Below are 47,577 nucleotides of genomic sequence, written 5' to 3' on the forward strand. Positions count from 1 at the left end.
TTCCGACTGCCATCACAACTAAGTCTGCTTCAATCTTATCGCCAGTTTTAAAACGTAGTCCTGTTACATGTTTCTTCCCAAGAATTTCGGTAGTTTGTTTATTTAATAAAAAGTTCATACCTTGATTTTCTAACTCTTTTTGTAACATTTTTCCGGCATCCCGATCTAATTGCCGGTCCATAAGATAATCATTAATATGAATAACATCTACCTTCATTCCAAGATTAAGCAAACCACGAGCAGCCTCGAGTCCTAATAATCCTCCTCCGATAACTGCTGCTTTCTGATGCTTTTTTGAGTAATGCAGCATTGTTTCACAATCCTTAATATCGCGAAATGCCGTCACACCTTGTTTATCTGAACCAGGTAAAGGCAACATAAATGGATTAGAGCCCGTTGCGATAATTAACTTATCATAAGGTTCTTCACGGTTCTTATCTGTAGAAACAATCTGCTTTTTTGTATCAATATTAATTACACTTTCCCCTGGATATAAGCGAATATTATTGTTTTCATACCAATTCCAATCATTTAAAGTAATATCTGCAACAGTTGTATCTCCCTGCAAAACCTTTGATAATTGGATTCTATTATAGTTTGGATGTGGTTCACTTCCAAAAACAGTTATATCGAATTCATCAGGATCAATTTTTAATATTTCTTCTATCGTCCTAATTCCGGCCATTCCATTTCCAATCAAAATTAACTTTCGCTTTAACATAACTGGCAGCCCCCTCAATAAAAGTTAGATAATTCCGACAATATTCTAGTGCCTAGTTTAATCGGCTACGTAATAGTTATGCAAGCAACTTGTTAGATTTTCTCACATGTTCATTTTGCTACATTTCCGTATTAAAGCGTTACTCCTATATCACTGTTGCTTAGATTGTTTTGATTAAACCAAGGATGAAACCGTTATCAAACATTTACTAACTCAGTCTCTGTTTAAACAAAAAAACATCTAAAGACCTATAGTGGTTTCTGTTCCCAGTATACAAATATTTCCATATACATAAATCAGGTACTACCATCGTGCACCTTAGATAACTATTCTTGGTGAATGTTCGGGAACTCATGGAAATTGAAGGTACTCCACTTACAGTGCTGAAAAAAAATACAAAAAAAGACTGGCACTTATATTCATAAGTCCAGACTAGCTTTTTTCTCCTCCCTAATAGAAGGAAAATATATTACAATAATGGATTATATTTAAATCATCCTGATTTGCTTCCATGTCTTCTGCCACAATAATAACCAAAAGAGAAAATAGCCATTACCACCAATATAACAATTCCATAAGCGCTAATGATCTTGATTAACATAGGCACTACAGAGCTCTTTATAAAGGGCATTAACATCCCTTTTGTTTGTAGAAAATAGCCATAAACAAGAACTAAGATAATTACAATAAAAACTGACAAACGTATGATTCTAAAGAATACGTTCTCGCTCAAAGAGTTTTCCCCCACTCCTCCTCGTTTCTAGTCTACTTTCTGGCACATGAATTTCTTATTATATAAGTTCGCTGTATAATCTTCCTGTCCTTCTAAGAAACAAGAATTGTTTCCATCCTAGTTTTGAAGAGACACTTATTAGTTTGAAAATTAGGTATATAGCCGCTTAATGACTCTTGGGATTATATGGTAACATAAATTGATTTTAACAAAGGAGGAATTTTATGACTTAAACAATAGCCGTCAAATATGGTAGTTTACGCAAAACTCTAAAAATCCAATTATTGTCACAGATGGATGTATCCAATCTGGCTAGAAAATGAATAAACTTTCCCGAAGTAATGAGGATTACAGAAGTTGGTAGTGCACTAGAAGCAAGTAACATCATTTTAGACAGCTATTGAAAAGTCCATAGTCATTAATTGTATGTCCAGAGTACAATTTTGAAATTATTTTAAAATTGTATCAGCATTAAGCAAATACATGAAAAGATTGATTCCGACTCATAAGTTTATTTATCAACTATCAATAATCAATTAGCTATAAACCGATTTAACAAACGAACCATTTTCATCGATTACTAATTTTTAGGAGGAATACATAATGTCTGATCTTTATTCTCGTATTAATAGGGATGATGCTGTTGTTCTTTTAGTGGATCACCAAACTGGCCTGATGGCTGGACTCGTTCGTGACTATGGTGTTGATGAATTCAAAAATAATGTTTTAGCTCTTGCTCGCACTGCTGAGTTCTTTGAATTACCAGTTATTTTAACAACAAGCTTTGAAAACGGACCTAATGGACCTCTTATGCAGGAATTGGTTGATCTGTTTCCTAACGCACCAAAAATAGCACGCCCTGGACAAATTAACGCATGGGATAATGATGATTTCGTTAAGGCAATCGAAGAATCTGGCAAAAAACAACTTATCATCGCAGGCGTAGTTACAGATGTTTGTGTTGCTTTCCCAGCACTTTCCGCTATTAATGCTGGATATGAAGTATTTGCTGTTACTGATGCTTCAGGGACTTTCAACAAACAAGTTGCAGATGCAGCCAATACCCGTATGGCACATAATGGCGTGCAACTTATGAACTGGTTTAGCGTAGCATGCGAATTACAACGTGATTGGCGCAACGATGTTGAAGGATTTGGGAATTTACTTGCTAGTAATCTCCCAGGCTATCAAAATGTAATTGGAAGCTATATGGGTGCACAGCGAGATCTTAGTAAACAAAATGCATAGATTTATTCCTAAGAAATAGGCTAGATGGCGCTGATTTATTCAGCGCTTTTTTAATTAAGACGGATTGCAGTACGGTTTATGGCTGAGCTAATAATTACTTAAATTATCACAACTTAGGAGTATAGATTTGAGGCTTAATAATTATTAGGATTTAGTAGTAATGATTTATACAAAGTATGTGTAGCGAGGCTGTCAAATTTAATTTTATTACTACCTATTGCCACAAATGAAATTTGCGGCCTTTTTCTTGAACATAATTTATAGCAAAAGCAACATAATATTTTCCTTTTCTATATTGCCAAGTAAAACTTTTCTGTTTGTAATTAAAAAAAGCAATGGCATCAGTCCATTGCTTTTTTGTATTCAGGGATTTAAATGGAAGTAAAGCCACCGTCTATAGATACTACTGTTCCGTTAATATAGTTAGCTGTATCCCCCAGCAAGAAAGTAACTAGTTCTGCCACTTCTTCAGGATTTCCAAGACGTTTCTGCGGGATGGCTTCTACAACCGCTTTAACATTTTCAGGATTCTTTTCTCGGTATTCTTTTACCATAGGTGTTTCAATCGTGCCAGGTGCAACAGCGTTACAGCGAATACCTTGCTCTGCATATTCCGCAGCAATTGTTTTAGTAATACCGACAATGCCGTGCTTTGTCGCAGAATACGTACCAACAGTAGCTTGTCCTACTACTCCTGCAGTAGACGAAGTATTAACAATCGAACCGCCACCGTTTTTAAGCATCACTTCTGTTACATATTTAATTCCGTATAATGCACCTAATAGATTAATACCAACCACTTGTTGGATTTGTTCAATAGTATTATCCACGAATTTTACCCCTGGGCCGGAAATACCTGCATTATTATAGAACATATCAATTGTGCCAAATTCTTCTACTGTTTTATCTACATATTTTTTAACATCCTCTGCCTTGCTTACATCAGCTTGGACAAAGATTGCTCTTGCTCCTTTTTCTTCAATTAAGCTTACTGTTTCTTTTCCTGCTCTTTCTGAAATGTCCACAACCGTAATAGACACACCTGAATCTGCTAATTTTAATGCTACCGCTTGACCTAACCCGCTACCGCCACCAGTTACAATAGCTACTTTATCTTGACTCATAGAAGTTCCTCCTTAAAAAACAAAACTTTAATTATAACCTTGTTATTATTTTACAACACTTGACCATTCGAGTTAATTACTTCTTTATACCATTCAAAACTTTTCTTTTTTGTTCTCTTGAAGCTTCCATTTCCGTAATCATCTATATCGACATGAATAAAACCATAACGTTTGCTTACCTCAGAAGTTGAAACACTAATAATATCAATTGGTCCCCAACTAGTATAACCCATTAGTTCCACACCATCTGAGATAGCTTCTCTCATTTGCACAATATGCTCTCTTAGGTAGTTAATGCGATAATCATCCTGAAACAAACCATTTTCATCTGGTGTATCAATTGCACCTAGTCCATTCTCTACTACAAATAGCGGAACCTGATATCTATCATACAGTTTATTCAAAGTAACACGAAGTCCTACAGCATCAATTTGCCATCCCCAGTCAGATGATTCAAGATATGGATTTTTTAAACCAGAGAATAAATTACCTGGAGCTCTTTCTCCATGTGGTCCGGCACTTTCCACTAAAGACATATAGTAACTGAAGGAAATATAATCTACTTTATTTTGTAATAAAAGATCTTCATCCGTTTCTTCCATAATTATATTAATATTGTTCTCTTTAAAATATTCTTTGATAAAGTTTGGATAATATCCACGAACTTGAACATCTGTATAAAAGAAATTCATCTGCTCTTGTTTTAGCGTTTTTAACACATCTTGTGGATTACATGTTTCTGGATATGTTTCCAGTCTCGCAAGCATACACCCAACTTTCGCATCGGGGTTAATCTCCCTACATAGCTTTACAGCCATTGCACTAGCAATAAATTGATGGTGTAGGGCTTGATAGATTGCCTGATCTATATTTTCAAAACGGTCTGTTATTAAACCTCCACCATTATATGGAGCTAAAGCAATAGCATTGATTTCATTAAATGTTAACCAATATTTTACTTTATTACGATATCTCTTAAATACTGTTTCTGCGTATTTCGTAAACATATTAACTACTTTTCTATCTATCCATCCATTATATTTCTTAACAAGAGCAGCAGGCATTTCATAGTGTGATAGCGTTACAAGAGGTTCAATATTATATTTTGCTAATTCGTCAAAGACATTATCATAAAATTGTAGTCCCTCTTCATTCGCCTGTAAGTCATCACCGTTTGGAAAAATACGTGCCCAAGAAATAGATAATCGGAATGTTTTAAAACCCATCTCTCCAAACAAAGCAATATCTTCTTTATAGCGATGGTAAAAATCCACTCCCCATCTTTTCGGGTATTGCTTTTTAGAGTCTTCCTTAAATGCTTCCTCAAACTGCTCAGATGTAATATGTACTGCATTGTCACCAGCACGCTCTTCCTTAGGTATAAATGGTATCATATCAGCTGTTGACAAACCTTTTCCACCTAAGTTATAACCGCCTTCTAATTGATTGGCAGCTGTTGCTCCACCCCATAAAAACCCTTCTGGAAATCTTTTAGCCATAATAAACACTCCTTCTTATTTTTGAATATTAAATAGTTGTTCTTCTGTCTTTATTTCTTGATAATCTAAATCCAACTTCTCTACGGAACTATATTGATCACTATTTGTCAGTATCACTAAAGTAACCATATTGTATCCTTCGTTACTGATTGCCACTCGGTCAAAGGTAATAAGCTCTTGACCCTTTTGTACATATTGACCTTGTTCTACTTTTACATCAAAGAACTTGCCTTCTAAATTTACTGTTTCAAGGCCAATGTGAATAAGTACTTCTAAACCATTTTCAGAACGTAAACCAATTGCATGCTTTGTCGGATAAATCATTGCAACTGTACCATCAAAGGGAGAAACTAATGTATTCGCTGAAGGATCAATTGCAATACTTTTCCCCAAAATTTCACCTGAAAAAGTCTTATCTGGTACATCTTGAAGAGGCAAAACTTTACCTGTTAATGGACTACCTATTTCTTCCCCATCTTGGGATAATCTAGTTGTTTTTGTTTTCTCTGTACTTTCTTCCTCATCTGCTCGAACATCTTCAAACCCTAATATAAGTGTCATTACAAAAGCAATAATGAAGGAAACAATCATAGAAATAATGGTATACACTAAATTCATAGGACTAACAGGATCAATATAAACCGGGAAAGCCTCTAAACCTTGTAAGATAAAACCGAAACATTTTACTCCAAAGTAAACAACCATTCCTCCACTTATTGCACCAGCTATCATGGTTGCATATAATGGTCGTTTCAGTTTCAAATTCACTCCAAAGACAGCAGGTTCTGTAACACCTAATAATGCAGAAACACCAGTAGAAACTGCTAAAGATTTCAACTTTTTATTTTTGGTTCTAAATGAAACTGCAAATGCTGCACCTGCTTGTGCTAAACTGTTTACAATATTTAATGGCAAAATAGCATTATCATAACCATACTTACCCATATTCTGTAGAATAATAGGAGCAAAACCATAATGCATTCCGGTAACTACAAACACAGGCATTAAACCACCAATTAAAATCCCAGCAAATACTCCTCCATGCTCATAAATCCACGCAACTGCAATTCCTACATAATCGCCAACTATAAATCCAATTGGACCAGCAACAATTAATGTAAAAGGAATCATAATTAGGAAAACAAGTGTTGGTGTTAATACCACTCTCACTGTATTAGGAACAACTCGATTTATTATTTTATAAACATAGCTTAGAACCCAAACAGCAATAATAATTGGAATAACAGTGGCACTATAGCCTATGAAAGGAACAGACATACCTAAGAACTTTAATCCTGCTTCTCCACTGGATACCCCAGCTGTAATAGTTGGGTACAGTAATGCACCCGCTAATGCTACCGCTAAATATTCACTCACTTTAAATCTTTTAGCAGCTGATATTGCTAATAAGAAAGGAAGGAAATAAAATGCGGCATCAGAAATAATGGTAAGAACTTGATACGCATCGCTTTCGACTGATATCCATCCTAATACTTGCAATAAAGCAAGTATCCCTTTCATCATCCCAGCCCCAGCAATTGCTGGAATGACAGGAGAGAATACACCCGAGATCATATCAAAGAACCTACCTAAAAGCTTTTTCTTGCTTGCACTTGATTCATCAACACCACTTTCACTATTACTTCCAACTAACGATTCTACCTCTTTAAATACTTCCATAACCTTATTTCCAATAATCACCTGGAACTGACCGTTTTGAAATTGAGCCCCCATTGCTCCAGTTAACTCTCTAATTCCCTCCACATCGACTTTACTTTCATCTTTGACATGGAAACGAAGCCTTGTTACACAATGCCAAGCTCTTGTTATGTTTTCTTTGCCACCAATTCTATTTACAATATCTTTTGCCAATTTTTCCTGACTCATTTGTTTACTCCTATTCTTTTTTCTAGACAAAATAAAAACCTAAATATAATTCAAAACAAAATTTTGTTCTGAAGTATATTTAGGTTATGCCTGATTTAACAGTAACACCCTAATTTTGTTTTTCATTCCTTGAAGTCATTCGATGTATATGAATTGCTAAATATGCCAGTTCATCGTTGGACAGATGCCAGTTATACTCGATGTTTAAATACTTTTCAATTTTCTTCACACAGATATAAGCGTTTTGATATCTTTCTTTTATGATGTTATATAGAGACGTAATTTCTTCCATGGTTTTTTCATCATGATTTAATTGCCTTAAAATAAAGTAACGTAAATGCGTCAGTAACCTTGAATAATTAATTGAGTCTTCTTGGATTTTCATTTGATAATGATAGCTAATAATATCAAGAATTTTATTAGTAATTTCTGTGATTTGTAGAGTAACCTTCATTTCTTCACTCTTATGTTGCGCATTAACAAAATGCAAGGCAATAGACGTCGCTTCATACTCTGGCAATGAAATGTTAGTAAATCTCTTAATAAGATTAAGGGATTTAACGCCTATTTCATATTCTTCCTTATAAAGATTCTTAACTTCCCAATGAAGTGGATTCTTTATTAATAGGTTATCTTGATGTCTTTCTAAGGCAAAGTTTAAATGATCGGCCAAAGTAACAATAAAGGCATCACTTAACTTTTTTTGTAAAATATCTTCGCCCAAACGAATAATTTGATTTGTTAAGAAGATATAATCGGCTGGAATACTATTTAGAATACTTGTTAACTGATTGGACTCAGGAGAATCTAAAGAATATACTTTATCAACTAATTTAGGATTAATTTCTTCATATTTTTTCTTATTAAAACCAACCCCCTTTCCCATTACGATGATTTCGTTTCCACTATTATCTAAAGCTAGAGCAACGTTGTTATTAAATGCCTGTTTTAGTTTCATTGATAATCCCTCTTACTTTATGAATAAAATAAAAAAAACCAATTATAATCGCATGGATAGATAGGTTTCATATTTCCATTACAATTATAATTGGTTATGCCTGATCGAATCAGTAACACTCCTAAATTTTGATATAAGCTTAACACGTAAAGAAAACGTTGTCAATAAACTTATATGTACAATATAACTTTGAAATTATTGTATCATCCCTATCCATCTAACATATAACTCATATAAAAAAGGGAATTTGTAAGAACACAATCTACTCTTATAGACGGATACATAATTTTATTATGAAAGACTCTTCTTTTAATCCATCTCTATCCATTATATTTATAGAGCTGGATTACTTCTTTTTTAAACATTACATTCTCTCCTTTTTAAAAGATAGCCAAACTATCTCTTCTAATAAAAAACATCCTAACACATAGTTAGAGTGTTTTCTTTTATGTATATACATTGACAAGAACCCCTTACTCGTCTTCTTGTTCTTTGTAGGCTAGGGCAATATCTACGATTTCTTCTGGTGTTAATTCTTTATCACTCCAGAAAATTAAATCACTCGGTGCTGGGTGTGGTACATTCTTTTCAAGAATATCAATATACTCATTTACCTCTTCGTCAGAAAGTAATGGGTTTATTATCTTATTTACTAATTGAACTAATTCTTCTTTTGACATTTTATTTTCCATGTTATCCACCATCCTTAATTAATTCCCTTTCTTTCCAAAGTGATATGCAGGATCCAAAATAACTTGATGCATTCTTGGAGAAGTAATCATTAAATTATCTAAATTCTCCAGACTTTAACTTAATAGCAGACCTTGCATATGCTGATTTACTCTTGAGTACTCCTCGCATTTCTGAAACCTGACTTAGTGTACCTGTAGATTTTCTTTTATAAGGCTTAAAAGCTACATATCCAGCTTGGCCCTTATTAACAGTAAATGAATACTAGAACTTGATTTTGCTGTAGTTAAAGTAAAACTTGCTCCTACGTCAATAGCTTTAACTTCTGTTTTAGCACTAGCACTATAAGATTTAGAGACTGTTGCTGACCATTGTTTATCTACTCTACAAGTTTTTGTATTACAGTCAATGCTAGCAGAAACTTTAATAGAATCGCCATAATATTTTGTTGCTGATTTTTCTTTGTATCTCCATGTTACCCAATCAATATCTGCGTAAGGAGTGACTGTTTGGTTACTATAAATGTCGTAACTAGTTTAGCAACTGAACTTTCACTATTATCAATAAATTCATTTTCTAAGTTTTCCACTTCTGATATATTCGTAGATTCTTTATATTCTTCTTCAAAAACAGGAATAAGACCAGATTCAGTCACTTTAAAAGGTGAAATTTCTGCTTTTAATTCTTCATCGTAAAATGTTGCCACACCTTTAGCATTAACATTAACCTTCTGAATTTCTTCTGCATGCCTTGAGAAAAACTAAAAATGCCTAAAATAAAAATTGATAAAATAATAGTATACTTTTTCAAAGTTAACACCAATCCTCTCTTAAAGCATCCTAATATTACCAATATTTAATTATTTTTGTCTCAAGCTTGGAACTAATAAATAATATAAACCAGAGTTATCATCAATATGGGGAGAGATTTCACTATCTGTTTCTGTTTCAATTTTAATATTTTTTGAATTTGTTATACCAGCATACAATTTGAATTTTTTTCCTGAATAAGATTCAACATCCCCTATAATATTCGTATTATTGTTTTTATCGCTAATAATTACCTCGTTTCCATTTTTATACCATGAAACTTTTTTGTTTTTCCATACCAAAGTTCCAGTACCTATACCAACCGCTTCATCTTTTTTAAATTTATAAATTACCATTTTCTCACTATCTACTAATTTTGTTTGACTGATGAAGTCAACAATATATGGAGATTCATCTTTAGCATATTCTAATGCCTCTGCCTCCGAATCAAATTGAACTTCTGATTCAATTTTTTCAGTATTGATTAATTTGTTAAATATAAAAACAACAAGAGCTACTAAAACCAACGTAGCAAAAATAAATACTCCCTTTTTCATTAAATAGTCCTCCTATGTAAGTGATCGTATGTCAATATTCTAACAAATATAAAGATTTCAAAATAATAAGACAAGCCCTTTATCTAACATTTTTTTACATAATTACTTAAGATATGCAGAAGTTTAATATTTAAGTTTTAACCAAATAACTTTTATTTTGGACTTTACATTTCAAAAATTATCCTAATATAAGGGAGAGTATAAAATTTATTTAATATTTTTGATTTATAAACAGTATACTAACTTCTGTTACACATACGATTAGAGTCAAAGAATGATAATAACTTGCTTTTCTATATATCTATTCTCTTAGTCTTGGTTTAGTTTCTCGCTAGAATCTTTCTTAAGTATGTAATTTCAAAATGCCGACATCCAACGATATCGGCATCCCTAAAAACAGATATAAATTTATATTATTTATTTTACGCTTAATCTAAGTTTGTTAAAAGTTGGTCGTAAGTCTTCTTTATTAGGAGAGTAGCATTACCTTTAATTTGTTCAATTGAACTAATAAAATGTTCCACTAAAGTATCATCCACTAGGGCAATTGGTTCTGGAAAGTATTCTACACCCTCCTTTTCCATAGCTTTTCGACTTGTATAAGCAACTGTGTCGATAATACAATTCCATGCAGCAATATCGTTCTCATTTTCGGACATCTCTTGAATAATTGTTATTCCATTCTCTTCATCATCCAACAGATTATAAAGTTCGTAACCAATTTCTTCTTTGTTTTTTACCCATTCCAAACTTTTTGAAAGAGCATTTTGTGCTAGCTGTCTATCTTCAATCTGTGAAAAGTCACTTAAAATTTCTTTTGATAGCAGAATAAAAAAGAGTACTTTTCCTTCATCTGTTAAATGGCTAAATGTATGTTCTTCCATAATACCCTCCTATAAATCTTTATTCTATGTATTTTCCATTTCTAATATTTAATTCTAACCTACCTGTAACCTTAACAGCTTCATTGGTTTCAGATGTAACTATAATAGTTAAATTAGGATAACGCTGACTTAATTGCTTTAAAATGCCAGCAGGTACTTTATCATTAGCTAATCCTTGATAGCATTTTCTACAAACACCAGATGGATTAGACTGATGTAATCTTAATGTACCTGTTACTTCTTCTGGATTCAATCCCTTCTGAATAACAGCAGCATCAAACTCATTAAGAACTCCTTCTTCTGCATGTCTTGTAAAAAGCGGATTGTTGCTAGGAGCCTTTATATTTCTATCAGGCATCTGAATCGGCGAATGATCGGTTTAGACTAGGAAGTGAATCTTTAGAAGAAGACGGTATATGATTTAATTTTGAATCTGTAAAAAGCGACCAAGATTACATTGAAGTTGCCAATAGTATACTGAATCTGCTACATACTTATGATAGAAAATGGATTTCTTCTCTATATAAATAGGAATACCTTTTTAGAATTTCCCTAATATTATTAACATTTTTCATCCTTGGTTTCTCCCCTTTAGAAAGAAGATAAGTTTTCATAATTGGTAGCTTATATTTAACATAACAACCTGGTATTATATAATCTCTCAGTCTTAGTCAAATGGTTTTTTTTGTAAAAACGGTATTAAATGTATATACTGTAATTGACTTCATATTTATTATAACGGAGGTTTGATAAGTGAGGTATTTTTTATTTTTTAGGATTGGAAAGTTTATTCGAAGAGAGTTTGTTTGTTAGTTATATGTCATATGGAAGCACCTCGGTTACTTAATTCATTTTATTGGTTCTTCCTTATTCTAAGCAATTCGTTTTAATAACATATAAAATTACCTACCGCCTATTATATGATTTACAAATTAATAGAATACAAGAAAGACAAGAATAAAGGGGAAGTTAACTATGTTCAAATCAGAGTTTACAAACTTAATTGCTAACCTAATATTATCTGCAATACTCGTTTTTTTACTTACTTATAAAACAGGGATAACCTCTAGTATTATGATACTAATACTTTTTATTTTTTCGCTTCGAGCTGTATATGACATAGTAAGATATAATAAAACTAAAAACCAGAAATCTTAATTTGGCTTCTGGTTTTTGCTAGAATTCCTTTTTATCAAATTAAACATTTTTTGAAGTAGATAATCCTTTTTAAAGACATTTCATTATATTCAATCACATCCAATAACCAGCTACTTTTCTTCAATAGGCAGGCTTCCACTTATTAAAGGAATACTGCACCTTTACTGTTTTTATTTCTGTGGAATAAAATCTGATTATAAATAACTTCACTATGTTTCAATAATTTTATTTTTAAATAACAAGTCTCGAATTGGAGATTCCTCTTAACATATAGTACTATTAAATTAATATTGTTTTTCAAAAATTTATAATGTTGCTACTAAATAGCTCTTTTGCTGGTAAAAACCCATCATACATATTTGTGAAATATCAATTAGAGTAAGAATTAAGAGTAATTCAAAATTATTACCATGGAACTATCAGAAGGAGGATATTATGAGCGAAAAAATTAAAACTTATGATACTGAAGGTATCAAAATATATTGGAAATCCAGTAATTGCAAACATGCAGCAGAATGTGTAAAGGGATTGCCAAGTGTATTCAATACCCAGAACAGACCTTGGGTATCACCACAGAATGCAACAGCTGAAAAAATCATGGAAGTGATTGATCTTTGTCCAAGCAGAGCACTTACTTATGAACAAAAATAAACAGGACTAAAAAGTTAGGAGAATGAGGAAATGACTGAAATTAAAATGGACAAGAATGAATTCTATATTGAGGAATCTAATGAAATTATTGCAAGAATTCAATTTATCCCAAGTGGAAAAGATGTAAATGGACAAAATTTAATTATTGTAAACCATACAGTTGTATACGAGGGACATAATGGCCGTGGATTAGGCAAAGAATTAGTAAACAAGATAGTTGAATATGCAAGAGATGAAAACTTATATATTATTCCTGTATGTCCTTACGCAAAAAGTGTTCTTGAAAGTAAAGAAGAATATCAAGATGTACTAGCAAAATAATTCCATTTTATTACATGTGTTGAATGAGCTACACATAACTGGACAAAAAATAAGGTCCAGTCGACTAATCACCAAATCAGGGCATACTGCTAATTAGTATAAGAGATTCATACTAGCAACAATACTAGGAGAGGCGGTTATGCTAGCCTAGCTAGCAAGCCAGATATCTTTTCCATCTGGTTTTCTGGCTGGCAAAAGTATGGACTTGGAGGCACCTTGTCAAGTTGCGATGGTTACCACTAAATTCGGAAGTCGATTATATCTTATTCGGAATGCTAGTATGACCAGGACTAGAAGAACATTTACCACTTAAAGCCCTAATGGTTAAATAAAACTCTTTGTTATTCATCTTTATTAAAAAGGGATTTAACAATAATTTTTTCATTTTCTTTCTTCTCCCAACCCCTCCCAAAAATCATTTTTTCTTAAAGCACCATAATACTTTCGGAATGCTTGTTAAACTAACCTGCCGAGTTAGCACCAGAACAAGGCAGAACCATAATCTAACTGGATCAAAGATCCCCCTAATTTAAGTAAAACACTACACAAACCTAACAACTTACTAATATTTAAACAAAACTAAACGCTCCGATTTTATTCCGAGCGTTTTGGTGATGTGTAATTTAAAATCCAATTTAATGCACCTATTTTTTTGTTTATGCAACTTATTCAATTACAACGTTCCCTACATATTGAGCACTACCCGCTGAATTAATAAATTCAACTTTTAAAACATATTTCCCTTTGTCACTAGGAAATGTAAATTCCCCAGAGTCATCCAATGCAAGTTCCGTATCTTTTTTATCTTTTAATAGAGCAACTGTTATATTTGGGTCAGTCCAAATATCTCCACCATTTTTATCGTTCTCTTTAAACTCCAAAGACACTTTTTGATCTGAAAAAACCTTGATTTCATCCAGTGATGATGCGTATTTTTCAATATCTTCTACTTTTTTTTGCACATCTTCACTTGCTGTATCCCAACTAATATTTGCTTCTCTTAATTGAACAGATGAAATATCAAAATTCAAGTGGGCAGTTGGAACTCCAACATCATAATCTTCTGCAAAACACCCTGTTAGTGTACAAGTAAAAATCAATCCTATAAATAGTTTAATAACTACTTTCATATCACACCTCATTTGTTTAAGTTAGTTGCCCGTTTACCCCAATATATCTGCAGTGTAGAGCTTAAACTGACCCTTCTGTGTTCTAGAAACGGAGTTCCAATCAAATTACCTGTTTCCTTTAGTTCAATCCCCTTATTTAAACCATTAATAAAATATAATTATTCGGAAGAGGTTCAAAATTTGGCTGTTAGTGTTTTCATGCCCCTTTACAATAATTAAACTGGAAACTTGATCTCCTTTTTTGTTTTTAGTTCTGTGAAGCGTTAATTAATGTATGAATTCTGAAGAAGATTCTGGTATAATATTCTAAATAATTCTTAATAAAGAACGAAATAAAGGGGGGTCAATATGAAAAACAACCAATTTGCTGGGGAGCTTGTAAATCGTCTTAAAGAACTCCGGCTTAAAAGGGACTGGACTATCAAACATACAGCTGAAAAAATCGGAATAGGAGCATCTATGTATTCTGGTTATGAGTCTCAACTTCGTCTGCCACCAATGGAATTATTGTCAAAGATTGCGGAGGTTTTTGATACTACAACTGATTATCTATTAGGAAGCCCCGAAAAAGTAGAACAAACAAAATCTCCAACAGATATAGATTGGATTCTAACACACGAAAACATTAACTATAGGGGCATTGAATTAACATATAAGGATAAAGAAAACGTGAAAGTATTATTAGAGATGTTGTTAGAGAATAGAATGGAACCAATGAATGATGTAGGCTGCTCCATAGAAGAATGTCGACAATAGCAAGTCATAATGGTTAGACGGATGACTGAAATTACTTGAGGGAGTCCGGCTAGCTATTCACCAAATATATGTCATATCCCTTGTCTATATGGATACAGCACTTTTCCAATTTCTTATGTTTCATTCATTTGCAAACAAGTAACTTTCGTTAACCTGCCATGATTTCTGCATAAAAGTACTAATTTTCTTTGTCTCAGAAATGGTGCCTCGTTTTAACATAATAAATGCATCTCCCTATATTTAAGGAAAGCCGCCGAAATATAGGATTGAAACTAAAAAATTGCACTCCAAAAAGTATGCTTTTTGTTTTTATTAATTAAGAATGTTGAGAGTATCTATAGAATAATCATAACCATTTTTCATTTTCATCGATCCATTTCCAAGTAGTTAAATCGAATGCGACTACTGCATCATGGAAAACAAAATAAGAAGGTAATACTAATGCATCTGCATCTGCCATCCTCCAGCAATTCTGAAACCATTCTGCTATTGCTCCTTCTTCCTTTGGGACTAACTCTTCTTCATTTGCCTCATAAAAGCTGTAAAATTCATCAAGCTGTTCATCTGATAGGTGTCTAAATTCCACGTCTGAGAGTATTCCTTTGCTACCAGCAAATAGCAATGAATCCTCCGTTTCTTTGAAAACTTCATTATTATCTCTATCCATTGAAAACATTCTAATGTCAATTGTTGATTGATCCATAAAAACTACAAAGTCTAATAAATCAATATCAGGCGAAAAATTATATTTCTGTATTTCTTTTAATTTTTCTATCAGAGTATCCGTATATTTATTTAGGCTTTCTAAAAGTGTATCCATAGTCTTGTTAACTAAAAACATAAAAACCTCCAAAACTTCTGTATATTAATATCCATTATATACCAAATGCAACGTTGAATATAAGCATGAATGTTATTTTTTGATTAGCTTTTAAAAAAATTATTGTACACAAAACCTTCTAATTAAAAATATTTAAACTGGGAGTATCCCTTCTTTCTCTATACTGCCCCGTTAATACCACGAATTTGCATTACTTAAAATTCCTCTTCTTATAGATATTAAAACTATTCAAGAATACAAACTATAAATAAATAGGAACTATTTAACAAATTAGTAATTTAAAGTATAATTTTATAGTAAATTATTATTTTTGGAGGGAGTTAAATGAAAAAACTATTAGTAGGTTTTATACTAAGTATCATTCTAATTTTGTCTGCAGTTGGGATACATCCAACTAACACAAACGCAGCCACTGACCATAATCCAGTTGTTTTAGTTCATGGCATTAGTGGCAATAGCTATAACTTTTATGCTATAAAGAATTATTTAGTGAGTCAAGGTTGGAATCGAGACAGTCTCTATGCAATTGATTTCTTAGACAAAACTGGTAGAAATTCAAACAATGGACCACAACTTTCTAGATATATAGAGGGTGTGTTAGCAGAGACTGGAGCAGATAAAATAGACATTGTTGCTCATAGTATGGGGGGAGCAAATACTCTCTATTACATTAAGTATCTAGGTGGAGGAGATAAGATTAGAAATGTGGTAACACTTGGTGGTGCTAACGGTCTTGTTTCCTCTACTGCACTTCCAGGAACAGATCCAAACCAAAAAATTCTCTATACATCTATCTATAGTACAGGTGATAGGATTGTATATCCATACTTATCTAGATTAGAAGGTGCTAGAAATATTCAACTGTATGGAATTGGTCATATCGGGTTATTGTCTAACAGCCAAGTAAATGGTTATATCAAAGAAGGGTTAAATGGTGGAGGCCTTAATACAAATTAAAAGACAATTCCTTGGAACCGTACTATTACGGTTCTTTTTATAGTTCATCAGTATATCCGTTCATAATTATGAAAGAGTTTTGATTTAATTATCTAGTAAGTGGTACTACCCCTTTATCATATTTGAGCAAGCATAATCTTCATTAATATAGATTATCTTTATAGCGTAGCTTGAAAATTTAATTCTGTTCGGACTCACTACCTCTATACTCACTATTCCCCACATTTAATTTAGAGCAAGACCGATAAAACCTCATTTATTTATAGTACTAATACGTACCATATATAAATGAGGTTTTATCAGTAAGTAAAATATAGCCGTGATGATTCCCTAATTATCTTTTTTCCATCTGCATATTTATTTCTGCATCTTCATCATGTCGCTGCCGAAGCAGCCGCTGCTTCATCAGCCTTCACACAATCAATTGCTACAACTAACGCGATAATAATAGCCTCCATCTCTTCATTCTCTATCTGAACCTTATAGCTGTCTCCCCAAGTAAACCATTCCTTGCTAACGCTACCAATCACATTGCCATGCTGTTTGACTTGAAAATCCATGTCCCACCAGTTACCCTGTACCTCAATATCTGCTGCATCTATCGTATACCGTGGTTTAAAGAATGAAAACTCTTTTCTTATCGTTAACGCCTCATGGCCATTTACCTCTACAAAAAACTTCGGTAAAAAGCTGAATACCTTTTTAGTAATAAGGGCAACTTCTTGTCTATTTGTATTCATTATGGCGAAGGTCTTTGGGACTTGCATAAAGCTTCCTTCCACATAATAAATATCCTGCTCTGTTTGATCTTTCACTGTAAACTTTCCACTTAAACTGAATACCTTTTGCTTTATATAAAGTTGTTTCATAAGGCACCTCCTGTAAAATTGGGCAATCCAAAAGTGCTGATTTTTAAGTTTTCCTATTTGTTAACAATACGTATTAGCCATACCAAAAGATTCGTCCATTGCAAAAAAAGCAAAAGCCTCCCTAACGGAAGGCTTTTGCAACGGTTAATATTTCAAGTGTGCTTTTTTAAGCAATTGGCATCTTTATTTCAGCACCTGCACCAGGTCTTTTACCTGCCTCTATCATCTCTTCCAATTTCTCCATTAATAGAGGAAGCTCTCCCATCGTTTGGATAACAAAATCTGCACCATTTTCAATAAAACGCTGTCTTGTTGTGTAGATGCTTTGCTCCTTTTCTTCCTCTGTAAGTGCTGTGAATTCTTCTTGCGTTAGTCCCATTTCCGAGCTTCCAATTACAACTCCTACAGACCAGACTCCTGCATTAATGCCTTCCTTTATGTCGGATACTGTATCGCCAACTTTTATAACGCTCCAAGAGGCTGTCAGCTTTAATTCCTCCATATTACGGTAGATCATATAGGGATATGGTCTGCCATATGAATCTGTTTCGTCTGGAGTAACGAGAAAGTCTGGACTGTAGCCTTTTTGTTTAGCGTTTGGTACGACGATGTCCATCATTTTTTTTGTGTAGCCTGTTGTGGAGCCGATTTTGATGCCGCGCTCGCGTAAAACTTGGACTGTTTCAAGCACTTCTGGAATTGGATTGGTATATTCGCTTAAACTTGCGAGCAGGGCTGGCTCGAATTCAGCATATAGCCGCTCTACGTCTGCTTCTGTAAACTCACGTCCGTATTGCTCTTTCCATAGGCTTGAGATTCTTGGCATGGAAAGCATTGCTCGGATATGGTCGATTTTCAGCATCCCCATCGGTTCTCTTGCTTCTGCCATTGTTACATCGATTCCGGCATTGTGGAAAATATCAATAAACACATTTACTGGTGCAAAGCACCCAAAATCTACTGCTGTTCCTGCCCAATCTAGAATAATGCCTTCTACTCTGTTCATATTAAAGTCCTCCCATATATTCTTTAATAACATCACATAGTTCTTGTATGTCTGTTTCATAGATCTCGCCGATATTGCCAATACGGAATGTGTCTATATCAGTTAGTTTACCTGGGTATAGAACAAAACCTTTTTCTTTAACATACGAGTAGAAATCAATGAAGCTAAAAGTTTCACTTGGATACAGAAAGGTTGTTATAATTGGTGATTGCTTTTCTTCTGTAATATAAGCAGTAAAGCCGATCTCTGCTAGCCTGCTTCTTAGTACTGAATTATTGTTGTGATATCTTTTAAATCTAGCAGAAACACCGCCTTCTTCTAGCAGTTCATCGATTGCTTTTGAGAATGCTGCTACTACATGTGTTGGGGATGTAAAGCGCCATTTTCCGTCCTTGTCCATTTCCTTCCATTGATCAAACAGATCTAGCGATAAGCTGCGGGCATTGCCTTCACATGCAATCAGTTCAAGCTTGTTGGCTAATACAAAACCGAAGCCAGGTACTCCTTGGATGCATTTGTTTGAGCTGCTTATTAAGAAATCTATTCCCAGCTCTGCTATGTTCATTTCCACACCGCCAAAGCTGCTCATTGCATCGATTATCAGCTTTTTATCATAATCCTTTGCTAACTGAGCTGCTAGAGTTAGAGGATTTAAGATTCCTGTTGTTGTTTCACAATGAACCATCGCAATATGGGTAATCGTCTCATCTGCCTCAAGAATGTCTCTCACTTTTGCTTCGTTTGGATGTTCATTATACGCTGTACGGTATTCTACAAAGTTAAGACGCAAATATTTCGCCATTTTCACAATCCGCTCGCCATAGGCCCCGTTAGTAATAATAAGCAGTTTATCTTGCTCCGAAAGAGCTGTATGCAACACAGATTCTACTACAAAGCTGCCGCTCCCTTGCATTAATACTGCTGTATAGTCGCTTTCCGGTGCACCCGCCAGTTTTAGTAGCTGTGCTCTAATTTTTTGGGTAATTTGCTTGTAATCATCATCCCATGTACAGCGGTCAAACAGCATTTCTTCTTTTACTGCTTTGCTTGTTGTTAATGGTCCAGGTGTTAGTAATTTATAGTTTCTCATTGTTGTCTTCCTCCTTATTGTTTCGCTTCCGTAAATAATTGCTGATGCTTTTCTAATAGTTCTACAGTTAATTGCTCTGCATACTGTTTGGCATGAGCAGGTTTGTTAATGTCATCTACTGTTTCGCCTTCATAAATGGCTACTGGATAATTCGTGATTAATTCCTGTCTGGCATCATTGATAATTGTTTCCGCCATTTCCATGGCAAGCTTTGTTTTTTCCTTATCATCTTTGTTTACGACTGCAACTGATTCTGTCAAAGAGAAATTCCCTTCTGTCGGATCAACATAGCTGATCGGTGCTCCTTCCTCTTGCGCTTTAACTGCTTGGTGGCGAAGACCAAATCCTGCAGCTACTTCTCCAGCTTGAACTTTTTTGATAGGACCAGACCCTGAGCTTTCCAAATGGGGACCAACATTAGCAATCAGCTTTTCCAACACTTCTTTCCCTTCTTCTTCTCCGTATTCTGTTAGAATGGCTTGTACTAACAGCCACCCTGTTGATGAATCTGCAATATTTGGAATTGAAACTAAATCTTTATACTCAGGTTCTGTTAAATCCATAATAGACGTTGGCGCTTCTAAACCATTTTCCTTCAGTACCTCTGTGTTGACAAAAATCGCACCAGTAATTGCAAGGATTGGAGAATAAAAGGCTGGATGTTCATCAACTGCTTTTGTTTCAAACGTTAAATCTGTAAACATATCATTTTGTTGTTGTGCACTTTCAAGGAAATAGGAGCTCATTGTGACCAGATCTGCTTCTATGTCTTTTCCTTCGGCAATAAGTTTCCCGCCAAGTTCAGAAGTTCCTAAAGACTGTAATTGATATTTGCCTTCATAACCTGCTGCATTTAATGCATTTTCCATTGCTGTTATTGCCTCTTCATCACCATTTGTGGCAATCACTACTTTCTCTGACGCTGCACTGCTGTTACTGCAGGCAACCGTCACAAAAAACAGACTGACGGTTATCAATAACAAAGCCACTTGTTTCATCGCTTTTTGCATGTTAATCCCCTCACTTTTTTTGGATTTTGAAACAAAGCCTGCTGCTTTATGTTTTTGGACATAATCACAGATAAGCTTTACTGCTAAGTTTGTAACAAATATTAGAATCGACAGAACAAATATTTCATTGAATTTAGCAAAATGCTGCAGCTCCTTAATTTTGCTCGCAAGCACAACTGTCTGTGTCGATACTAAAAAGATAATCCCGCTGATGGTAACCATCGAATTGATAAAATAATAACTGAACATTTCGATAATTGTTGTTATAGAGTTAGGTAAGATAACTCTCCAAATTGTTTTGAACCAGCTATCTCCGAATAAACCTCCTGCTGTTTCCCAATTTGGATTCATTTTTGCTAACGTGTTTTTTGCCATCAAATATGGTGTTGTAAAATAATGAACGATATTACATAAGATGATAATTAAAAATGTCCCTTTTAGAGTGCTACCATTGATAAGCAGTAAATAAGATAATCCTAATACCATGCCAGGAACTGTATTACAGATGATAGAGATAACATCCAGCACCTTCGTTTTCATACTTGTTCGCGCTGCTAGTAATGCCGCGAAATAAGCTACTACTGTGCCAAAAACAGCTGTACTTGCTGCTATTAAAATCGAATTCTTGTAAACGAAAATTAATTCACTGGATTCAAGTACTGATTGAAAATGCCCCCAAGTAAATGACATATCATACGGATAACTGTTTACGAATGGTGCGATAAATATAACCGCAAATACAGACAGCATAGCTGTGATAATCAGTGCAGACAGAATACCGAAAGCACTGTCTCTTTTCTTGTTCTCCAGCAGCTCCATATCAGAGACATTGTCATTATGAAAATTGAATTTTTCCAAATAGCTTAACAGGAAAATGCCAATTACACTTGGCAAAAGCATCATTACAGCGATTACTGCCCCATGGTTAAAATTAGGAATAGATCCAAGCATAACTTGATAAAGCTGTGTTGCGACAACATTGTACGTCCCGCCGATAGAGGCCGGAATACCAAAGTCTGTGAAGCTTAGGATAAACGAAAGCACAAACGCTCCACCTAATGTTCCAATTAACGGGCGAAGCACCGTGGTATTAAAACTGCGGAACACCCCATCTCCCATTAGTTTCGACACAATCATATATTTCTTGTCTACCTGCATAAAGGAGTTGTGAATTAACAAAAATGCTGGTGGAATGGTATAAATGACATAGCCAAGCAATAAGCCATTAAAGCCATAAATATTGAATAATTCCCCGCCAAATATGTTTGTCAGCAAGCCTTGCTTTCCGAATGAATAAATAATCGCAAAGCCATATGTTATTGTCGGGAGCAGCATTGGAACAAGAATGCCAATTCTAACCGCTTTTTTCAGTGGCTGAAACATCCTAGTACATTGAATACTGTATGCCAGCACAAACGCGATAACGGTTGTTAATACAGCAGTAAGCCCTGACACTTTCACACTGTTCCAAACTGCTTCACCAAAAGCTTTATCTGTTATTACTGTCTGAAAATGAAGCAACGATAAACCTTCATCTCCCTGCACCGACCGAATAAACAGCAGAATGAGCGGAACAAGCATAAATAACGAGAACAGAAGAACAACGAGCCAATAAATAAGGCGCATCTCTTTTTTGACACTATACATGGGCGCCACCATATAAGGACAGAATGCTTTGTCTTTTCATCTCCAGCTGTTTCAAAATAAAGCTGCGTACAAATTCATTTTGTGGACGCTGCATGATATCTTCTGGTGTTCCAAACTGGGAAACTTTACCGTCGTTGATGATGAGAATTTTATCAGACATCGTCATCGCCTCTTCCGGATCATGTGTAACCAGAATTGTCGTTAGCTTAAACTCCTTAGCGATTGTTTTAATTCTTTCCTTAATCGATTCTTTAATAACCCCATCTAAAGCACTCAAAGGCTCATCCAATAATAGAATTTTCGGTTTTGTCACCAGTGTCCTCGCTAGTGCGACTCGCTGCTTTTGCCCTCCTGATAATTCATGAATTCGTTTAGTCAAATGAGGCTGCAGTTCAAGGAAATCAATGTACTCTTGAATTTCTTGTTCTGTAATGCTGCCTTTTTTATTTTTTAATCCGTAACGGATATTGTCATATGCATTCAAATGAGGAAATAGTGCATAGTCTTGGAATACAATATTAAATCCTCGTTTTTCCATTGGAACTTTTGAAACATTATCCTCATTGAAAAGTATTTTGCCATTATCCATTTTTACTAATCCTAATATGATTTTTAATAGAGTTGTTTTTCCACTTCCACTTTTACCTAAAAGGGAGACGATTTCCCCTGTTTGGATGGATAAGCTAATATCTGACAGAACCTCTTTATCCCCGAATTGTTTGCTGACATTTTGTAGTTGAAGCAAACTTTCCACCTCCTCTTGCACAACTTCAGTATATATACTATATGTAAATGACAAACCTGTTTTTTGTTAAGCGAATGTAAAATATGCATATTTTAAGCATAAGTTATACATTAGTTTTGCATATATTCATTTTAATTAATTAGTGTTTCTTGCTTTTTTTCTACGTATAAAGTATAAATAGAGGCAAGTTCACTATTAAAATGAATGAGGGGAAAAAGCATGTTTCCACTAGAAAGACAAAAAAGAATTATAGAATTGTTGATGGTCAAAAAAGTCCTTAAAATGACAGAATTAACTTCAGAGCTTGGCATCTCTGTTGATACTTTACGCAGAGATATTCAAACGCTAACGAATGAGGGGAAAATTGAGAAAATATATGGAGGTGTGAAGCTAGTTGAATCGTTCTTAGGTGAATCGACTATGGGAGAGCGGATGGTCAGCCACTTGACTGAAAAAGAAAGCATTGCCCTTACATGCAGCAATCTCATCAATGATGGCGATTGTATCTTTCTCGACAGCGGCTCTACAACCTATCAAATCGCCAAATATATTAAAAACAAGAAAAACTTGACGGTCGTAACCAACTCCATTCCAATCATAACCGAGCTAATGACTAGCGATGTGGAATTAATTGTGATTGGCGGCAAAATCCGTAAAGAAGAAAATTCAGTAGTAACATTTGATTATCTATTTAACTTTCAAGAGCTCAATATCTATAAAGCGTTTATCTGTACAAGCGGGATTACGCTAGAAAAGGGAATTTCTGATTATAATTTAGAGGAAGTCTTAACAAGGAAGAAAATGATTGAAATATCCAAGGAAATTTATGTAGCTGCTGATAGTTCGAAGTTTGGTAAAGACGTGACCGTTAGCATTTCCCCGCTAGAGAGTATTGATTACATCATTACAGATGCCAATTTATCTGATAGTATTGTCGAGCAGTTCCGCGAAACAAATTGCACTTTAATACTCGCAGAAAATACGGAAAAATAAGAAAGGGGAGTCACACAACGGTGACTCCCCTTTCTTATTTCATCCCCCAGACAACAGCAATATTCCGGGCTGTTCTTTCCACGTATTCCTCTGCATTCTGAAATGCTTCCTGTAAGGATATAACACCTGGAATGATGCTGAAGACTGCGTCAATGCCGTGTTCATGAACAACATCACTGTCACTTGCAGCATTACCAGCTATGGCTATTACAGGGACACCATGTTTTTTGGCAGTCTTAGCGACGCCGATTGGGGTTTTCCCAAAAATCGTCTGACTGTCTATTTTTCCTTCTCCTGTAAGGACTAAATCAGCATCAGCAACAAGCTCAGAAAGCCGGGTTGCTTCAATCACAATGTCGACGCCGCGCTTCAAATCAGCTTGCATAAATGCCAGCAAACCGCCGCCCAGTCCGCCTGCTGCTCCTGCCCCAGGTACTTCAGCTATTTTTATGCCTAATTCTCGTTCAATGACTGCTGCATAATGAGCTAGGTTTTCATCTAGTTGGTGCACGATTTCAGGAGTGGCACCTTTCTGCGGACCAAAGATGGCAGAAGCTCCTTTTGGACCAATCAAGGGGTTATCCACATCGCAAGCCACTTCGATTTTGACACCAGCTAACCTTGAGTCCAAATGCGATAAATCGATGGCAGCAAGACTGCTGAGGAAACCGCCGCCATCTTCTAATTTTTGACCGTTCTTATCAAGGAAACGGGCACCAAGCGCGCTTGCCATCCCAGCACCGCCGTCATTAGTCGCACTGCCGCCAATACCGATAATAATATGGTCGACATTATGCTCAAGTGCAGCGGCAATTAATTCACCAGTGCCTCTTGTTGTCGTAACAAGGGGATTTCTTTTTTCTGATGGTACTAAATAAAGCCCAGAGGCTGCCGCCATTTCGATTATTGCAGTTGTTTCATTACCAAGTATTCCGAAAAACGCCTCTACTTTCTCGCCTAACGGGCCAGTCACTGTTTTTGTGATAATTCTTCCGCCTGTTGCATCCACTAATGACTGCGTAGTACCCTCTCCTCCATCAGCCATAGGCACTTTCACATACTCAGCATCAGGAAATACTTGCTTAAAGCCGTTTTCAAGCGATTCTGCTACCTGTAATGCTGATAAGCTTTCTTTAAAGGAATCTGGTGCAAGGACAATCTTCATCTTTATTGCTCCTTTCTATATTTTTTAGCCAAATAGTTTAAACACCCCATAAATAAGGGTTGATATGATTGCTAATGTTAAGCCCACTAGTGTTTCATATGGCAATAGCTTTAGGCGTTCCTTCATGTCCATGTTGACACTGCCGCCTGTAGAATGGAAGAAACTTCCGTGTGGAAGATGATCTAGAACAGTAGCACCAGCATGAATCATTGCAGCACCGGCAAGGGCTGACACACCCATGTCAAGGATGGTAGAACTGAACACTTGGCTTGCCACTGCTGTTCCTGCAGTAGTAGAAGCTGTTGCTGCCGACATAAAAATTCCCGATACAGGTGCAAGCACATAACCTGGAAGTCCAAGGACATTTAACCCATCAATGAGCACATCCTTTAAACCAGAATTAGCAATAATTCCTGCTAATGTACCTGTTCCAAGCAGCATGATCGCAACACCGGACATCTTTCCTAAGCCAGATACAGCATAATCATTAATCTTTTTCCCTCTCCCCATCACAATTGCACCGACTATTCCGCCAACCGGCAAGGCAATCATTGGATCGATGCTAATATTAAATAGCGGCCGTAATGCTAATAACAAAATCGTTACAATCGGCGCCACAATCGCTGTTAAAAAGGATGGAAGCTCCATGCTGTTAGGAGAGTCAATTTCCGCTAACTGGACGACTGACCCTTTTTTGACAAGTCTTTTTGCAAGCAAATAGGTAATGGCGAGTCCGAAAACAGCTGGAATGATACCTGCAGCCATAATGGATGTTAACGGAACATTAAAGGCATCCGAAGCAGCAATCGCGTTCGGGTTTGGTGACATGATATTCCCTGCCTTACCTCCGCCAATCATTGCCAGCAAAATAGCGGTTTTAGAAATGCCGGCCTTTTTAGCAATTGCCAAAGCAATCGGTGCTACTGTAATAACGGCAACATCAACAAACACACCGACTGTGGTCAAAATCATCGTCGCTAATGATAAAGCGAGGAGCGCCCTTGTTTCTCCCAGCTTTTTTACAATCGTTTCTGCGATAACAGCGGCCGCACCAGATTCAATCAAGACACCAGCAAGCACCCCAGCTGCCAGAATTCTTAGCACTGCAGGGATAATCCCCTCCGCACCTTCTATCATCAACAAAACTGTATTAGCTATATCTACTCCTCCGACTAGTCCACCGACTAAGGCGCCGGCAATCATGCCATAAGCAGGAGAAACTTTCTTCAGTATTAATACAATTGCTACAACAAGTGCTACAATTGCTCCTAAAGCGCTTACTTGAATGTCCAAAATAGCTCCTCCTCATTTGTTTGTAATTATTAATAATTGTAAGCGTTTCCTAAATGTTTTTCTTCGTTCATTCCATAAAAAAAAGCTTGGCAGCTCCAAGCTTTTTTGTGCATTTGCACAAGTCTATGAAAGTTGATTTTGAAGAACAGAAAGATAAAGCTCTACTAACTCCTTTATTTTCCGCGGGTCCTTACCTGTCAGCTCATTAATTCGCTCTAAACGGTAGCGAAGTGTATTGCGATGAATAAACAGCCTTGCTGCCACTTTGTTCACGTCTCCATTTTCCTCTACATACATAAGCATGGTTTCAAGCAATTCCCCTTTTTTATCCTGTTGCTTCAACCTCTCGATATAGGTACCAAACTTAACATCTAGCCCCTGTTCTTTTGCTTGCGACAGAAAAATCGGCAGCTTTCTGTCCTCTGAGGAATAGATGTTCTTATCTGGATCTAGCTTTTTACCAACCTTTAAAGAATGTACAGCTTCCTGATAAGAAATACGTATCCCTTCCAAGCCGCTGTAGTATGTTCCAAGAGAAAATTTGACTGCCAGCTCTTCCTGTTTTTCGAGATAAGACATCCATCTCTCCAGCTCAGCTCTTGTGGCTGCTTGATTCCAGACGCCATTTTTTAACACAATCCTTTTTAATAGAATAATATAATGTTGGTGGACAACATATAAATCATCCTTTGACAGCTTTGCACGAATGGTTTTAAAAACTTTAGCATTATCATCTGCTGCCATAATTATTACCGTTCTTGGAATAGTTAAGTCCATGCCGAGCCGCCTAGCTCGGTCAAAATAGAGTGAATCAAAGTCTTCCTGTCCATTAAGCAGCATCGTCACAAGCTCTTCTTTTAACCGCTCATCCCATTGCATTTCCTCCATTAAAAAGGCTTGCTGGATGATCATTTCGGCAGCCATTTTGACAAGCTCTCCATAATTACGGATTTCCTCAGGTGCTCCCGTTATCCCAATGACACCAACAACTTTTTCATGAAAAGTAATCGGCAAGTTTATACCTGCTTTCACCCCATGAAACTTATCTGCTTCAGTAACACCAATTTCAAAACCAGTCTGCGTTTCGATTACCTTTACTGCACCTTCATGGATAGAATCAACTCTATCCTCATCCCCTGAGGCAATAATAACCCCTTTTTCATTCATAACATTAATATTCCAATTTATAATTGTCATCGTGCGATTGACGATTTCCTGTGCTAGCTCCTTGTTTAAGTATTTCATCTGAACCCTCTTTTCTGGTACAAAAGGATATCCTTCTTTATTAAGATTATATTTATCTTAACATAGCAGTCTATTCTGACTTCACTTAATTTTTTTAAGTTATTCTTTCTATTAAACATCTTATTAAAAATATAATGCAACCTTTTCTTTATAATCACGTAGGTCCTCTTACTAGCAACAAACGATATCCATAAAAAAGCACCCTAATCTTAATGTAGTCTAAAAATTAGGGCACCCACCATATTATATGAAATAAAAAAACTATATTTCACTTAGGAATAACTATTCTGAATACAAAAGTGTTTATTATTGATGTAATTATATTTTGTGGGAAGAAATTTTAGGACGGGCAACAAGAAAGAAAATCGTATGCAAAACAAAGAAGATTACCGCAATTATAAGAAAATCTACTATCAAAATAAATTCAACATTATTTTGTATGAAGTCATGAAGAAAGAAAGTTATAATCAATACAATGAAGCAGCTTAAAGTACTTTGTTTCCAAAAAGAACTGTATGCTATTTTTGAAATGAAAAACACCTCCTCTATTCACCATTCTAATCACATCTTAATTTAAATCTTCAGCTGGTACAACCTGAATATCAACCCACTATCCTATCGCTTCAAAATATAATATAAATGCCCTATAAAAAAGATATATAACTATAGATATACTTACAAAAACTATATTATTTATCTCTTATCAAATTTACTTCTCTCCATTTAAAATAAATTATAGACTTAAATTTTCTCTTTCCTTATAAAAAAAGACTTGGATTATATCCAAGTCTCAGAATTATTCACTACCGCAATTCTCTAGCAATTACTGCAATATCCCGCGGTGATGTTCTGCAACAGCCGCCGATAATGCTCGCTCCTGTTTTAAACCATTCTTTATGGCTTAAACTTGCGCATGCTTCCTCGCCATGCCAAGTTTTTGTGGTCGGGTCGTATGTTTCGCCTGAATTTGGGTAGACAATTATTGGTTTATTTGTACTTTCTTTTATATTTTTGATTGCTTCTGTGATGATTTGTGCTGATGCACAATTAAAGCCGATGGCGGCAATTTGGTCGTGTCCTGTGAATTGTCTGCCACAATCCTTTAATGGTGTGCCGTCACTGATTTGTGTTTCATCTTTTAATGAGAAAGAAAGCCAGGCGTATGTATTCGGAAATTCCTTTAGTATTTCAGTCAGTACGGTTGCTTCCTGCAAAGAGGGAATTGTTTCAAATGCAAGAATATCAGCTCCTGCTTCCATTAATGCTATCATTCTTTTCCGATGAAAGTCTGTAAGTACTTTGTTTGTTACATCATAGTTCCCGACATATTCAGATCCATCTGCCAAGTATGCGCCATATGGTCCGACTGATGCAGCGACTAACGGCTTGGGTCTGTTTGACTGTTCGTGCTCTTTCCAGAAGTCATCTCTAGCCTTTCTGGCAAGAGCAACGGATTTTTTTATCAACTCTATTGCTTTTGTTTCATCTATATCTCTTTCTGCAAAGCCTGCAATCGAGGCCTGATAGCTTGCGGTGATGGCGCAATCTGCTCCTGCGCGAAAATATTCTGTATGCACTTGATAAATAAGCTCTGGTTTTTCTAAAAGCACTCTTGCTGACCAAAGCGGGTCATCTAAATTACAGCCATGTGCTTCTAATTCTGTCGCTAATGCTCCGTCTAAAATCATCAGCGGATAATCTGATAAAATATTGTTAATTGGATTGCTGCTGATCGACATACTTTACTTCTCCTTTTTTTAATTTCTTCATTACATAAAAGCTAACATAGCAAAATAGGATAAATGGAATTCCGCAATACAGGGCAATCCGTTGTGTTGGGTCAAAGGCAATACCAATACATGATGCAAGACATAATAAGAAAGAAGCAATCGGTACAAATGGATACAACGGTGTGCGATAGACTAAGCTGTCGACAGAGTTTCCTTCTTTAATAAAGCGTCTGCGGAACAAAAACTGTGAAGCACTAATGCTCATCCAAACAGCGACAACAGCTAGTCCAGAAATAGACACGAGCACGATATAAACTGTATCTGGAGCTACTATGCTTGATAAAAGCGCTAATCCTCCGCCCAACATGCTGAAAATCACGGCATACACTGGAACCCCTTTTTTCGACAGCTTTTTAAACTTCGGTGAAATTGTATTTTTATCTGCAAGTGACCAGAGCATTCTCGAAGCTGCATAAAGGCCTGAATTAGCAGCAGACAAAATGGCGGTCAAGATTACAAAGTTCATGATATCTGCCGCATATGGAATTCCAATCCGCTCAAACACTGTTACAAATGGGCTTTCTAACACCCCGGCTTCGGATGCTGGCAATAGGGCAGACAATACAAAAATAGTACCAACAAAGAAAATGATTAAACGCCATAATGTTGTATGAATTGCTTTTGGGACGTTTTTTTGCGGATCTGCCGTTTCACCTGCGGCAATTCCAATTAACTCTGTTCCTGAAAAAGCAAAATTAACAGCAAGCATCGTCATAAACAACGTGACAGCACCGTTCGGGAAAAGACTGCCACTTGTAAAATTACTCAGCAGCGGTGCAGACTGTGAATGAGTCATTGGAATAAGCCCGAACACTGCTCCTAATCCTAAAATAATAAAAAGGGCAATGGCAATTACTTTAATAGAGGAAAACCAAAATTCAGATTCAGCAAACAATCTGACTGTAAGTATATTAAGTATGAAAATTAAAATTGCAAATACTAAGCTCCAAATCCACACATTAACAGATGGAAACCAGCGCTGCATGAGAAGTCCTGCAGCTGTAAATTCTGATCCTAATGCAACAGTCCACGTTAGCCAGTACAACCAGGCAACTGTATAACCAGTAGCTGGGTTAATGTATTTAGCGGCATAGCTGTGGAAGGCTCCTGTTTCTGGCATATGCACAGCCAGCTCCCCTAAGCACAGCATCACTAGATACACAACAAGCGCACCAATGAGGTAGGCCAGTATTGTACCGATAGGACTTGCCTGCTGTATGGTGTAGCCTGAACTTAAAAAGAGTCCTGTTCCAATTACTCCTCCAAGTGACAGCATCACTAAATGTCTTGTTTGCATTTTCCGCTGAAATTGTTGTTTGTTCTTTTCCATCTTAACTCTCCTTAAAATATCCAGAAAAAAACACACCCTAAAATAGAGTGCGCTGCTGACTAATAAATAACATAAGCTCTTATCTATCAGGAGTCACCCGACTGGAATTAGCACAGTGTCAAATAGACCTGTTGCTGAGGCTTCATAGGGCCAGTCCCTCCGCCTCTCTGGATAAGAAATATTTTTATTACATTAACAATCTATGAAATTATTGTCAATAGGGGCAATTTTGACTAAGTTAGCAGAGAGTTATTCTTACATTTCTTTTTTAAGAGTAATTATGCTTATTATCTAAATGGAGGATTATATAAGCAGTATTTTAAAATAACAAAAATCAGCAAAATTTTTTCTTTTAAAAGTAGCTATATCATTCTATTAGTTCTTACATCCTGTGAATTCCTTCTCAAAAAAACTTGCTTTCTTATGTTATACTGTATAAGGTTTGCAACATTTGAGAGGAGTTACCTAGTATGGACTTATCAAAATCATCTGATTACAACAAATCTATTTCTACTTATTTACTTATTGCAGGCATCGTGCTTGTCGCTTTCAACCTTCGACCGGCAATTACGTCATTAGGACCGCTTGTCGGCTTCATACAAGAAGATGTTGGACTAGCCCATTGGAGCTCTGGCTTGCTGATGAGCTTGCCCTTGATCACGTTTTCTGTCATGTCACCCCTCGTCCCTAAAATATCCAGCAGATTATCAAATGAAAAGACATTGCTTCTCGGTTTAATCATTTTATTGACTGGCATATGCTCTAGGTCAATTCCTTATACGTTCTTTCTTTTCGCCGGTACTCTGCTCGTCGGGATAGGGATTGCAATTGGCAATGTTTTGCTCCCTGCCATTGTTAAAGATAAATTCCCAGAAAAGTTCGGGTTAATGACAAGCGTTTACTCCACATCAATGGGTGTGTTCGCGTCTTTAGCTTCCGGATTAAGTGTCCCATTAGCTGACGGACAAGGCTTGGGCTGGCAAGGTGCTCAAATGGTTTGGGGAATTCCTGCAGTTGCTGCGATTATTGTATGGTTCTATTTATTGAAATACAATAGAGAAGATAAAGAGGTCATTACTGGTGCAAAGCCAGTCTCAACAAAAGTTTGGTCATCACCGATTGCATGGCAAATTGCCGTGTTCATGGGATTTCAGTCGTTTTTATTTTATGTGACCATCTCTTGGCTGCCAGAAATCCTGCATAGTTATGGAATGAGTCTTGAAACTGCAGGCTGGATGCTGTCCTTTACGCAGCTGGTAGGTTTACCTGCAAGCTTTTTCATCCCGTTTATAGCAAGCCGTCTTCGTTCCCAGTCGTTGATTGCCTGCGGTTTAGGCATTTGTGCTATTTTAGGATACAGCGGTCTTCTGTTTAGTGCAGATCACTATCCAATCCTAATTATCAGTATCATCCTAATCGGTTTGGCACTTGGCGGAATTTTCCCATTAGCTCTCAGCTTAATCGGCTTCCGTTCTCAAAATGCTAAACAGGCAGCAGAACTGTCTGGGATGGCCCAATCAACAGGTTATATCTTAGCTGCTGTTGGCCCACTATTTATCGGTTCCTTGTTTGATTGGACACATGTTTGGTCAATCCCAATCGTGCTATTAATCATTATTGCAGGGATTGTGACAATATTTGGGATTTTGTCAGGTCGGGATAGACATATATAATTTTTATAAAAAACGGTGCACATTATTGTGTACCGTTTTTTTAGTATTTTATAGTAAATAATTGTAATTCATACGGACAAACTAAGAAAAAACCAAAGGAGAAAGCAATGTCTAAACGAAATGAACTTATCTTTTTACGAATTTTATTTGTTGTCAGTATTGGCTTTTTCTTAAACCTGATTAGAAAACCACTTTTAAAGGACTGGCTGATTATCTTTTTGTTTAAAAGTTATATTGCATCAATCTTAGATTACCTCGTTGTCAAAAAAGGCTATATTACATACCCTGTCAGGATTTTCAAATCTTTTGATATTAGTGTGCTTTTCAGCTACCTGATCTTTCCTGTCACTTGTGTTTATTACAATCAAGCAACAAAAAATTCAAGATTGCCGGGAATATTGTTTAAATGTCTGCTTTTTAGTCTTCCTTCTGCAGTTGCAGAACATTTTATCGAGAAGCATACAAAGCTGGTCCAATATAAAAAAGGCTGGAATTCTTCTTTCAGTTTCCTTTCGATTGCGTTTACCTTCTTATTTGTTCGAACCTTTATATCGATTGTTCGTAAAGTTGAAAAAGCATAAGCTAGTAATTAGTCAAGTGTATTATTCTCTTTCGGTGAAGCAGAAATATATGCCTCTGTAAATAAAGTAGTTATACTGTCAACAAGAATATCCTTTAATATATCAAAGGCATAATCAATATCTAATCGTTCTGTCCACTGATGGGCATCAAATCCGACCGGCCCGATATTCAATACAGGTACATTTAGCAGCTCTAATTCTCTAAGAGGGACTGTGTAACCTCTCTCCCAAATTGGCATATTGGCTGTAAGTGATATCATCGATTCTGCTGGATATTGCAAACCAGCAAAGCTTAGGTCGGATATACCGTTAAAGTAATTTCGTTTTTCAAAATCTATGCCGTGAGCAGCTGTTCCGTATGTCTGTATTTGCTGAACAACTGTAGTTATTAATGGATGTTTATAGGAACTAATAGCAGGATAAAAGGGTGGCGCAAAAAACACGATGATCATAGGGGCAAGTTCTTTGCATAGTATCGCTAGTTTATCGACCATCTCAATGGTTGCTTCTCTGTCATCCATTTCTCCCCTGTTTTGCAAAATCGAGGTATGGATGCTTTCTACACTTTCTTTTCCATACTTCGTTACTGCATATTGACTAAGCTCATCATATGTTAATACAGAAACATTCATTCTAGGCGGCGAAAAGGGAGTATATTTAGCAAACTCGGCGGCTTGCAATGAATAGGATTTTGTTATTTTAGCAGCTGCATTGCCGGCTTTCTCCATTAGTAACTGCACCACATCATCCATTTTCTTTTCTAATAAAAACAGATTAAATAACGTAACAGCGCGATGCGGTATTTGCACAGAATAATCTTTTTTGATGCCATACTGAATTAAGTTAGTTGGCGGCGGTGTCGTTTCACCTTCTACTATTTCACATAAATCGGTATTCAGTTCGATTTCTTCTGTTAATAGAGATACCATATAGTTTGCATTCAACCCGGCAAAAGGTTCGCCGACATGTGTTTCTTTGCCGTAGCAAAGGAAACCTGGCAACAGCTTGCCGATGGATCCTGTATAAATATACTTATTATTGTCACCAGGATATCTCATAAACATCGGCTCACCGTTCAAAACAGTCACATATTCCAAGTCATATTCTTCAGCAAGTTCCAGCAATATTGGAACTGCTGCTCTCATTCCAATTGAATTTACTTCTTCATCAGGAACTGTCACTAACAAGATGTTGCCTTCAAACTCTCCATTACATGCTTTTTCAATCATCGACATATGAAGGGCCAATCCACATTTCATATCCATCGTTCCCCTGCCGAATAACCAATTTCCTGTTTCCATATCATTCTTGACTTGTTGTGGAAGTTCTTCCTTATGCAACTGAAAAATTTCTGTTAGTTTCTTCGGATCAAAAGCATGTTCCTTCCATCTGCCGTAGTCCTGCACATCAACAACGTCAAAATGGCTGATCAGAATTACTGTCTTTTTTGTTGGAAGTTGATTTTTCACAAGGCCTGTAACAAAATATCTGCCATCTCCTGTTGGATTTTTTTGAAGATGATCTGGATGTTTCTGAAAATAATCTAAGCTTCTTAGCTCATTTACGACAAAGTCAGGAAGAATTTTCTCTGCGTCAGAGCCTGTAATACTAGGTATATTGACAAGCTTGCATAAAAGGTCGACTAATTGCTCTTTTGTGCTCCATTTTTCCATGTTAGCCCTCTTTTCCATATGATGAAATTTGTTTCCATTAACTATATAAAAATGGACAGAACCCGCTGATTTCAGGTTCTGCCTAATGCTGTAGAAATTTCTTTTGCCGCTTTCTTTATACAATGAATTAAGTAGGATAAACGTTCTTCGCTAACACGATATTGGACGACTCCGATGCTGATTGCCCCTACCAGCTGGTGATTAAAATCTAAAACGGGAGCTGCAACAGATATTGTGCCATCTGTTCTTTCACTATAGCTTACCGCATACCCTTGTTCTTTTATTAAAGACAATTGATCAAATAATTGACTCTGTTTTGCTTTAGAAGATGGAAGCAACTCCTTAACGATTCTTTGCGTTTCTTCTTCTGGCATATTTGCCAGAATCGTTTTATTTGGCGCCCCAATTGAGAGCGGAATCCGCAAGCCGATTTTGTCAATAATTCTAACATTAGTAGGACTGTCGACTCGTTCAATAATAATGGATTCCATTCCGTCACGGATATTAAAATAAATACTTTCCTCCACTTGCTGTGCTAATTCTGCCATTACTTCGCGCGCCTTCGTTCGGTAGTCTGCCTTCTCGAGCTGGCGCAAACCAATCTCCATCCATAAACTGCCGAGTTTATAATGCTTTGTATCGGCATTTTGTAGTACTAGCTGATGCTGGATAAGCGTATTTAAGAGGCGGTGAACTGTACTTACAGGCAGACTAAGACTGTCGGCAATTTCTGAAATCGACCACCATTCTCCATTATCAGAAGCAAGCAGCTTTATAATACTCATTGCTCTATCAATAGACTGTACCATAATAACCTTCATTCTTTTTTGACATATAAAATATTTTTACACCATCAATGTAGCAGACTGAAATACATTCTGCAATATAATTTTTACAAAAGTATGAATAATAAGAAATTTAACTAGAAGACCCATTGACATAATCTCATAATTATTTGACAATAAAATTAAGTTTCCAAATTATAGATGAAGTTTCCATAATGCGGAAAGTGATAACTTATTTTATGTACGTACCATACACGATATGATATAAACTTTCGTTTCGAAAACCACCTAATGATTGGAGGAATCCTTATGTCTATGTCAGAAAAATTTATTAGACAAAGTGAAGAATTCGGAGCAAATAATTATCATCCCCTGCCGATTGTCATCGAAAAAGGAGAAGGAGTGTGGGTGGAGGACCCTGAGAAAAACAAGTATATGGATATGCTTAGTGCTTATTCAGCTGTAAACCAAGGACATTGCCATCCGAAAATCATTGCTGCTTTAAAGAATCAAGCAGATAAAGTTACCTTGACTTCCAGGGCTTTTCATCATACTCAGCTTGGCCCGTGGTATGAAAAGCTGTGCAAACTGACAAAAAAAGATATGGCTCTGCCGATGAATACCGGTGCAGAGGCTGTCGAAACGGCTATTAAAGCTGCACGGCGCTGGGCATATGATGTTAAAGGTGTAGATGAAAATTCAGCGGAAATAATTGCATGCTCTGGGAATTTTCACGGGCGCACAATGGCAGCTGTGTCTCTATCTTCCGAAGCAGAGTACAGGCGCGGGTTCGGTCCTTTGCTGCCTGGTATCAAGCTCATTTCATACGGTGATTTAAATAGTTTAAAAGAAGCGATTACACCTAATACAGCAGCATTCTTAATTGAACCAATACAAGGTGAAGCAGGAATTATCCTTCCCCCTCCCGGCTTCATGAAAGCTGCCTTTGAATTATGTAAGCAGCATAATGTTCTCTTTATCGCAGATGAAATTCAAGTCGGACTCGGCAGAACAGGAAAGCTGTTTGCTTATGAGTGGGAGGATATCGAGCCAGACATGCTCATATTAGGAAAAGCTCTAGGAGGCGGGGTATTTCCTATCTCCTGTGTTGTTGCCAATAAGGACATTCTTGGCGTCTTTAATCCTGGTTCACACGGATCAACATTTGGCGGAAATCCGCTTGCTTGTGCCGTATCGATTGCATCATTAGAAGTTATAGAGGACGAACAGCTCGCAGACCGATCTCAACAACTCGGTACTTATTTTCTTGCCAAACTTCAAGGGTTAAATTGTTCTGTCATTAAAGAAGTAAGAGGCAGAGGGCTATTTATCGGCATGGAATTACATGAAGAAGCTAGACCTTTTTGTGAGAAGTTGAAGGAGCTAGGATTGCTTTGCAAAGAAACACATCATACCGTCATCCGGTTTGCTCCGCCCCTTGTTATTACGAAGGAGGAGCTTGATTGGGCAATGGAAAGAATTACTAAAGTATTTGCTGCAGAATAATAGAATAGATTAAGTCACGAAACTGATTAGGACATTCCTAATCAGTTTCTCTTCCTCCACACATTCCCGCTCTCCTCCGAAAGCCATTGTATCACTTCTCTCCGTCTAATAATTCCGATAAAAACTCCAGAATCATCGACTACTGGAACGAAGTTTTGTTCTAGTAACGTGCTGACGATTGCTTCTATCTCACTGTTCACAGCTATCGCTTCATTACTAGCGTGAAGAGGTACGTCTTGAAGTTTCACCTCATTAGTATGTTGGAAGTCGAGATTTCCAGTATTTTTCATTTTCCATAACAGATCACCTTCTGTTACAGTGCCCAAGTAGCGGCCAGCTTTATCAAGGATTGGAACGGCACTGTAGCGGTGATACTCCATCTTCTCCATAACCTGCCTCATTGTCCAATGCTGGAATACGAATGCAACTTCGTGTTTTGGTATGAGAAAAAAGGCAACATTCATTGGCTTTTGTCCTTTCTGATTGGTTTGCTGTCTGCAACTATATGAATATCAATATTTGTTGTTTGTCTCATTATTTCATTGACGATGGAACCTTTTTTGATTTCTTCCCATCTTGTTCGTGCAGATTGTCCCAGCAATATTTGTGTAATAAAATGTTCATTCGCCGCTTCTACGATTATATGAGCAGGCTTTTGCATTCTTTTGTTTTTCAACAGAAATTCGGCACCGAATTGCAGGGCTAATTCCCTCCATGCTGTGATTTTTTCTTGTTTCCACTGTGGCATATCCTGCTCTTTGCTGTCTGTTACATGCAGTACATACAGCTTCGCCTTTAGGCGGTTTGCCATTCTCCAGCCTCTTCTAATAAGCTTTTCTGCAGTTTGGCTATACTGTACGCAAACTAGGATTTTTTCTTGGAGACCGATTGGCCCTTGATATAGATGGCCATTATTCTCTTCGATTTTTCCATCTACGTCATCAGCCACCTCTCTTAACGCAAGCTCTCTTAACGCATAAAGATTTTCCTCTGTAAAGAAGTTTTGTAGGCTTTGCTGAATTTTAGGACTATCATATACCTTGCCATCCTGGAGCCTTTTTCTTAATTCTGGTGGAGAAATATCGATTAGCTGAATTTCATTTGCTTTATTGATAAAAAGGTCAGGCAGCCTTTCGTTTACCTTTACTCCTGTAATATTGGCGACAATATCATGGACACTTTCCAAATGCTGAATATTGACGGCAGAATAGACATCAATGCCTGCTGCCAATATTTCTTCTACATCCATATATCTTTTCCGATTTTTTGATCCAGCTATATTCGAGTGTGCGAGTTCATCAATGATGACGATGTCTGGAGCTCTTTTCAGAATTCCAGGAATATTCACTTCATAAAATACCTTGCCTTTATAGTTCAATTCAAGGAGCGGAACCGTTTCAAGCACGCCAATCTGTTTTTTTGTTTCTGCTCTGTTATGTGTTTCTATCAGGCCAATAACAATATCCTTACCTTCTTTACGCAGTTCGTTTGCGTCCTGCAGCATTCTGTAGCTTTTTCCAACACCAGGCGCTGCTCCTATATACAGCTTTAGCTTACCCCTTCCTTCCTTATCCATTTCTGCTAAAATTTCTTCCGCTGTCTTTCTTCTGAAATATGGATGATTTTCCTTCACATTTATTCCTAGCTCCTTTCTTTAAGCAAGCTCCCTGCCCTTTTAGCAGCAGGAAGCTTGGAAAATATTAAGAGGTCAATTCCATTAATGATATATTAAGTTTAAGCACATTTACTCTTTCCTCTCCGAACAATCCCCATTCCTTTTCTTCTGTGTGACGTTCAATCAAGCTTTTCAGCTCTGACTTCGGTACATTAGTATGTTCAGCAACTCTATTAATTTGTGCTAATGCCGCTTTTGGAGTAATATGCGGATCAAGTCCCGATCCAGAATTTGTTATTAAGTCGATGGGCAAGCTTTTTAATGATACATCTGGATTCTCAGACTGCCATTCTGTAATAGACGCTTTTGTTCGTTCAAGCATTTCCTCATTTGTTGGAGCATAGTTATTTGTCCCAGAACTAGAAGCATCATAATCAATACTTGAAACTCTTGAATGAAAGAAGCCCTCATCAGCAAAAGACTGTCCAATTAACTCAGAGCCAATCACTTTCCCTTCGTTATTGTAGACGAGACTGCCATTTGCCTGTTCTGGCAGCAAAACAGCAGCAATACCAGTAACTGCTAATGGGTAAATCACTCCGCAAATAAGCATAAATAATAAGCTTGTTCTTGCAACGGTTGCAAACATGGTTTCATCCCTTTCCTTCCGTAACTGTTATATTACGAACGAAATTAATATATCTATTACCTTTATTCCAATGAATGGAACAATCACACCTCCTGCTCCGTAAATAAACAGGTTCTTTCTTAATAGTGCATCTGAACTCATTGGTTTATATTCTATCCCCTTCATTGCCAGTGGAATGAGGAGCGGAATGATGATTGCATTGAAGATCAATGCTGACAGAATAGCTGTAACTGGCGAGTGAAGTCCCATAATATTTAACGCACTGACCTCAGGGATTGCCAGCATAAACATCGCAGGCACTATCGCAAAGTACTTCGCAATATCATTGGCGATGCTGAAAGTAGTCAAGGCACCTCTTGTCATTAATAGCTGTTTGCCAATGCTAACTACTTCAATCAATTTAGTAGGATTAGAGTCTAAATCAACCATATTAGCAGCTTCTTTTGCTGCAGTTGTGCCACTGTTCATCGCCAAACCAACATCCGCTTGTGCCAGTGCAGGCGCATCATTCGTGCCATCTCCAGTCATAGCTACTAATTTCCCTTTTGCTTGTTCATGCTTTATTACTGCGATTTTATCTTCAGGCTTACATTCAGCAATAAACTCATCCACACCTGCTTCTTTGGCAATCGTTGCTGCAGTTAATGGATTATCGCCAGTACACATAATTGATTTGATGCCCATCCGCCGCAGTTCGTCAAATCTTTCTCTCATCCCTGGTTTAACGGTATCTTTTAAATAAATAAGCCCAATAATTTGGTTGTCGATTGCCACTGCTAATGGAGTGCCTCCTGCTTGGGCTATTTTATTTGCTTTTCTGTCCAAATCTTCTGGCACATTGCCGCCGTTTGAAACAGCCCATTGTTTTATTGCGTCGACTGCCCCTTTGCGAACAAGTCTGCCATCAGGCAGATTTAACCCGCTCATTCTTGTTTCAGCTTTAAATTCAACTATATCTGCTCCGGCTGCCAAGGATAAATCAATTGCATAGCCTTCCTTTTCCAACAATTCCAGAACCGAGCGCCCTTCTGGGGTTTCATCCTTAACAGAGCTTGCGGAAATCCACTTATAAAGCGTATTCTTATTCGTATTGCCAGTTGGCACAAATTCACTTGCCATCCTGTTCCCAAAGGTGATGGTGCCTGTTTTATCTAAAATGATAGTGTTAATATCTCCAGCTGCCTCGACTGCCTTACCCGACATTGCCAGAACATTAAATTTGGTCACCCTGTCCATCCCTGCGATGCCAATTGCAGAAAGAAGCCCACCAATTGTTGTGGGAATTAAGCAAACAAGCAAGGCAATAAGAACAGGCACTTGCAGCTGAAAGCCTAAGTAGTTTGTAAAGAATGGCAATGTCATGACAACGAATAGGAAGATAAGTGTTAAGCTGATTAACACCGTGTTTAAAGCAATTTCATTCGGTGTTTTTTGCCGTTCTGCACCTTCGACTAATGAGATCATTTTATCTAAAAAGGACTCGCCAGGATTGCTTGTTATTTTCACTTTTATTTCATCACTGACGACAAGTGTTCCACCTGTTACCGAATTAAAATCTCCTCCAGCTTCTTTCAGCACAGGTGCTGATTCACCTGTAATTGCCGATTCATCAACAGATGCCAACCCTTGAATCACTTCCCCGTCACCAGGTATCATTTCTCCTTGTTTAACTAGAACGATATCCCCTTTTTTTAAGCTGGAAGACGGAACTTGCATGATGCTGCCGTTAATAAGCAGGTTAGCAAACACATCTGTCTTGGAAGTCTTAAGCGCATTGGCCTGTGCCTTTCCTCTTCCCTCTGCAATGGACTCTGCAAAATTTGCAAACAAGACGGTGAATAACAGAATGATAGAAACAGTGATAGTAAACCAGCGATCACTTTCATGTGCTCCTAATATATTAGGAAAAAAGGAAAGAATGAAAGTGATAAAGAATCCTAATTCCACAATAAACATTATTGGATTTTTCACCATAAGCTTAGGATGTAGCTTTAGGAAGGAATCCTTCATAGCATGTTTGATAATATCATTATTCATTAAGGCTGTTTCTTTCTGAATTTGTACTTCCTCTTGTAAATTCATTATTTAACCCTCCATCACCATGTCAAAAATTCAGCAATCGGACCTAAGACAAGGACTGGAAAAAACGTCAAAGCTCCGACGATAAAAACCGTACCAATAAACAACCCACCGAATAAAGAAGTATCTGTTTTGAATGTTCCGGCAGTTTCTGGCACAATATTTTTGGATGCCAGACTTCCTGCGACTGCTAGCATCGTAAGAAGCGGAAAAAATCGTCCGATGAACATAGCAACACCTGTTGATATATTCCAGAAAGGAGTCGCATCACCAAGCCCTTCAAAGCCTGAGCCATTATTATTAACAGATGAAGTAAATTCATAGAGCACCTGTGTCAATCCGTGGAATCCTGGATTAGAAATTCCTTCATTGCCTAATGGGGTGAATAAAGCTAAAGCAGTTCCTGTCAGTATTAGACATGGCGAAATCAACAAGGTAACGGCAATCAGCTTCATTTCCTTCCCTTCAATTTTTTTCCCTAAAAACTCAGGTGTTCTTCCAACCATGAGCCCTGAAAGAAAAACAGCAATCAGCACATACATCATAATGTTGATAAAACCAGAGCCAACACCGCCGTAAACGGTATTTAAGAGCATATTCGACAATGTTAGCATCCCGGAAATAGGTGTCAGCGTATCATGCATCGTATTAACAGCACCTGTTTCTGTTGCAGTTGTTGTTATCGCAAACAAGACTGACTGAACAATGCCAAACCGAACTTCCTTGCCTTCCATACTGCCGTTTTCAGCTGATAATCCCATCTTAGTAAAAGCAGGATTTCCTTGATATTCTTGATAAAGGGAGGTGCTGAGAAACACAAGGAAAATCATAGCCATCGAAATAAACAATACTTTACCTTGTTTTTTATTTCCGATTATTTTTCCGTAAGTAATCGGAATAGAAGCTGGCAATAAGAACATTAAGATAATTTGCAGTGTATTTGAAAGTGCATTAGGATTTTCAAAAGGATGCGCTGAGTTAACTCCTACATATCCTCCGCCATTATTACCAAGCTCCTTAATCGATAAGAAGGAACCAATTGGACCTGTTGCTATTGTCTGTACATCTCCCTCGAGCGTCTCGGCCTCCATTGTTGTGTTCATTGTTTGTGGAACTCCGAGAGCAATAAATATAAAGCTAGTGACAAATGCAATCGGCAACAGTACCCTTGTTATGCTTCTGGTTAAGTCGATAAAAAAGCTGCCAAGCCTTTTCCCCGCTAATCCCCTTATAAATGCAATGGCAACTGCAAGAGCAGATGCTGGGGCGACAAACATCATGTAGATGATCGCAATCAATTGTGATAGCAGCGATAACCCTGATTCTCCGCTGTAATGCTGCAAATTCGTATTTGTCATAAAGCTTATTGCTGTATTAAAAGCTAAATCAGGACTCATGCCAGCAATATGGTTCGGATTTAAAGGAAGAAACCCTTGAAATCGGAAAATCAAATAGACTAATAGAATCATAAAACTGTTTGCTGCAAGCATAGACAAAGCATATTGTTTCCAAGTTTGTGTGTTATTTTTTATTCCGCCGAGTTTATATATCCACTTTTCAACAGGATAAAATATCTTATCCAGCTTTGTAGGATGCTCATTAAATGCGACCGCCATATAATTTCCCATAGGAATTACTAATAGCACTATGAGCAGAAGTGTAAGAATGATTGATAATATGGTGAAAACCAATTGTTTCCCCTCCGTTTATATTAAAATTTCTCAGGGTTCAGTAACGCATACAGCAAGTAGATGACAACACCTAGTGCCAGGACAAAAATAAACGTAATCATTTCTTTTCCTCCTGTTCGCCTACAGCTGTTTTTTGTTCACACCAAGTAATTAATCCAAACATAGCGGCTGTTGATATCCCAATAATCGCAAGCATAAGCAAGTCTTCCATATACTGCCCCTTTTCATTTTTGTTAATATTTACCATTAAAATTTTGCACAAAAAACCCCCTGTATTACACAAGGGGTTTAAATCCAAGGTAATACCTTCTGTCTTAACGCTTACGAGGTTAGCTGCCGGATTCGGGCCAAGATAGTAGCCCTACCTTCTCATAAAGGATTCACCCCGGTGAGTTTTGCTCACGTATTGAATGGGTCCCCCGCTCCAAATGGATTTCAGCGATACAAGATATTTTTATTTAATTACAGAAAAAAGACCGCGGAGGATTACCCCGTGGTCGAGTTGATTTTTTCGATCACCAGTTACACATCCTCTCTCTTTACGCTTACGAGGTTAGCTGTCGGATTCGGGCCAAAAGAGTAGCCCTACCTTCTACAGAAGGATTCACCCCATGTGATTGTTCATCACAGATTGGGTCCCCCGCTCTTAAAAAGACTCAGCGAATAAGAATTAATATTATGTTAGCAATCATACTCCTCCAATATTTTCTTGTAAAGACAGCTAATTGTTCAAATTTGTATAAATTACTCTTTATTTACTCGTTTAACCGAGATTTCATGTCCAAATATAACTCCAGCTCGAAATTTCTTTAAATATCTTAATATATTGTCAGTTTACAAAAAAATACTTGTGGCAAGACCTGAGATAAAACTTTCAAAGTCTTGCCACTACCTGTATGTTTTATTTATGATGCCTTTTTTTGACCCTTCGTCTTATTGATCCAAAAATTATCCATGTATTCAAGTGTTTTTCCCTTTGTTTCAGGGACCCATTTCCAAATAAATACTGCTGATAGAATGCTCATTACGCCATAAAAACCGTATGTTAACCCACCGCTGTATTCCATCATCATCGGATAGGTAGAGGAAATAAAATAGTTTGCTGCCCATTGTGCAGCAACAGCAACTGCTACTGCCTGCCCTCTGATTTTATTAGGAAATATTTCTGCAATAAGCACCCAGCAGATTGGTCCCCATGACATCATAAAAGATGCTGTATAAACAATAATAAAAATTAATGTGCTGATTCCAATGATATTGGCAAAAGCAAGGCCGGCTACACCAAACATTCCTATTGCCATCCCGATAGAGCCAGTTATTAATAACGGCTTCCTACCCCACTTATCTACGGTAAATATAGCAATAACAGTGAAAACGACATTAACAAGCCCCATAACGATTGTTTGCAGCATCGAAGCATCTTTTGCCGCACCCATGCTTTCAAAGATTCGAGGAGCATAATATAAAGCAACATTTATTCCTACAAACTGCTGAAAAACAGACAGCATTATCCCAATAACAATGACAAGCTTTCCAAAAGATAAAAGTTTAGCAGACTTTGTTGGTTCTTGTGTTACATTCAATGTCTGTTTAATTTCTTGTAGAATCGTTTTTGCTTGTTCTGCACCGTTGATCTTGGCTAACACATGCATTGCTTTAGTATCTTCTCTCTTAAACGCTAAGTAGCGCGGAGTTTCCGGAACTAAAAAGAGCAGCAGACCAAACAGCACTGCAGGTATTGCTTCCGAAGCAAACATATAACGCCAGCCAATTTCATTAACCCATTCTACCGTTTGTCCGTTTGCTATCCCCCAGTTAACAAAATAAACGACCAGCATTCCAAATATAATCATAAATTGGTTAAAAGAGACCATTTTACCGCGAATATCCGCTGGGGCAATTTCCCCAATATACATTGGAGTAATTGCAGATGCAAGCCCTACGCCAACTCCGCCAATGATTCGATACAAGTTAAACACAAACAACAATGCAATGCTTGGCTCCCCTTGCTGAAAGAAGAGAAATTCAGGGTATCCCGACCCTAATGCCGAAATAAAGAAAAGGACTGCTGCAATGATAAGCGACTTCTTGCGACCAAATGCAGACGCAAAATAACCTGATATTAATCCTCCGATAATACAGCCGATAAGTGCACTCGAAATAGTTGCACCATGCGCTAATGTTCCTAAATCTAAGCTTGTAATTAAATATGCTTGTACGGATTTTTCAGCCCCAGAAATGACTGCTGTATCATATCCAAATAAAAGGCCGCCAATTGCTGCTACGAGTGTTAATGAGAAGATATAGAGTGAATTTCGTTTCTGCTTCATAGTCTTCTAGACAGAGTATTAATTTGCTTTCTGCAAACTGCTCTGCCTATACCTCCTTCTATTTTATGTGTTTGAAAAACTAGGCAAACTTTCATTTAGCGGTGAATTTAGCTTAAAATGCTACCTGCAGCTAATTCTTGTCATCATTCCATCTCCTCTCCTATGTAAAGAAAGCGTTTTAATACGGTTTAATTATATCTCGAACACTTAGTTTGTGCAATCAACAAACTAAGTGTTTTTGTAATTATAATTAGACTAATACCTATCCGCTTAATAAAACTAATACTGTATCCTATTAAAAAGATGTCGTAATAACGAAAAATTTTTATTGCTGCTTACTTTTACATTTGGTCATGTGAAGGTTCACTACTTTAACTTGAGAAAAGCAAAAAGCGTTGTATAAACAACGCTCTAATCATAAACAACTTGATTACGTCCCAGCTTTTTCGCTTGATACAATGCTTTATCCGCTTTATTTATAAATAAGTTAATATCATTTACAGCTTTATCAAAAGCTGCCACCCCTATGGAAACAGTGATGTTAATTGTTTCTCCATTACTTAACATAAATACGTGATCTTCTACCGATTTTCTAATCCGTTCACTAATTTCAGATGACAATTCGGTTGAACAGTCTACTAAAATAACGGTAAATTCCTCCCCGCCGTTCCGGCTAATGATATCGGTTGGTCTTGTGGAATTTTTGAGAATGCTACCAACCTCTTTTAACACCATATCTCCTTCTAAATGCCCGTACGTATCATTAATTTTTTTAAAAAAGTCGATATCGATATATAGAAGTGTTAAAGCTTCATTCCTTGTTGCAGCTATTTTCATCAGTTTCTTACAAATATAATCAAATTTTCTAACATTATTTAGGCCTGTTAAGCTGTCTATCGTTGATTCTAACTTGTATTTATTAAATAATTCCTGGCTTGCTCTAATGTACTCGATTACGTTAAAAGATGCATAACCAGCTACATAGGTGAATATAACATGCAAAAACATCGAGAAAATATAATGTTTTATATCGTCTAATACAAAAAAATAAAGTATCGTCGTTAGTATAATATTTGTCGTAGTTAAAGTAGCAAATACCTTATGCTTACCTGAAATATTTCTATTAGCAATAAAGATAGAAACAAAGGCTATTAAAAACAAGACGATTATCACTACAAAAGAGAAGTCTCTGTTAATAAAAAAATCACCGAAAATGATTAACGCCGCACAAAGATAAGCAGGAATTCCCCTACCGTAATATGCAAGCAAGATAATTGGTAAATGGCGCAGATCGATTAAAAAGCTGCCATGAATGCTAAATATCATTAAAAGTATGCCAATAATTCCCCCTGCAAAACCCATAAGTAGTTTTATATGAAGTGGAGAATCTTGATGAAGCTGTGAATCTTTCATGACTCTGGAATAGAAAAAAAGGACAGAAATCAATATTGTTAAATTTACAAAAAAGTCCTTGATAATAATGATTGTCATTATTTTTATCACCTTAATTATTATTAATGGCTTAACTGCCCAATTACTGTTTATATCGGTAGCATTATATAGGTTTACAGCGATTTTATTTTTGTGTAAACAATATATTTTTTACAAAAAATCTTATTAATTGGGAATAATCAGAAAATCTATAATATCTTTTTGGGACTATTTTTTAAACGAACAAGCAAATTTTTGCAAAATAAAAACACCTCCCGATATGCAATGAAACTGGGTCATTACGTATCGAAAGGCATTCCGTGCAGTAAGTCCAACTGCATTTGGTACGCGCCTTAGAGGATTCGAACCTCTGACCGTACGCTTAGAAGGCGTATGCTCTATCCAGCTGAGCTAAAGGCGCATGTTTTGTTTTCGTTATGTATATATATTAATTTAT

Annotated in this window: 42 protein-coding genes, 1 tRNA gene and 3 riboswitches (1 of these 46 cut by a window edge); of the genes, 9 read left to right on the forward strand and 34 right to left on the reverse strand. The window is 36.7% G+C overall.

The window, feature by feature from the left end:
• A protein-coding gene (gene nirB, locus ACLIJJ_RS15130; RefSeq protein ID WP_411411197.1) for a nitrite reductase large subunit NirB crosses the window boundary here: on the reverse strand, positions 1-721 show its start. 1,691 nt of this gene lie to the left of the window's left edge; only the first 721 of its 2,412 coding nucleotides appear in the window; its start codon is at positions 719-721; the stop codon falls past the left edge of the window.
• 1,336 nt (positions 722-2,057) lie between these two features.
• Between nirB and ycaC the strand changes: the two genes are divergently transcribed.
• Positions 2,058-2,702, forward strand: a complete 645-nt coding sequence (ycaC, locus tag ACLIJJ_RS15135; RefSeq protein WP_233314981.1) for an isochorismate family cysteine hydrolase YcaC — start codon at positions 2,058-2,060, stop codon at positions 2,700-2,702.
• Between the two features lie 371 nt (positions 2,703-3,073).
• Here ycaC and ACLIJJ_RS15140 read toward each other — a convergent pair whose 3' ends face one another.
• The 9 genes from ACLIJJ_RS15140 to ACLIJJ_RS15180 form a co-directional block, all read right to left on the reverse strand.
• A complete protein-coding gene (locus ACLIJJ_RS15140; RefSeq protein WP_237943013.1) occupies positions 3,074-3,826 on the reverse strand; it encodes an SDR family NAD(P)-dependent oxidoreductase in 753 nt (250 codons plus the stop codon).
• Between the two features lie 50 nt (positions 3,827-3,876).
• Positions 3,877-5,325 (reverse strand): glycoside hydrolase family 1 protein, encoded by a 1,449-nt coding sequence (locus tag ACLIJJ_RS15145; RefSeq protein WP_411228876.1) that lies wholly within the window; start codon positions 5,323-5,325, stop codon positions 3,877-3,879.
• A 15-nt stretch (positions 5,326-5,340) separates the two neighbouring features.
• Positions 5,341-7,212, reverse strand: coding sequence for a beta-glucoside-specific PTS transporter subunit IIABC (locus ACLIJJ_RS15150; RefSeq protein WP_411228875.1), 1,872 nt, complete (start codon positions 7,210-7,212; stop codon positions 5,341-5,343).
• Positions 7,213-7,321: 109 nt separating this feature from the next.
• Complete coding sequence (gene licT, locus ACLIJJ_RS15155; protein WP_233314977.1) at positions 7,322-8,170, reverse strand: BglG family transcription antiterminator LicT; 849 nt, start codon at positions 8,168-8,170, stop codon at positions 7,322-7,324.
• Positions 8,171-8,643: 473 nt separating this feature from the next.
• Positions 8,644-8,862: a bacteriocin immunity protein gene (locus ACLIJJ_RS15160; protein ID WP_411411198.1), complete on the reverse strand. Its 219-nt coding sequence runs from the start codon at positions 8,860-8,862 to the stop codon at positions 8,644-8,646.
• A gap of 473 nt (positions 8,863-9,335) precedes the next feature.
• On the reverse strand, positions 9,336-9,566 hold the full coding sequence (locus tag ACLIJJ_RS15165) for a hypothetical protein (protein ID WP_411411199.1): 231 nt from the start codon (positions 9,564-9,566) through the stop codon (positions 9,336-9,338).
• 153 nt (positions 9,567-9,719) lie between these two features.
• Positions 9,720-10,226 carry a hypothetical protein gene (locus ACLIJJ_RS15170; RefSeq protein ID WP_411411200.1) on the reverse strand — a complete coding sequence of 169 codons (507 nt, stop codon included), beginning with the start codon at positions 10,224-10,226 and terminating at the stop codon, positions 9,720-9,722.
• Positions 10,227-10,654: 428 nt separating this feature from the next.
• Positions 10,655-11,110 carry an Imm6 family immunity protein gene (locus ACLIJJ_RS15175; protein WP_251647433.1) on the reverse strand — a complete coding sequence of 152 codons (456 nt, stop codon included), beginning with the start codon at positions 11,108-11,110 and terminating at the stop codon, positions 10,655-10,657.
• A 19-nt stretch (positions 11,111-11,129) separates the two neighbouring features.
• Positions 11,130-11,468 (reverse strand): hypothetical protein, encoded by a 339-nt coding sequence (locus ACLIJJ_RS15180; protein WP_411411201.1) that lies wholly within the window; start codon positions 11,466-11,468, stop codon positions 11,130-11,132.
• 1,235 nt (positions 11,469-12,703) lie between these two features.
• On the opposite strand from ACLIJJ_RS15180, the gene ACLIJJ_RS15185 reads away from it, so the two are divergent.
• On the forward strand, positions 12,704-12,919 hold the full coding sequence (locus tag ACLIJJ_RS15185) for a (4Fe-4S)-binding protein (RefSeq protein ID WP_411411202.1): 216 nt from the start codon (positions 12,704-12,706) through the stop codon (positions 12,917-12,919).
• Between the two features lie 30 nt (positions 12,920-12,949).
• Positions 12,950-13,240, forward strand: a complete 291-nt coding sequence (locus ACLIJJ_RS15190) for a GNAT family N-acetyltransferase (protein WP_233314970.1) — start codon at positions 12,950-12,952, stop codon at positions 13,238-13,240.
• A 665-nt stretch (positions 13,241-13,905) separates the two neighbouring features.
• Here the strand turns inward: ACLIJJ_RS15190 and ACLIJJ_RS15195 are convergent.
• Positions 13,906-14,370, reverse strand: coding sequence for a hypothetical protein (locus ACLIJJ_RS15195; RefSeq protein WP_411411203.1), 465 nt, complete (start codon positions 14,368-14,370; stop codon positions 13,906-13,908).
• Positions 14,371-14,718: 348 nt separating this feature from the next.
• Here ACLIJJ_RS15195 and ACLIJJ_RS15200 point away from each other — a divergent pair, with 348 nt between their 5' ends.
• Positions 14,719-15,126, forward strand: a complete 408-nt coding sequence (locus ACLIJJ_RS15200; RefSeq protein WP_411411204.1) for a helix-turn-helix domain-containing protein — start codon at positions 14,719-14,721, stop codon at positions 15,124-15,126.
• Between the two features lie 346 nt (positions 15,127-15,472).
• On the opposite strand, the gene ACLIJJ_RS15205 is transcribed toward ACLIJJ_RS15200, so the two are convergent.
• Positions 15,473-15,967, reverse strand: a complete 495-nt coding sequence (locus ACLIJJ_RS15205) for a hypothetical protein (RefSeq protein WP_233314967.1) — start codon at positions 15,965-15,967, stop codon at positions 15,473-15,475.
• Positions 15,968-16,291: 324 nt separating this feature from the next.
• Here ACLIJJ_RS15205 and ACLIJJ_RS15210 point away from each other — a divergent pair, with 324 nt between their 5' ends.
• Positions 16,292-16,924 (forward strand): esterase/lipase family protein, encoded by a 633-nt coding sequence (locus tag ACLIJJ_RS15210; protein WP_237943054.1) that lies wholly within the window; start codon positions 16,292-16,294, stop codon positions 16,922-16,924.
• Positions 16,925-17,298: 374 nt separating this feature from the next.
• Here the strand turns inward: ACLIJJ_RS15210 and ACLIJJ_RS15215 are convergent, their stop codons facing one another.
• From ACLIJJ_RS15215 to ACLIJJ_RS15235, 5 genes are all read right to left on the reverse strand, one after another.
• Positions 17,299-17,793, reverse strand: a complete 495-nt coding sequence (locus ACLIJJ_RS15215) for an LURP-one-related/scramblase family protein (RefSeq protein WP_411411205.1) — start codon at positions 17,791-17,793, stop codon at positions 17,299-17,301.
• A gap of 166 nt (positions 17,794-17,959) precedes the next feature.
• On the reverse strand, positions 17,960-18,799 hold the full coding sequence (gene phnX, locus ACLIJJ_RS15220) for a phosphonoacetaldehyde hydrolase (protein ID WP_233314964.1): 840 nt from the start codon (positions 18,797-18,799) through the stop codon (positions 17,960-17,962).
• Between the two features lies 1 nt (position 18,800).
• Positions 18,801-19,889, reverse strand: coding sequence for a 2-aminoethylphosphonate--pyruvate transaminase (phnW, locus tag ACLIJJ_RS15225; protein ID WP_237943059.1), 1,089 nt, complete (start codon positions 19,887-19,889; stop codon positions 18,801-18,803).
• Positions 19,890-19,903: 14 nt separating this feature from the next.
• On the reverse strand, positions 19,904-22,546 hold the full coding sequence (locus tag ACLIJJ_RS15230; protein WP_411411206.1) for an extracellular solute-binding protein: 2,643 nt from the start codon (positions 22,544-22,546) through the stop codon (positions 19,904-19,906).
• Positions 22,539-23,291 (reverse strand): ABC transporter ATP-binding protein, encoded by a 753-nt coding sequence (locus ACLIJJ_RS15235; protein ID WP_411411207.1) that lies wholly within the window; start codon positions 23,289-23,291, stop codon positions 22,539-22,541. The genes ACLIJJ_RS15230 and ACLIJJ_RS15235 overlap by 8 nt, the downstream gene beginning before the upstream one ends.
• Positions 23,292-23,510: 219 nt before the next feature.
• Here ACLIJJ_RS15235 and ACLIJJ_RS15240 point away from each other — a divergent pair, with 219 nt between their 5' ends.
• Complete coding sequence (locus ACLIJJ_RS15240; protein WP_237943063.1) at positions 23,511-24,284, forward strand: DeoR/GlpR family DNA-binding transcription regulator; 774 nt, start codon at positions 23,511-23,513, stop codon at positions 24,282-24,284.
• A gap of 34 nt (positions 24,285-24,318) precedes the next feature.
• On the opposite strand, the gene ACLIJJ_RS15245 is transcribed toward ACLIJJ_RS15240, so the two are convergent.
• The 5 genes from ACLIJJ_RS15245 to mmuP all read right to left on the reverse strand — a co-directional run bounded on the left by ACLIJJ_RS15245 (position 24,319) and on the right by mmuP (position 31,107).
• Positions 24,319-25,449, reverse strand: a complete 1,131-nt coding sequence (locus ACLIJJ_RS15245; RefSeq protein ID WP_233314960.1) for a glycerate kinase — start codon at positions 25,447-25,449, stop codon at positions 24,319-24,321.
• 24 nt (positions 25,450-25,473) lie between these two features.
• Positions 25,474-26,742 (reverse strand): GntP family permease, encoded by a 1,269-nt coding sequence (locus ACLIJJ_RS15250; protein ID WP_233314959.1) that lies wholly within the window; start codon positions 26,740-26,742, stop codon positions 25,474-25,476.
• A gap of 123 nt (positions 26,743-26,865) precedes the next feature.
• Positions 26,866-27,987, reverse strand: coding sequence for a CdaR family transcriptional regulator (locus tag ACLIJJ_RS15255; protein ID WP_411411208.1), 1,122 nt, complete (start codon positions 27,985-27,987; stop codon positions 26,866-26,868).
• A gap of 803 nt (positions 27,988-28,790) precedes the next feature.
• On the reverse strand, positions 28,791-29,726 hold the full coding sequence (mmuM, locus tag ACLIJJ_RS15260; RefSeq protein ID WP_411411209.1) for a homocysteine S-methyltransferase: 936 nt from the start codon (positions 29,724-29,726) through the stop codon (positions 28,791-28,793).
• Positions 29,701-31,107 (reverse strand): S-methylmethionine permease, encoded by a 1,407-nt coding sequence (gene mmuP, locus ACLIJJ_RS15265; RefSeq protein WP_411411210.1) that lies wholly within the window; start codon positions 31,105-31,107, stop codon positions 29,701-29,703. The genes mmuM and mmuP overlap by 26 nt, the downstream gene beginning before the upstream one ends.
• Positions 31,108-31,183: 76 nt before the next feature.
• A riboswitch (SAM riboswitch) is annotated at positions 31,184-31,285 on the reverse strand.
• A 292-nt stretch (positions 31,286-31,577) separates the two neighbouring features.
• Here mmuP and ACLIJJ_RS15270 point away from each other — a divergent pair.
• Together ACLIJJ_RS15270 and ACLIJJ_RS15275 are read left to right on the forward strand one after the other, a co-directional pair.
• Positions 31,578-32,780, forward strand: a complete 1,203-nt coding sequence (locus tag ACLIJJ_RS15270) for a CynX/NimT family MFS transporter (protein WP_411230494.1) — start codon at positions 31,578-31,580, stop codon at positions 32,778-32,780.
• A 107-nt stretch (positions 32,781-32,887) separates the two neighbouring features.
• Complete coding sequence (locus ACLIJJ_RS15275) at positions 32,888-33,361, forward strand: CBO0543 family protein (RefSeq protein WP_233314954.1); 474 nt, start codon at positions 32,888-32,890, stop codon at positions 33,359-33,361.
• An 8-nt stretch (positions 33,362-33,369) separates the two neighbouring features.
• On the opposite strand, the gene ACLIJJ_RS15280 is transcribed toward ACLIJJ_RS15275, so the two are convergent.
• On the reverse strand, positions 33,370-35,034 hold the full coding sequence (locus tag ACLIJJ_RS15280) for a M20/M25/M40 family metallo-hydrolase (protein ID WP_411411211.1): 1,665 nt from the start codon (positions 35,032-35,034) through the stop codon (positions 33,370-33,372).
• A gap of 71 nt (positions 35,035-35,105) precedes the next feature.
• Positions 35,106-35,843 (reverse strand): IclR family transcriptional regulator, encoded by a 738-nt coding sequence (locus ACLIJJ_RS15285; protein WP_233314952.1) that lies wholly within the window; start codon positions 35,841-35,843, stop codon positions 35,106-35,108.
• Between the two features lie 285 nt (positions 35,844-36,128).
• Between ACLIJJ_RS15285 and ACLIJJ_RS15290 the strand changes: the two genes are divergently transcribed.
• Complete coding sequence (locus ACLIJJ_RS15290) at positions 36,129-37,325, forward strand: ornithine--oxo-acid transaminase (protein WP_233314951.1); 1,197 nt, start codon at positions 36,129-36,131, stop codon at positions 37,323-37,325.
• Between the two features lie 41 nt (positions 37,326-37,366).
• Here ACLIJJ_RS15290 and ACLIJJ_RS15295 read toward each other — a convergent pair whose 3' ends face one another.
• The 10 genes from ACLIJJ_RS15295 to ACLIJJ_RS15340 form a co-directional block, all read right to left on the reverse strand.
• Positions 37,367-37,789 (reverse strand): CBS domain-containing protein, encoded by a 423-nt coding sequence (locus tag ACLIJJ_RS15295; protein WP_233314950.1) that lies wholly within the window; start codon positions 37,787-37,789, stop codon positions 37,367-37,369.
• Positions 37,786-38,958: a KdpD-like non-kinase potassium sensor gene (gene kdpDN / locus ACLIJJ_RS15300; protein WP_282581467.1), complete on the reverse strand. Its 1,173-nt coding sequence runs from the start codon at positions 38,956-38,958 to the stop codon at positions 37,786-37,788. The genes ACLIJJ_RS15295 and kdpDN overlap by 4 nt, the downstream gene beginning before the upstream one ends.
• Positions 38,959-39,025: 67 nt before the next feature.
• On the reverse strand, positions 39,026-39,589 hold the full coding sequence (gene kdpC, locus ACLIJJ_RS15305) for a potassium-transporting ATPase subunit KdpC (protein ID WP_233314949.1): 564 nt from the start codon (positions 39,587-39,589) through the stop codon (positions 39,026-39,028).
• A 27-nt stretch (positions 39,590-39,616) separates the two neighbouring features.
• Positions 39,617-41,671: a potassium-transporting ATPase subunit KdpB gene (gene kdpB, locus ACLIJJ_RS15310; RefSeq protein WP_411411212.1), complete on the reverse strand. Its 2,055-nt coding sequence runs from the start codon at positions 41,669-41,671 to the stop codon at positions 39,617-39,619.
• Between the two features lie 14 nt (positions 41,672-41,685).
• On the reverse strand, positions 41,686-43,359 hold the full coding sequence (gene kdpA / locus ACLIJJ_RS15315) for a potassium-transporting ATPase subunit KdpA (protein WP_267913336.1): 1,674 nt from the start codon (positions 43,357-43,359) through the stop codon (positions 41,686-41,688).
• Between the two features lie 20 nt (positions 43,360-43,379).
• Entirely contained in the window at positions 43,380-43,460 is an 81-nt protein-coding gene (gene kdpF / locus ACLIJJ_RS15320) for a K(+)-transporting ATPase subunit F (RefSeq protein WP_396953832.1), read from the reverse strand.
• Positions 43,457-43,621, reverse strand: a complete 165-nt coding sequence (locus tag ACLIJJ_RS15325) for a hypothetical protein (RefSeq protein ID WP_237943082.1) — start codon at positions 43,619-43,621, stop codon at positions 43,457-43,459. The genes kdpF and ACLIJJ_RS15325 overlap by 4 nt, the downstream gene beginning before the upstream one ends.
• Before the next feature lie 42 nt (positions 43,622-43,663).
• Positions 43,664-43,810, reverse strand: a riboswitch (cyclic di-AMP (ydaO/yuaA leader).
• 75 nt (positions 43,811-43,885) lie between these two features.
• Positions 43,886-44,031, reverse strand: a riboswitch (cyclic di-AMP (ydaO/yuaA leader).
• Between the two features lie 233 nt (positions 44,032-44,264).
• Positions 44,265-45,689 (reverse strand): D-xylose transporter XylE, encoded by a 1,425-nt coding sequence (gene xylE / locus ACLIJJ_RS15330; RefSeq protein WP_237943084.1) that lies wholly within the window; start codon positions 45,687-45,689, stop codon positions 44,265-44,267.
• 411 nt (positions 45,690-46,100) lie between these two features.
• Positions 46,101-47,180: a GGDEF domain-containing protein gene (locus tag ACLIJJ_RS15335; protein WP_233314945.1), complete on the reverse strand. Its 1,080-nt coding sequence runs from the start codon at positions 47,178-47,180 to the stop codon at positions 46,101-46,103.
• Between the two features lie 287 nt (positions 47,181-47,467).
• Positions 47,468-47,541 (reverse strand) — tRNA-Arg (locus tag ACLIJJ_RS15340).
• Positions 47,542-47,577 lie beyond the last annotated feature (36 nt).

This window comes from Niallia laureatilytica, from assembly GCF_046613985.1.
In the GTDB taxonomy this organism is placed as follows: Bacteria; Bacillota; Bacilli; order Bacillales; family Cytobacillaceae; genus Niallia.

Coding starts and splice junctions, on each gene's coding strand:
- phnX (WP_233314964.1), bottom strand. CDS start 18,799: ATGAACAGAGTAGAAGGCATTATTCTAGATTGGGCAGGAACAGCAGTA.
- ACLIJJ_RS15200 (WP_411411204.1), top strand. CDS start 14,719: ATGAAAAACAACCAATTTGCTGGGGAGCTTGTAAATCGTCTTAAAGAA.
- phnW (WP_237943059.1), bottom strand. CDS start 19,889: ATGAGAAACTATAAATTACTAACACCTGGACCATTAACAACAAGCAAA.
- ACLIJJ_RS15270 (WP_411230494.1), top strand. CDS start 31,578: ATGGACTTATCAAAATCATCTGATTACAACAAATCTATTTCTACTTAT.
- mmuP (WP_411411210.1), bottom strand. CDS start 31,107: ATGGAAAAGAACAAACAACAATTTCAGCGGAAAATGCAAACAAGACAT.
- ACLIJJ_RS15245 (WP_233314960.1), bottom strand. CDS start 25,449: ATGAAGATTGTCCTTGCACCAGATTCCTTTAAAGAAAGCTTATCAGCA.
- ACLIJJ_RS15230 (WP_411411206.1), bottom strand. CDS start 22,546: ATGTATAGTGTCAAAAAAGAGATGCGCCTTATTTATTGGCTCGTTGTT.
- ACLIJJ_RS15195 (WP_411411203.1), bottom strand. CDS start 14,370: ATGAAAGTAGTTATTAAACTATTTATAGGATTGATTTTTACTTGTACA.
- ACLIJJ_RS15280 (WP_411411211.1), bottom strand. CDS start 35,034: ATGGAAAAATGGAGCACAAAAGAGCAATTAGTCGACCTTTTATGCAAG.
- ACLIJJ_RS15175 (WP_251647433.1), bottom strand. CDS start 11,110: ATGGAAGAACATACATTTAGCCATTTAACAGATGAAGGAAAAGTACTC.
- ACLIJJ_RS15150 (WP_411228875.1), bottom strand. CDS start 7,212: ATGAGTCAGGAAAAATTGGCAAAAGATATTGTAAATAGAATTGGTGGC.
- kdpF (WP_396953832.1), bottom strand. CDS start 43,460: ATGATTACGTTTATTTTTGTCCTGGCACTAGGTGTTGTCATCTACTTG.
- ACLIJJ_RS15210 (WP_237943054.1), top strand. CDS start 16,292: ATGAAAAAACTATTAGTAGGTTTTATACTAAGTATCATTCTAATTTTG.
- ACLIJJ_RS15290 (WP_233314951.1), top strand. CDS start 36,129: ATGTCTATGTCAGAAAAATTTATTAGACAAAGTGAAGAATTCGGAGCA.
- kdpC (WP_233314949.1), bottom strand. CDS start 39,589: ATGTTTGCAACCGTTGCAAGAACAAGCTTATTATTTATGCTTATTTGC.
- ACLIJJ_RS15295 (WP_233314950.1), bottom strand. CDS start 37,789: ATGAATGTTGCCTTTTTTCTCATACCAAAACACGAAGTTGCATTCGTA.
- ACLIJJ_RS15190 (WP_233314970.1), top strand. CDS start 12,950: ATGACTGAAATTAAAATGGACAAGAATGAATTCTATATTGAGGAATCT.
- ACLIJJ_RS15180 (WP_411411201.1), bottom strand. CDS start 11,468: ATGCCTGATAGAAATATAAAGGCTCCTAGCAACAATCCGCTTTTTACA.
- ACLIJJ_RS15285 (WP_233314952.1), bottom strand. CDS start 35,843: ATGGTACAGTCTATTGATAGAGCAATGAGTATTATAAAGCTGCTTGCT.
- ACLIJJ_RS15335 (WP_233314945.1), bottom strand. CDS start 47,180: ATGACAATCATTATTATCAAGGACTTTTTTGTAAATTTAACAATATTG.
- ACLIJJ_RS15205 (WP_233314967.1), bottom strand. CDS start 15,967: ATGTTTTTAGTTAACAAGACTATGGATACACTTTTAGAAAGCCTAAAT.
- licT (WP_233314977.1), bottom strand. CDS start 8,170: ATGAAACTAAAACAGGCATTTAATAACAACGTTGCTCTAGCTTTAGAT.
- ycaC (WP_233314981.1), top strand. CDS start 2,058: ATGTCTGATCTTTATTCTCGTATTAATAGGGATGATGCTGTTGTTCTT.
- ACLIJJ_RS15255 (WP_411411208.1), bottom strand. CDS start 27,987: ATGAAATACTTAAACAAGGAGCTAGCACAGGAAATCGTCAATCGCACG.
- ACLIJJ_RS15215 (WP_411411205.1), bottom strand. CDS start 17,793: ATGAAACAACTTTATATAAAGCAAAAGGTATTCAGTTTAAGTGGAAAG.
- ACLIJJ_RS15145 (WP_411228876.1), bottom strand. CDS start 5,325: ATGGCTAAAAGATTTCCAGAAGGGTTTTTATGGGGTGGAGCAACAGCT.
- ACLIJJ_RS15185 (WP_411411202.1), top strand. CDS start 12,704: ATGAGCGAAAAAATTAAAACTTATGATACTGAAGGTATCAAAATATAT.
- ACLIJJ_RS15160 (WP_411411198.1), bottom strand. CDS start 8,862: ATGGAAAATAAAATGTCAAAAGAAGAATTAGTTCAATTAGTAAATAAG.
- mmuM (WP_411411209.1), bottom strand. CDS start 29,726: ATGTCGATCAGCAGCAATCCAATTAACAATATTTTATCAGATTATCCG.
- ACLIJJ_RS15275 (WP_233314954.1), top strand. CDS start 32,888: ATGTCTAAACGAAATGAACTTATCTTTTTACGAATTTTATTTGTTGTC.
- xylE (WP_237943084.1), bottom strand. CDS start 45,689: ATGAAGCAGAAACGAAATTCACTCTATATCTTCTCATTAACACTCGTA.
- ACLIJJ_RS15170 (WP_411411200.1), bottom strand. CDS start 10,226: ATGAAAAAGGGAGTATTTATTTTTGCTACGTTGGTTTTAGTAGCTCTT.
- ACLIJJ_RS15140 (WP_237943013.1), bottom strand. CDS start 3,826: ATGAGTCAAGATAAAGTAGCTATTGTAACTGGTGGCGGTAGCGGGTTA.
- kdpB (WP_411411212.1), bottom strand. CDS start 41,671: ATGAATTTACAAGAGGAAGTACAAATTCAGAAAGAAACAGCCTTAATG.
- ACLIJJ_RS15240 (WP_237943063.1), top strand. CDS start 23,511: ATGTTTCCACTAGAAAGACAAAAAAGAATTATAGAATTGTTGATGGTC.